This is a genomic window from Paraburkholderia elongata, assembly GCF_013177735.1.
Taxonomy (GTDB): domain Bacteria; phylum Pseudomonadota; class Gammaproteobacteria; order Burkholderiales; family Burkholderiaceae; genus Paraburkholderia; species Paraburkholderia elongata.
In genome coordinates, this window is record NZ_WOEZ01000027.1 from 57,672 (window position 1) to 114,142 (window position 56,471).

Genomic DNA, 56,471 nt, shown 5'->3' on the forward strand with positions numbered 1-56,471 from the left:
ATTTCGGTCTGATCCTGTGGCAGGACTTCCAGAACATGACGAACGTGCAGCAGGGCATGAAATCGCGCGGTTTCAAGGGGGCACGTACGAACCCGCTGCAGGAGACATCGGTGTCTAATTTCCACCGCGCGCTGCGGGAATTCATTGCGCAGGGGGATTGAACATGGTTGCCTGGGATGCAAGCTATGACTTCGTGGTGGTCGGCAGCGGCGGCGGTTCGATGTGCGCTGCGCTTGCGTGCAAGACCGCTGGCAAAGAGGCGGTCATCATCGAGAAGCAGGACAAGGTAGGCGGCTCGACGGGGTATTCGGGTGGCGTCTGGTGGCTGCCGAACAACCATGTGATGAAGCGCCACGGCGTGAACGACTCCTACGAACGCGCGCGGCAATATTTCGATGCCGCGGTTACCTATCAGGGTCCAGGCGCATCGCCGGCGCGTCGCGAGGCGTATTTGCGCACCGCTCCGAAGATGGCCGAGTTTCTGGAGAAGCAGGGCATGCAGTTTGTCTATGCAGATGGCTGGTCGGACTACTACGACACGCTGCCCGGTGGCGAACCGCGTGGCCGGTCTTTGCTGGCGAAACTGTTCGACATCAAGGAACTGGGCGAGTGGGCGCCGAAGCTCTCGCGTTACAAGGGGCCGTCGATTCCCGCCAACTCCAACGAGTTTCCCGAGTTGTTCCTGTTAAAGCGCACGTGGGGTGGCAAACGCAAGGCGATGCAACTCGCCGGTCGCATGCTCTATCAGAAGGTCACGGGTAAAGAGCTGGTTTCAAACGGCGCTGCGATCCAGGGGCGCATGCTGCAAATGGCGCTGCGGGCCGATATTCCGATCTGGACCGATACGCCGGTGCGCGAGCTGATCGTTGAGGATGGTCGCGTCACGGGTGTGATCGCCATGCGCAGCGGGCGCGAAATGCGCGTGCGTGCGCGTGAGGGCGTGCTGTTGAACACAGGCGGTTTTTCGCGCAATGCCGAAATGCGCCGCAAGTATCAGCCGCAGCCGTCGTCGAGCAACTGGACGAACGCCAACCCAGGCGACACCGGCGAAGTTCTCGAAGCCGCCGTAGCAATCGGTGCAGCCGTGGATTGCATGGAAGAGGCGTGGTGGGTCGTGACCTCGCTTGGTCCCAATGAGACGCTGCCCGAGGGCGCGCGTGCGCCGGACGGTTCGCCGCTGCCCTTCATGCACCACCTTGATCTGTCGTTGCCGTTCTCGATCATGGTCGACCAGGACGGCGAGCGCTTTTGCGACGAAGCCGGCGCGTACATGGAGATCGGCCAACGCATGTATCGGCGCCACAAGGAGACCGGCAAGGCCGTGCCTGCCTGGGTGGTGATGGACAGCCGGCAACGTGAGTATTACCCCTGGGGTACGGCGATGCAGGGGCAGATCCCGCAGCAGTGGCTCGAAAGCGGCTACATGATCAAGGCCGGATCGATCGCCGAGCTGGCGGACAAATGCGGTATCGACGCCGCCGGCTTGCAGGAGACCGTCACGCGTTTCAACGGCTTCTGCGAGACGGGGGTGGACAGCGATTACGGACGCGGCTCGCGAGCCTTCGACCGCTGTCACGGCGACCCGACGATCAAGCCGAATCCTAATCTCGGACCGATCGAGCAGGCGCCGTTCTACGCGGTCCGTATGTACCCCGGCGATGTCGGCACGGCGGGCGGACTCGTCACGGACGAGTACGCCCGCGTGCTGAAAGAAGACGGTTCGCTGATTCCGGGGCTCTACGCAACGGGCAACTGCACGGCGTCCGTGGTGGGCCGCTGTTATCCCGGCGCAGGCAGCAGTATCGGCGCGTCATTCGTATTCGGATACATCGCGGCGCTGCATGCCAGCGGCGCCCAATCGATCTGGTGATCGAAGGAGACCTTCGCATGAAAGTCCATCAGCCGCCCAGCAGTGAAGTACTGGTCGATATCTATCGGCGCATGACGCTCATCAAGCAGAACGACGAGCGCTTTCGTTCAGTGATCAAGTCCGGCAAGCTGGTCATGCCGTATTACTCGCCGCGTGGCCAGGAGGTGATTCCGTCGGCGGTGTCCGTTTGTCTTAGCAATGACGACTACATTTGCACGATCTATCGCGGCGTGCACGACATGATCGCCAAGGGCGTGCCACTCAAGGATCTCTGGGCCGAACTGGGGGGGCGTGTCACCGGCACCTGCAAGGGCAAGGGCGGCCCGATGCATGTCACCCACCCTGCGTCCGGCGTGATGGTCACGACAGGTATTGTCGGCAGTTCGATGCCCATCGCGAACGGTCTTGCGCTGGCCGCGCAAATTCGCGGTGAACGACGCGTGGCAGTGGCTTATTTCGGCGACGGCGCAGCCAATATCGGGGCATTTCACGAGTCGCTGAATATGGCGTCGGTCTGGAAGCTGCCGGTCGTTTTCGTCTGTCAGAACAACGGCTACGCCGAACATACGAAATACGCGTATGGCACGTCGGTGCCGAATATCGCGCAGCGTGCGGTGGCCTATCAGATGCCCGGCATCACGGTGGATGGCAACGATCCGATCGCGATGCATCGCGTCGCGCGCGAGGCTATCGAGCGAGCTCGCGACGGCGGCGGACCGACGCTGATCGAAGCCAACACGTTCCGCTTTCACGGCCACGTATTCGGCGACCCGGATGCCTATATGGACCAGCACGAAAAAGCAGCGTGGGTGGCGAAAGATCCGGTGCCGCTGTTCCGGGCGTGGCTGATCGCGGCGAAACACGCAACCGAAGCGCAACTGGCGGAGATGGAAGCGGCGCACGACGCGGCAATCGATGCAGCCGTCGAGTTCGCGCTGGCGAGCGCCTATCCGGACGTCGCCGAACTGCGGCGCGACATCTTTAAAGACGAGGTGCTTGCATGAACCAGACGCAGACTGACATCAATACGATTCAGGCGGTCAACCTCGCGCTTGACGATGCGATGGCCGGCGATGCCAATGTCATCGTCCTCGGCGAGGACGTGGCCGACGGCCAGGAAGGCGGCATTGTCGGTGTGACCAAAGGGCTGTCGTCGAAATACGGCACCTCGCGTGTCAGGTCCACACCCATTTCGGAACAGGCCATTATCGGCGCGGCGATCGGCGCGGCAATCGTTGGCATGCGTCCAGTGGCCGAGATCATGCTGATGAACTTTACGACGGTCGCGATGGACATGATCGTCAACCACGCGGCGAAACTGCGCTTCATGTCGGGCGGCCAGACGCATGTGCCGCTCGTGATCCGCACGATGACCGGCGCGGGGTTCGGCACCGGAGGTCAGCACGCCGACTATCTCGAAGCATGGTTTGCGCACGTCGCAGGCATCAAGGTGGTTGCGCCGTCTACGCCTGCGGATGCCTACGGGCTGATGCTGTCGTGCATCGAAGACGACGATCCATGCCTGTTCATCGAGAACCTGCCGAGCTACTGGAACCCGGGCAAGGCGCCGGAACGCGGCGTGCGGATTCCCCTTGGCAAGGCCAACGTGGTACGCGGCGGCATGGATGTGACGGTGATCAGCTATAGCCGCCGCGTGCACGAAGTGATGGCCGTGGCGGAACAGCTCGGTACGGCCGGAATCTCGTGCGAAGTCATCGACTTGCGCACGGTCTCACCGCTCGATACGGAAACGATCCTCACCTCGGTGGCTAAAACCGGCCGCGCCGTTGTCGTGCACGAAGCGGTCAAACCGTTTGGCGTAGGGGCTGAAATCGCCTCGCGCATTTATGAATCGCTGTTTCGTGAGCTCAAGGCGCCTGTGCAGCGGGTTGGGTCGCAGTTTTGCCCGGTGCCGTTTTCAAAGCCGCTTGAAGACGCTTTTGTACCCGGCGCTGCGCAGATCGAGGCCGCGATTCGCGCGACGCTCGACGACACGGGTTCGCGAGCCCCATCCCGACTTTAACCATCCAGAAGAGATCACTTATGTCCACACAGGTTTTGCTTCCGAAGCTGGGCTTTTCGATGAACGAAGGCACGCTGACCGAATGGCTCCTGGAGGACGGCGCGACAGTCGCCGAAGGCCAGGCACTCTATGCGCTGGAGAGCGACAAGTCGGTGCAGGAAGTCGAGTCTCCGGCGTCAGGAACGCTGCGAATCGTGGCCCAGATAGGCGAGGTGTATCCGGTCGGCACGGTGCTGGCGGAAATCGTCTGAGCCGGCACCGGTCATTCACTCAGCCTGAAGCAGTCTAGCGAGGCATCCCCAATGAGCGTCGAATCCGTTTCTTCCCCAGCTTCCGTCGTGGCGCCCGCCGCGGTAACCGGTCCGGCTCCAGCCGGGATTGGCGCGAATTTGCCGCCATGGCCGCAGGTCGATTTCGCCGAGTTCGGTGAGATCGAGGTCAAACCGGTGTCTCGCATCCAGAAGTTGACCGGTGCATTCCTGTCGCGCAACTGGCTGACGATTCCGCACGTGACGCATCAGGACGACGCCGATATCACGACTCTTGAGGCTTTCCGCAAGGCGTATTACGAAGACGGAGCGACGGTGAAGCTGACGCCGCTGGTGTTCCTGATCAAGGCGGCGGTGCGTGCGCTGCAGACGTTTCCGCAGTTCAATGCATCGCTGGATGGCGACGGCAAGAACCTCGTGCTGAAGAAGTATTTTCACATCGGCGTGGCGGTGGATACGCGCTTCGGCCTGCTGGTCCCGGTGCTGCGCGACTGCGACAAAAAGAGTGTTCTGGAACTGGCGGCGGAACTGACGGCGGTGTCGTCAAAGGCACGCGAGAAAGGTCTTTCGATGGCGGAAATGTCGGGCGGCTGCTTCTCGATCAGCTCGCTGGGAGGCGTTGGCGGTACGGGTTTCACGCCGATCATCAACGCCCCTGAAGTGGCGATTCTCGGGGTGACGAAAACCCGGCTGACGCCGCAGCCTTCGGACGAGGGTGGGGTGGAGTGGCACAAGATGCTGCCGCTTTCGCTGAGCTACGATCACCGGGTCATCAACGGTGCGGACGCGGCGCGCTTCACGGCCTTGATTGCCACGCTGCTCGCCGACCCTCAGGCACTTGCGGCCTGAAGCGCCGACACCCAACCTACAACGACAGGATCGAGATGAAAACGCTTGGGGAGATGATAGAGCGCAATGCCCGTTTCTATGCGGATAGGGACGCGCTGGTGTTTGGCAACCGGCGGGTGACGCACGGCGAGATGGCAGAGCGCGCCCGCCGCTTCTCGGATGCGTTGTATCGGCAGGGGTTGCGCAGGCAGGACCGGGTCGCGGTGCTGGCGATGAATTGCGCCGAGTACTACGAGACCTACCGTGCCTGCGAATGGGCTGGCCTTCTGCTCGCGACCGTCAACTTCCGGCTTGCGCCAGCGGAAATCCTGCACATCCTGAAGGATGCGGCGCCGAAAGCACTCGTCTTCGAAGCGCAATATGCCACGCTGGTGGATGGCCTGCGTCCGCAGATGCCAGATGTCGAGCGGTATATCTGTATTGGCGATGCGCCGTCGTGGGCGATTCCGTTCGAATCCATGATGGAAGCCGGCTCGACCGAGGGGCCGCCGATCCGCTCGCAGCCCGACGACTTCGCGTATCTGATCTACACGAGCGGTACAACCGGGAGCCCGAAAGGGGTGGTCCGTACGCACCGCGCGATGTGCGCGACGGCGGAAAGCTGCGCCTTGGTCACCGAATTTTCCGGACACTCACGGGTGCTGCAGACCACGCCGGCGTTTCACGTGGGCGGCATCGGTTATGTGAACGCGGTCGCGTGGCTGGGCGGTACGACCGTGTTGCATCGCGGCTTTGAGCCGAAGGCGATGCTCGAGACGATCCAGGCCGAGCGCATCACCTTCACGTTCCTCGTTTCCGCGATGCTGCAGGCATTGCTCGACGTGCCCGAATTGTCCACCTACGATCTGTCGAGTATCGAGAACATCACGACGGCAGCCGCGCCCGTACCGGTGCCGCTCCTCGAACGCGGCATCGAAGTGCTTGGCCCCGTGTTCGCGGTCCAGTACGGTATGACGGAGAGCAACGCCTGCTGGCTGCCGGCGCATGAAGTGCGGCCGCATGGCACGCCGGAAGAAGTTCGGCGTCTGGCGTCGGTCGGCCATCCCTGTCCGGGGATCGAACTGCGCATCGTCGACGATAACGGCGTCGACCTTCCGCAGGGCCAGACCGGCGAAGTGTGGCTGCGCTCGGCGACCCAACTGAGCGAATACTGGAACAACAGCGTGGCGACCACCGAAGCGTTGCGCGACGGCTGGTATCGCAGCGGCGACATGGGCTATCAAGACAGCCACGGCTATGTGTTCCTGGTGGACCGCAAGAAGGACATGATCATCTCGGGCGGCGAAAACATCTACAGCCGTGAAGTGGAGAACGCCTTGCTGCAGCATCCTGCCGTGATGGACGCGGCTGCGATCGGCGTGCCACATGAAAAATGGGGCGAATGCGTGAAGGCCATCGTCGTGCTGCGGCCTGGCGAGACGGTACAGGAGGCGGACCTGATCGGGTTTTGCCGGGCGTTGATTGCCGGCTACAAATGTCCGAAGTCGATCGAGTTCGTCGAAGAACTCCCGCGTCTGCCTACCGGAAAGATCAGCAAAGTCGTGTTGCGCCAGCGGTTCAGCCGCTGAACGCGTGGCGGCCATGCCGCTGTCTACGAATGAGAGTGAATCATGGGCAAATGGCTCAAAAGCACGGAATGCGTTCAATTCGACGTCGCCGAGCGTGTGGTGCGGATCACGCTGAATCGTCCGGACAAACGCAATGCGATTAACGGCGTCCTATTGCGCGAACTGAGAGAGGCATTGCTCGAGGCCGACGATCTGAAGTCGGTGAACGTGATCGTCCTGCGCGGCGCCGGCAAGGACTTCTGCGCCGGTTACGACCTCGTCACGACCTATTCGGACCGCGCGGCGGAGCAGGTCGATCCGGGTGAATATCGAGGTACGGTACGCAGTTTCGACGACGACTGCTGGTCGATGGAGCGGCAGGCGGAAACCGTCAACCTGATGGCGGATGTGCACAAGCCGATCATCGCGCAGGTACATGGCAACTGCCTTGCGGGCGGCACTGACCTCGCGCTTGCCTGCGACATGGTGCTTGCTGCGGACAACGCACGGATTGGTTTCCCCGCGACGCGCGCCAACGGCTCGCCGCCCGCGCACATGTGGTTCTACCACGTTGGGCCGCAGTGGGCGAAACGCCTCTTGCTGTCCGGGGATTCGCTAACCGGCCGCGACGCGGCGAAGATCGGTCTGGTCATGGACGCCGTACCCGCCGACGAACTTGACGCTGAAGTCGCTGAACTGGCACGCCGGCTGTCCTTCGTCGATGCCGATCTGCTCTCGGCCAACAAGCGGATCGTGAATCTCGGGCTTGAACTGGCGGGTGCACGTACGCTGCAGCGCCTCGCCGTCGAGAACGACGCGCGTGCGCATCAGAGCCAGGGGCCACGCCGCGCGCAATTCAAGGCCGATATGGACGCCGCTGGTCTGAAGGAAGCGCTCAAACGCCGCGACGAGCCGTTCGGGGACGGCATGATCAAGCTGCGCGCACGCGGCGAATGAAACGTCCCCGCGCCATGCGGGAGCCTCTGGGCCATTCGGCTGACTCACTTAAGACCTGAAAACCATGGATGTCGAACTTTCAGTGAAGGACGCGGTTGCGACGCTCTGTCTGAACCGTCCCGAGAAGCTCAACGCGTTGACGCCAGACATGCTGGCCATGCTGATCGAGCATCTTGATCGCATCGAGCGTGATCCGGAAATCCGCGCGGTCATCCTGACGGGCGCAGGGCGGGCCTTTTGCGCCGGTGCCGATATCAAGGGCGGTGGCGCAGCGCCGCCGCAGATGAGCGTGTCGCATGCGCGCCAGTCGATGGCTGTTTATCAGCGGGTTGCGCTGAAGCTCTACAACCTCAATAAGCCCGTGGTCGCGGCGGTGCGAGGCGTGGCGGTCGGCATTGCATGGAGCTTCGCGCTGTGCGCCGACCAGCTTCTGGCGTCGGACACGGCCCAGTTCATTCCAGCCTTTCTGATGCGTGCGACTTTGCCCGAGGGCGGCATGGTGCATCTTCTCGCACGCCACTGCGGGGAATTCCGTGCGAAGGAGATCATGTATCTCAATCGCAAGCTGACCGGGCAGGAGGCGTTCGAAGCGGGGCTGGCGAGCCGCGTCGTCGGGGACGCGGGGCTCATGGAAGCCGCCGAAGCGCTCGCCGCCGAGCTGGCGGCCATGCCGACCTTCTCGATTGGACTGACCAAACAGCTGTTCCGCCTGAACGCCGGCAGCATGGAAGAGTTTCTCGTGCAGGAACTGAATGCTGTCGCACTCGCGGTGAATTCCGAGGATGCCGCCGAGGGGCGGCTCGCCGCGCGGGAAAAGCGAACGCCCATCTTCAAGGGGCGTTAGGTCGATTAAAAATTCCGCCGCAAGCGAGCGGTGCCCGCGAGGCAGTGCGACCTGCAGTGGGCGCGCGGATGGGGACATAGCAGGAGGAGTCAGGCATGCACTTCGAGTACACCCCGGAGGACGAAGCGTTTCGTCAGGACGTCCGACAGTTTTTCAGGGAGCAGTTACCGGCCGCGATTTCGCATCGCTGGAGGATCGGGGCGCATCCTCCGTTGAAAGACGACATTCGTACGTGGCAGCGCATTCTGCATCAGCGCGGGTGGGGCGCGCCGCATTGGCCGGTCGAATACGGCGGCACCGGCTGGACGGCTTTTCGCAAGCATATCTTCATGGAAGAGCTGTATAACGCGGACGCGATGGACTACGGCTGGCAGGCAACCCACATGGTGGCACCCGTCATCATTGCGTTCGGCTCCGACTGGCAAAAGAAGCGCTTTCTCCCGGCCATTCTCTCCGGGGACGAATTCTGGTGCCAGGGTTTTTCGGAGCCCAATGCAGGCTCGGACCTGGCGGGTCTGAAGACCACGGCGGTACTCGACGACGACGAATACGTGATCAACGGTCAGAAGATCTGGACCAGCGATGCCTCGATTGCCGAATGGGGCTTCTTCCTCGTCAAGACGGACACGACGGTCAAGCCGCAGCGCGGCATCTCGTTTCTGCTCGTCAAGATGGATACGCCTGGGATCACAGTACGCCCGATCGTTTCAATCGAAGGCGGCACAGGCCTGAATGAGGTCTTTCTCGAGAACGTTCGCGTGCCGCGCACACACCTGGTCGGCGAGGCGGGCATGGGCTGGACTTATGCGAAATATCTGCTCGAAAAGGAGCGCACGACGAGCGCGTTCCTCTATTTCAACAAGCGGGAATTGCAGCGTGCCAAAAGTATCGCCGAACAGGAGACGGTAGACGGCGTGCGCCTGATCGACACCCCCGAATTCGCCCGCAAGCTGGCGTCGGTTGAAGTGGACCTGCTGGCGCTCGAATGGTCGGTGTTGCGAATCCTGGCCGAGGAAAAGAACACGCGCAATCTGGACGCCGTAGTGTCGGCGCTCAAGATCAGCGGCTCGGAGATGCAGCAGCGCGTCACGGAGTTGCAGATCGATGCGCTCGGTCCGCGCAGCATGCGCTTCCAGCAGCACGGCGACTGGTGCTTCGACGATCCGGCAACCGACGACGCATGGCCCGTCTATGTGGCAGGCCGCACGACGGGCTACCTCATCGGCCGCGCCTCGACCATTTACGGCGGCGCGCGGGAGGTGCAGAAGAACATAATTGCCCGCCTCGCCTTTGGACTTTGACCATGGACTTCAACCTCTCCGAAGAACAGTTGATGCTGAAGGACGGCGTCGAGCGATTCATCCAGCAGGAATACGGCTTCGAGAAGCGCCGGGAGATTGCCGCGAGCGAAGAGGGTTTTAGCCGTGCGCGCTGGCAGGACTACGCGGAGCTTGGCTGGCTCGGCCTGATGCTGCCCGAAGATGTTGGCGGCCTCGCTTGCTCGTTTGTCGAGACGGCCATCGTGATGGAAGCGTTCGGGCGAGGCATGGTGCTCGAACCCCTCGTGCAAACAGCGCTTCTGTGTTCGGCCATCATTGATCGTAGTGGTTCGGATGCCAAGCGGCAGACGCTCTTGCCGGCTGTGATCGAAGGCCGCTTACTGTTTTCGCTCGCCGACAGTGAAGCGGGCTCGCGGTTCAAGCTGGGCTGCAGCGAACGTACCGTCGCACACAGGACGACCGGGGGCTATCTGCTCAACGGCGCCAAGACTCTGGTGATGGCGGGCGGTTCGGCGGACCAGTTGCTGGTGACCGCGCGTCTCGACGACCACGCGGAAAACCCCGCGATTTTCATCCTGGAGCGCCGCGCGGCGGGCGTGACCTGCCGTACGTATCGTCTGCTCGATGGATCTCGTGCCGCGGACATCGAATTTCGCGACGTCGAGCTGGAGGCGTCCTCGTTACTGGTGGCCCCCGATCGCGCTCGCGAGGTGCTCGAAGCAGCGACGGGACTCGCGACGCTGGCAAGCGTGGCCGAAATTCTCGGCGTGATGGAAGCCGTGATGGAAATCACCGCCGAATACATCAAGGCCCGCGTGCAGTTCGGTCAGCCGATCGGAAAATTTCAGGCGCTGCAGCATCGTATGGCCGAAATGTTTGTCGCCGTGCAGGAGACCCGCTCGATACTCTATTGCGGCATTGCTCACCTGGATCGGCCGGCAAGGGAACGTAGCGCCACTATTTCGGCGGCCAAGGCGGTCGCCGGTCGCGCCAGCCGTTTCGTCTGTGCGCAAGGCATTCAGTTGCACGGCGGCATGGGGATTACCGAGGAATATCAGGTCGGCCATTACTTCCGCAAGATGACCATGATGGAAAAGATGTTCGGCGATATCGACTTTCACCTCGCGCGCTTCGCGGCGACGCATTGAATCGGGCAACGTGTCCAATCACAAGGAATTGCGCTTATGTTACGAGTCAAAGACAGGATCGCCGTCGTCACGGGCGCAGCGTCCGGGATCGGTGCGGCATGCGCCGCGATGCTTGCCGCTGAAGGCGCGCAGGTGGTCGTGGCAGACCGGGATTTCGACGGGGCCGTCGCGCAGGCCCAGCGCATCGAGCAGCAGGGCGGTCGGGCGATTGCCGCGCGGGTCGATATCGGCGACGAGGCCTCGATAGCAGCGTTGTTTGCGCTTACCCTCGAAACGTGGGGCGGCCTCGACGTGCTGCACAACAACGCGGCGGCCACATCGCTGTCGAGCACGGTCGATGCCGCCGTGGAGGCCGTCGATGTCTCCGTCTGGGACGACACGATGCGCATCAACCTGCGCGGCACCATGCTGGCCTCGCGTTATGCCATCCCGCTGATGCGCGCTCGCGGCGGCGGCTCGATCATCAACACGTCGTCGGGCGCCGCTCAGGCCGGCGCGCTCGGTTATAGCGCTTACGGTGTGTGCAAGGCGGGCATTGAAGCGTTGACGCGCTACGTGGCCGCTCAGCATGGCAAGGAGGGCATTCGCTGCAACGCGATTGCACCCGGCCTGATCGTGACACCGGCGACAGTGGGCCATTACGCGGGATCCGTGGGCGAGATGATGCTCAGCCATCATCTCACGCCGCGCCTCGGGCAGCCGGAAGACGTGGCACATGCGGTGGTGTACCTGGCGTCCGATGAGGCGGCTTTTGTCACGGGGCAAATCATCAACGTCGACGGTGGGCTGCTGTCGCATCAACCGTACTACGCCGATGAAATTCGCGCCCGCACCGCGGGCGGCGTGACGGTCGGCGCGAAGAGGACGACATGACAATCGATGCCGATCTGCTGGCTCGAATCGACCGTATCGAGGCGCAACTGGCGATCCAACAATTGCCCATACGCTATGCGCTTGCTGTCGATTCGCGCGATCTGGACAACCTTGTCACGCTCTTCACCGACGACGTGAATTGCGGCCGGTGGGGCGTAGGTCGCGCCGCGCTGAAAACGTTCTACGGGTCGGAGCATATCCTGCGCAGCTTCTACCGCTGCATACACCAGATCTGCGGACATGCGATCGACCTGGTCGATGCCGATCATGCAACGGGCCAGGTGTATTGCCGCGCCGAGCATGAGGACAACGGCAAATGGGTCGTCATGGCGATCTGCTATTTCGACCACTACGTACGGCGCGACGGCAGCTGGTATTTCGAGCGCCGGGATGAACGCCACTGGTACTCGACCGACTGGCTGGAGCGACCGGGGACACCGCGCTTTCAGAACTGGCCCGGCAAGTACGAAAGCGACAAATACCTGCCGCGCCTGCCACAGTCTTTCCCGACCTGGGCGTCTTTCTGGGAAGCGGTTGAACCGGCTGCGCTCGACGCGCTGACGCGTTCGCCCTGACGCGCTCCACGTCACAAAGCGGTGCGGGGCGAACAGTGGGCGGCGGGCAGGGGAAGAACGCCCACCGCACCACAGTCAGGCCTCGCTCGGCAGACGAATCACCAGACCGTCGAGCTCGGGCGTGATATTGATCTGGCATGTGAGGCGGCTATTTTCCCGCACGTCCATCGCGCAGGTCAGCATGTCGATCTCATACGACTCGGCGGGCGGCATGTGGCTCACCCACGCTTCGTCGACATACGCATGGCAGGTTGCGCAGCTGCAACTACCGCCGCAGTCTCCCAGAATGCCAGGCACCTGATGGCTGACGGCGGTCTGCATGACGGTCTCGCCGATGTTGGCCGTTGCGACCGTTTCGTCGCCGTCCGGTTGAATGAATCGAATGATGGGCATGATGTCGTTGGATTGAGTCAGTTTAATCAGGCTGCGGGCAGCAGGCTTTTGAGCGGGATCGAATCGTCGGCGAGTTCGGTGGCGCGCACCGGAATCTTCTCGCCGACAAAACGCTTGGCCAGCATGAATTCCTGCGGGCGGCTGACGGTGTCGGCAGCGAGCATCACGCCGTCCTTCAGATAAAACGCCGAGAACGATCGGCTTTCCGGTGCGCCGCGCAGCACGAACTCGTCATAGCCCTGCGACAGGCCGACCATTTTCAGCTTCAGATCGTATTGGTCGGACCAGAACCACGGCACGCTGTTGTACACGCGCTCCTTGCCGCACAGTGTGGCCGCGGCCGTGCGTGCCTGTTCCATGGCGTTGGGCACGGATTCCAGCCGCAAGCGCCGGCCTAGCAGCCCGTTGGGATGGTTAGTGCAGTCGCCGATGGCGAAGATGTCGGGATCGGAAGTGCGGGTATGCTCGTCCACCACGATGCCGTTGTCCACGGCGAGGCCCGCTGCCACGGCCAGATCCGTGGCGGGCTGCAGGCCGACACCGACGATGACGAGATCCGCCGGGATGCGTGAACCGTCGCCACAAACAACCGCCGCGACCGCATCGCCCGACGCATCCAGTTCGAAGCCGCTGACCGCCGTGCTGGTGCGTACGTCGACGCCGGCTTCACGGTGCACCCGTTCGTAGAACGCAGAAAGTTCCGGCGCCGTCACCCTTGCGAGCACGCGGGGCAGCGCTTCGAGAACGGTGACGTGCAGACCGCGCCGCACCGCAATCGCCGCGACTTCGAGGCCGATATACCCGCCGCCGATGATGACGAGGCGTGCGCCCGCATGGAACTGCGTGCGGATCCGTGCGACATGGTCGAGCGTGCGCAAGTAGTGAAAGTTCGGCTGCTTCTCAATGGCCTCAATGCCCGGCAGCGCGAGTCTGCGGGCGTGCCCGCCAGTGGCGATCACGAGTTTCGAGTAACCGATCTCGCGACCATCCGACAGGGCGACCGTGTGCTCCGCGCGGCCGATGCGCTCGGCCCGGGTATTGGGGATGAATTCAATGCGGGCCTTTTCGTAAGTGGCCTGCGGCTTCAGATAGAGCTGTTCGGCGCTCAGTTCGCCCGACAGAAACGCTTTAGACAAAGGCGGGCGCTGATACGGCAGATGCGGTTCCTCGCCGACCAGCACGATGCAGCCCGTCCAGCCCTGGTCACGGATGCTGGTTGCGCACTCGCCGGCCGCATGGCCGGCACCGACGATCAGTGCGATGTCCTCTGGGGATGCTGCGGTGCTCATGAAGGCTGACTCCCGTCTCCCGTGGCTATCGTGCATCCGGCGACGCGATAGCGATTGTCTATATTTATGAATGTTGTTCTTAATTGTGAATGTCGTATGAGGCGGCTGTCAATGCTCGTGAAGCCGGGTTGCACAATCGTTAAAAATCGAACATAGTTCAAATATTAGCACTTGGCGAGATGCCTGCGTGAACGCCGCCGCGAACCGATAAACGCAACGACAGGAGGCAGCATCATGAGCGCTCGACTGCGACTTCAGGATTTCGACGATCCTGCGTTCAATCCCTTTTTCGAGGACGCACTGGCGTACGGCGCGGACAGCGATCCTTATCCACGCATTGCGGCGCTGCGCGAGAAGGGTTCGGTGCAGAAAGGCGACTACCGTGTGCTGATGGACACGCCTGCTGACCTGACGATGTCAGACGTCGAGCACTACTGCGTGTTCGGCTATGACGAAGTCGCTCAGGTGCTGGGCGATCCGGCGACGTTTTCGAACCGGGCTTATGAACGGAACATCGGCATCAGTTTCGGCCGCAGCATCTCGACCATGGATGTCCCCGAGCATCCGCGATACCGGCGCATCTTCCAGAAGGCCTTCATGCCGAATACCGTGGCGGCGTGGGGCGATGCACTGGTCGATCCCGTGGTGAGCGAGCTGATGGACATTTTTTCCAGCCGCGGCCACGCTGACCTCGTGCAGGAATTCACACTGCACTATCCGTTTAACATCATTTACCGCCAATTGGCGTTACCGCCCGAAGACGTCAAGGTATTCCACAAGCTCGCCATCGCGCAGACGCTTGTCTCGGTCGATATCGAGCACGGCGTCGAGGCTTCGACGAAGCTGGGCACGTATTTCGCGCAACTCGTCGCGCAGCGCCGGGAGAGTCCTGGCGACGACCTCGTGAGCCTGCTGGCGACGGCTGAGGTCGAAGGCGAACGGTTGCCGGAAGAGGTCGTCATTTCTTTTCTGCGGCAACTGGTGAACGCGGGCGGCGACACGACCTATCGCGCGACCAGCGTATTGCTGCTCGGACTGCTGCGAACTCCGGATCAACTCGATGCCGTGCGCCGCGACCGCACACTCGTGCCGCGTGCCATCGAAGAAGCGTTGCGCTGGGACGGACCCGTCGTGATGCAATCGCGCATGGCGGCGCGCGCTGTGACGCTGGGTGGCGTCGAGATTCCAGCAGGTGCATTTATCGACGTCGTCGCGGGAAGCGCCAATCGCGACCCCAGCCGCTTCACGGATCCCGACCGGTTCGACATTTTCCGCACAAGCTCGCGTCGGCACTTCGCTTTCGCGTATGGGCCGCACGTGTGCATTGGCCAGCATCTGGCGCGCGTCGAGATGACGCGTGCGCTCAACGCGATCCTCGACCGGTTGCCCAACCTGCGGCTTGACCCCGCGGCGCCTGCGCCACTTATCAACGGCATCATGATGCGCGTGCCGCATTCGATTCCGGTCGTATTCGACTGAGCGCCAAAAAGGGCTGGGTCAAATGCGCTTGATTCCGCCGGGCCATGCCGCCACAGCGACAACAACACACGGCTTCGAATGCTATGCGCTGTGAGCGATCCGAATCGACTCGCCGTCGGAGACTGAAGGGATGACCGAGTTCGACTATATCGTCGTGGGGGCAGGTGCCGCCGGGTGCGTGCTGGCCAACCGCCTCTCAGAGAACGGACGCCATGACGTGCTGCTGATCGAGGCGGGTCCGGAAGACACCAGCCCTTTGATCCGGATGCCGAAAGGATTCGGCAAACTGCTGGGCGATCCCGCTCACGCGTGGTTCATCCCGGTGCAGCCGGATGACGGTAACGGTCATCGCAATGAAGTCTGGTTGCGCGGCAAGATGCTCGGCGGATCGAGCAGCATCAATGGCATGGTCTATATGCGCGGCCATCCTGACGACTACGACGGTTGGGCGGCCCTCGGCGTGAAAGGGTGGGGCTGGCAGGACGTGGCGCCGTGTTTCAGGCGCATCGAAGACCATGCGCTGGGCGCCGATGAACTGCGCGGCGCGGGCGGCCCGCTGAAAGTGTCGCCGTATGCCGAGCGCAACCGCCTTGGTGAAGCGGTGCTGGATGCATGCCAGTCGCTTGGCCTGCGACGGGTCGAAGACATTAACCGGCTCGACCACGAAGGCGTGGCGTATCTCAGCTACACCATCCGCAACGGCCGCAGGCAGAGTTCCGCTGAAGCGTTTCTCAAGCCCGCGAGGAAGCGCAAGAACCTGGCTGTGGTTACTGGAACGGAAGTCACCTGGGTCGTCTTCGAGGGCACGCGTGCGGTGGGCGTCGGATGCCACCGCAACGGCATTGACACCGCTTACCGGGCACGCCGCGAAGTTGTGCTGTCTGCGGGCGCGCTCGAGTCGCCGCGGCTTTTGCAACTGTCGGGTGTGGGCGATCCCCAGCATCTGCAGTCGCTCGGCATTGGTGTTGTTGCGGCGAGCCCCGGGGTTGGTCTGAACATGCGTGAACATTTGCTGTACATGACTCAGGCGCGCCTCAGGCAATGGCGCGATTCACACAACCGGCAGTTCGCCGGGGCGCGTCTGTGGCGCAATGCCTTGCGGTATTTTTTGTTCCATAGCGGCGTCATGGCGTTGGGCTCTTACCCGGTGGGCGGCTTCGTCAAAACTGCGCCCGACGCCACCCGGCCCGACGCGCAATTGATGATGGCGCCGTTTTCGCTGGACTTCGGCACGGCTGGCTCCGGTTTCGAGCCGTTTCCCGGCATGCAGCTTTTCAGCTATCCGCTCAGACCCGAGAGCCAAGGGCACGTGAAGATCGTTTCCGCCGACCGCAAGGTCGCGCCCGAGGTGGTAGCCAACTATCTCGCCGAGCCCTACGACCGGCAGATGGCGATCAACGCATTCCGGCTGATGCGCAACGTATTCGGTGCGGAGCCGTTGGCGAGCCTGCTGGAGGGCGAAACGCGCCCTGGCTCTGCGGTTCAGTCGGACGACGAAATTCTCGACCTGTACCGGCGCGGAGGCCAGTCGGGCTTTCACGCTTGCGGCACCTGCAAGATGGGTACGGACCGCCTTGCGGTACTCGATTCGCGCTTGCGCGTGCGCGGCGTTGCCGGACTGCGCGTGATGGATCTGTCCGTCACGCCGACGATGATTTCCGGCAACACGAACGGCCCGATGATGGCCATGGCTTGGCGCGCCGCCGACCTGATTCTGGAGGACGCACGATGACCCGGCCTGACCTGTATCGCGAGCGTTACGCAAACCTTCATACGCGAAATTTTGATCATGGAGACCCGGCATGAACTTGACGGCGCAAGCGTCGAAGCGAACGGCAATCGTCCAGCAGGCGCTGGACTACGCGACGAGCGACGAGGGGGGCGAGATCGGCGTCCAGGTGGCGGCCTATCTGAATGGCAAACTGGTCGTGGATGCATGGAGCGGGGTGGCCGATCCGGCGACAGGGCGGCGGGTGGACGGCGATACGCTCTTTAACGTCTACTCGGTGACCAAGGCCGTTGCGGCGACCGCACTACACATGCTGGCCGATCGCGGTCACATTGACTACGACGCGCCGGTCGCGCGTTACTGGCCTGAATACGGCGCGCACGGCAAGGCACGCACGACGGTTCGAGACGTACTGACGCATCGCGCGTGCGTGCCGCAGATGCCCGAAGGCGTCACGCTGGTACGGATGTGCGACTGGCATTGGATGACCACTGCGATCGCCGACCTGAAACCGCTTGCGGAGCCCGGGACGAAGACGCTATATCTTTCGATGACCTTCGGCTGGATCGTCGGCGAACTGGTGCGGCGGGTGGATCCCAAAGGGCGCTCGCTGGGGCGCTTCGTACGCGAAGAAATCGCCGGGCCGCTCGGCATTTCCGATCTTTGGATCGGCATCCCCGACGAGGTCGAGCCACGCATCGCCAAGCTCACCGATGCGATGGTGCCGGTGCCGGCGGAATATTTGCCACCGCTGTTTCTCGCGTCGATGCCCGAGCAGGTCGCGTTGAACCCAACGGTATTCGAGCGGCCCGATGTGCGCCGCGCGGAAGTGGCCGGGGTGGGCGGCATCTTCAACGCACGCAGCGAGGCGCGCTTCTGGGCGATGCTTGCAGGCGGCGGCGAGCTTGACGGCGTGCGGTTGCTGTCGAAAGAGCTCGTCGCAACGTTGAATACGCCGCGGGCGAACAGTGAGGAACCCGACCCGGTGATGTTCGGGTTTCCGCTTCCGATCACCATTGGCGGGTTCTGGTTCGGCGGTGCTCATCCGCCGGTGACAGCGGTTCAATCGCCGCGCGCGCTGTGTCATCCGGGACAGGGCAACTCGATCGGCTGGGCCGATCCGGACACAGGCCTCGCCGTCGCGATCTGTCACAACAAGTTGTTTAATCCGACCTCGCCGGAAGAAGATCCCTTGTTGCCCGTCGCGCGGGCAATCCGCGAAGCATTGAATCTGAGTGAATCGACGTTATGCCGATAGTTGTCGCCCATTTGCAACAGTGGGTCGGCAGAAGCGAGCGTGTTTCCGACACGCTTTGCCTGACACCGATGGCCGCGCTTGCCGCTACGCTTGACCATGACAGTGCGCCAGTCGCGCCCGGCGATGCTTTACCGCCGCTGTGGCATTGGCTCTACTTTTTACCAGCGCACCGGCAGTCGCTCGTGGGCCCTGACGGGCATCCGAAGCGCGGCGGTTTCCTGCCGCCGGTGGAGTTGCCCCGGCGGATGTGGGCGGGCAGTCAACTGGCGTTTTTACGCGAGCTAAAGGCCGGTGATGCGGTCACCCGTTTATCGACGATCGAGGACGTGACGCACAAGCATGGCCGTAGCGGCGAGCTAGTCTTCGTCAAGGTGTTGCATCAGATCAGCGACGTTGCAGGCGTGGCGATTGAGGAGCATCAGGACATCGTCTATCGCGATCATCCCGCTGCCAGCGAAGCGCCTGCGACACCTCGCCCCGGCCCTGAAGGCGCCCGATGGCTGCGTACGATCAATCCGGATCCCGTGCTGCTGTTCCGCTATTCGGCGCTGACCCTCAACGGTCATCGGATCCATTACGACCGGCCCTATGCGATTGAGGAGGAAGGCTATCAGGGACTAGTCGTGCATGGCCCGCTTCTGGCGACACTGCTGCTGGATCTGGTGCGAGTGGAACGGCCAGGGAAGCGCGTCGCGGCCTTTTCGTTTCGCGGCATAAGTCCGGTGCTCGATACGGCCCCGTTCGTCGTGTGCGGACGTCCAGACAGTGACGACGGTAAAACGCTCAAGCTATGGATTGCGGGTAGCGACGGCACGTTGCGCATGGAGGCGAGCGCGGTTCTTGCGTAGCGGATGGCCTGGGTGTCCTTGTCCTGCGTGAATGACTAGTGCGTTTGCAACCAGCGTTTATTTTTCAGGAAGCGTGATGCGTTCTTTTCTGTTTGTTCCCGGCATACGGCCCGAGCGTTTTGCCAAGGCGCTCGCCTGCGGCGCCGATGCGGTGATCGTGGATCTCGAAGACGCGGTCGGCGCCGCGGACAAGGGGCCGGCTCGTCAGCATGTCGCCGATGCGGCGGCGGCCTTCGCTGCGTCGACCACGCGTGTGCTACTGCGTATCAACGGCTTCGGCACGCCGTGGTTTGAGGGGGACCTCTCGTTGCTGGCGCTCGGCGGTATTGACGGCGTCGTATTGCCGAAAGCAGAGAGCGCGACGGTCCTCGAAGCGCTCGCCCGTGTGACCACCAAGCCGATTCTGCCGATCGTCGAATCGGCGCTCGGTGTGTGGCAGGTGCTCGAGGTGGCAAAAGGGCCAGGCGTCGAGCGGCTCATATTCGGATCGGTGGATTTCGAACTCGATCTGGATTGCTCCGGTACCTGGGAAGCGCTGCTCTATGCGCGCTCGCAGATCGTTCTGGCGTCTCGGGTGGCCGGGTTGCTGGCGCCGGTGGATGGCGTCACGGTTGCGCTCGACGACGCAGCTCAACTCGCGACCGATGCATCGCGCGGGCGAAGCCTGGGTTTCGGTGGCAAGCTTTGCATCCATCCGAAACAGGTCGCGCAGGTCAATGCGGCTTTCAGCCCGAGCGAAGAGGAACTCGCAAAGGCCCGGGAGGTGATCGAAGCATTTGAGCGCGCCGGGGGCGGCGCGGTGTCTGTGGACGGACGAATGGTGGACCTGCCGATTCTGCTCAAGGCGCGGCGTCAGTTGGCGGTGGTCGGGTGCGAGTCGTCGGGCGAAGAGGGGAGAGTTGTGACGGGCAGTGACTGCGCCGACGAACCGCGCATTTCATAAGGGCTACCGCTACCTCGCGCGACGAGCGAGACCCGCGAGGTATCAGAATGACCAGCCGCAGGTCAGCGGCTGGACGTCGAGGTCGGCCGCCGTTGGCAGCGGCTTGCGAAGCGTAGAACGCGTACGTGTGCGTTAAACCGGATCCCAGGGCGTCAGCGTCAGCGACGGCACGTTCGGGAAGAAGCTGGATTCGAATGCGGGCATCACCTGGTCGGCGATCGATTCCGGCGTCCAGCCACCATCGCGGTGCAACGAGCGCACCATGCGGATCTGGTTGAAGAAGTAGATTTCGTTAGCGCGCACACCGAAGATCTGTCCCGACACCTTCGCTGCGCGATCCGATGCCAGATAGACCGCAAGCGGCGCCACCTTGCGCGCTTCCATCTTCTTCATGATCTCGACGCGGGCCTTTTGCTCGGGCGTATCCGACGGAATCGATGCAGTCATGGCGGTCCATGCCCATGGCGCGATACAGTTTGAGCGCACGTTGAATTTCGCCATGTCGAGCGCGATCGACTTCGACAGACCCACGACACCCATCTTTGCCGCTGAGTAGTTAGCCTGGCCGATATTGCCGATCAGGCCGGAAGTGGACGTCATATGGACGTAGCTGCCGCCGTTCTGTGCCTTGAAGTGCGGTGCGGCGGCGCGCGCCACGAAGAACGAACCGTTCAGATGCACGTCGACGACGGCCTTCCATTCTTCCGGGCTCATGTTGAAGAACATCCGGTCGCGCACGATGCCTGCATTGTTGACCACGCAATCGACTCGCCCGAAGGTGTCGAGCGCGGCCTGCACGATCTTTTGTGCCGAATCCCATTCGGCAACGCTATCGGTACTCACCACCGCCTCGCCGCCCGCTTCCTTGATTTCCGCTACGACCCGCTGCGCTGCGAACTCGCCGCTCTGCGCATGGCGCCCAAGATCGTTGACCACCACCTTCGCGCCAGCCGCTGCGAACTGGAGCGCGAAATCGCGGCCGATACCGGCCCCCGCTCCCGTTACGACCACAACCTTGTCCTTCACGATATCGCTCACTGTCGTCTCCATTCGTTTCAGGCGTTGATGTAGAAAGTCCGTCAGCCTATAATAACAAAACTGAACGCTGTTGCATATTGTGAACGGGTGGGCGGGCGGCGCGAAGCTAACTCCTCTCTATCTGTCCCTAACGGGGACAGTCGCATTCTGAATCTGCTTCCTGAATACATACCGAACGACGACGATGAAACAATGGCAATGCATCTTCTGTGGTTTTTTCTACGACGAAGCCGTTGGACTTCCGGCTGAGGGTTTTCTACCCGGCACGCGTTGGGCAGACATTCCCGACAACTGGGCCTGCCCGGAATGCGGGGCGGCGAAGGCGGACTTTGTGATGATTGAAGTGTGACGCTCGCCGCCGTTCACTACGTTTGCGTGGACAACGTCGCCACGATCACGATCGACAACCCGCCGGTCAACGCATTGAGCGTTGCAGTGCGATCCGGTTTGTTACGCGCCCTCGAGCAGGCGAGAGATGACGGCGACGCGAGAGCGGTCATCCTTAACGGGAGGGGCAAAGGCTTTTGCGCGGGCGGCGATATCGGCGAATTTGGCACACCTGCAGCTGCCGCGCCGCCCGGACTGTCGATGCACGTTCACCCGTTCATCGAGTCGATGAACAAGCCGGTCATTGCAGCCATCCATGGCCTGGCGGTGGGCGGCGGTCTGGAAACGGCACTGGTTTGCCACTATCGAGTCGCCGAAGTGGATGCGCGGATAGGACTTCCCGAAGTCGCACTGGCGACCATCCCGCCATCGGGCACGCAACGCATGCCGCGCGTTGTGGGGCTTGCGCGGGCCATCGACATGATTCTGGCGGCGCGGCTGGAACCGGCATCGTCGTTTGCGGGGACCGCGCTATTCGATCGTATCGTCGAGACTGGGCAGTCTTTAGATTCCGCGATGCAGATGGCGCATGCGCTTGTCGAGCGCAACGACCTGTCACTGCCTTTGATCCGGCACTTCGCTATTACCTCTCGTCATGCAACCCAGATTCTTGAGGACGCGCGCGCGGGACTGGCGAACAAGCCCACTACGCACGCGGCCATGCAAGCACTGGAGGCGATCGCCGCCTCGGTCGAATGCGGCGACTTCGACGCTGGTATGCGCAGGGCGCGACTCATTTACGATACCTTGATGGCGTCCGACGAAGTGCATATTCAGCGCGAGCGATTTTTCAAGCGACGATGAAGCCGATCGCCGTCCTGGCGGCGCACGTCGCTCAAGCCCGCTCGAATAGCGCGGCCAGTCCCTGGCCGCCGCCGATGCACATCGCCTCTAGACCATAACGGCCCTTGCGCCGCTGCAATTCGAAGAGCAGGGTGGTCATCATGCGAACACCGGTAGCGCCGATCGGATGACCCAGCGAGATGCCGGAGCCGTTGACGTTCAGCCGCTCCGGATCGTTCCATCCCCATCCCTTGAGTACCGCCAGCACCTGGCAGGCGAATGCTTCATTCAGTTCGACAAGATCCATCTGATCGATCGACAACCCGGTGCGTGCCATCAGTTTCTGCACGGCAGGCACCGGGCCGATTCCCATGCGCGACGGCTCGCAACCCGCTGCGGCCCAGCCGGTCAGATACGCCATCGGTTCCAGACCAAGTGCTTCGAGCTCGTCTTCCGCGACGACAAGGCAGGCCGCTGCCGCATCGTTTTGCTGGCTGGAATTGCCTGCCGTCACTGTGCCACCCGGGATCAATGCGCGCAGCTTGCCGAGGCTCTCCATGCTGCCGTCTTCGCGAAAGCCTTCGTCCTGGGCAAAGACAAGGGGCGCGCCTTTCTTCTGCGGCACGCTGACGGCCACAGTTTCATCGGCCATGCGGCCTGATGACCAGGCGGCAGCCGCGCGACGATGGCTGCGCACCGCATATTCATCTGCCTCTTCGCGACTGATGTGGAAGTCGCTGGCAAGGTTTTCAGCCGTTTCTATCATGCCCGAGATGCGGCCAAAGCGCTCCTCCGGCTGCGAGCGCTCGCGCCCACGCGCGAGCCGGTCGTAAAACTGCACCGAACCCGCCCGCGCGCCCCATCGCATGTCCGTGCTGTAGTACTCGATGTTGCTCATGCTCTCGACGCCGCCCGCCAGCACGACATCGGCGACGCCGGTCTGGACCATCATGGCAGCGGTCGCAAGCGCCTGAAGTCCACTGCCGCAGCGCCGGTCAAGCTGCATGCCTGGCACTTCGACCGGCAGTCCGGCCTGCAACACGATCCAGCGTCCAACGCAGGGCGTTTCGCTGTTCGCATACGACTGCGCGAAAACCACGTCGTCAATCCGCACGGGATTGAGCCCCGTGCGCTTCAGGACCTCTCTGGCAACCAGTGCGCCGAGTTCTTCGACCGGCACGCTGCGCAGACTGCCGCCAAAGGTGCCGACCGGCGTGCGTACGGGAGAGACGATCGCTGCGCGTTTCATATGCGTTCCTTCAATTGGCGTGGAAGAGGCGGGCGGCGGTACGGTGTCGTGCCGCCGGCAATGGGTTGTCCAGATTGCGTCAACCGGTTCCGCCGGCGGAGCGTTCAAATGCCGCTCGGTAGTCGGGGTGGGCGATTGCCAGCAGACGCTCGCGTCGCTGTTTCAGGGTGAGTCCGCGCAGGTCCGCGACGCCGTATTCGGTGACGATGACACCGGCATCGCTGCGCGGCGTGCTGACCGGGCCGCTGAGCGTCGCGACAATGCGGCTCGCCCCCTTGCCCGCGGTCGAAGGCATCGCAACCACCGGCAGACCACCTTTGGCGCGCCGTGCGCCACGCAGGAAGTCGAGTGCCCCGCCCACTGCGCCGACGTAGCTGCCGTTGGCCACTTCCGCGTTGATCTGTCCGCTCAGGTCGACTTCGAGCGCGGAATTGAGGGCGACAAAACGGTCGATCCGGGCCAGCACGTCTGGATCGTGCGTGTAGCTTGTCGAGCGAAACTGCACGGCCTGATTGCGATGTGCGAAGTCGTGAATGCGGCGGCTGCCCATCATGACGCCGGCAATCGTCAGCCCCGTGTCGACGTTTTTTCGTGCGTTGTTGATGACGCCCGCGTCCATCAGATCGGCGACCTTGTCTCCGATCGCACCCGAGTGGACTCCCAGGTTGCGCCTGTCCGACAGGCGCGCAAGGATGGCTTCAGGAATCGCGCCGAGGCCGAACTGGAGCGTCGAGCCGTCTTCGATCAGACCGGCGACATGGCTGGCGATCGCCAGTTCGAGGTTGCCGGTTTTGCTGGGCGCGTTTTCGAGTGGGGCGCGCGAGGTCGGCAGAATGAAATCGAGGTCGGCGTCGCGCAAATAGCGCTCGCCATACGTCCACGGCGCCTGCTCGTTGACTTCGGCAACGATGACGCGGGCTGTGTCCAGCGCCGAAACCAGGTACTCATGTGCGATCGACAGGCTGTAGCGACCCTCCCGATCCGGTGGCGCGAGCTGCAGCAGCAGCACGTCGATCTTGAGCGCGCCCGCGCGCATCATCTGTGGAAACTGCGAATAGTGGCACGGCAGCACATCGAGTGCGCCGGCGCGCGCCAGTGCGCGATTGGCGCCAGTGCCGCAGTAGGAAACGAAGTCGATGCAGTCGGCGTGTTCGGGCTGGCACGTATCAGTGGCGCTCGCGCCCAGAAACACGCGGAACCGGCCGATCTGGTGCCGCTGCGCGATGAGCGCCTGAGTCAGCGGCACCGGCTCCGCATTCGCCTGCCCCCACATGACGTTCTCACCAGCACGGACGATGGACGCAAAGTCTATGGAGCCGGGTTGCAGGAGTGTGGGCATGAGCCTGAGGGGAGGCGAAGGGGAGGGTTCGGCGTCTTTTGATCAGGACGCTGGCGAGGGCATGACGCTGTGTCTTCGCGGCGCATTCTGCGTGCGGATGACGCCGGCAGCATCGAGCGCGGCGATGTGTTCAGCGGCGTAGCCGAGCGTATCGAGAATCTCCGCTGTGTGCTCGCCAATGGCCGGGATCGACAGGATGGGTTGCGCCGGTTCGCGCTGGAAACGGATCGCGCTGCCGACATGCTGGCGGCCGGCCGCGTCGGCGCTGACCATCTGACGGGCCTGCGTGTGTGGGTGAGCGAGCGCTTCACGTAGTGACAGCACCGGCGCGACACTGACGCGGCGGCCTTCGAACCACGCGAGCCATTCGCTCAGCGTGCGTGTCAGGAAGGTCGCGGTGAGGAAGGCGCGCAGCTCGGCCTGCGCTGCGCCGGCTGGTCCCACGGCGACGTCAATCAGATCCGGTCGGCCTAACGGCGTTAGCAGATTCGTCGCAAAGTCGAGCTCGCGGCCACCGAGACAAAGCCATTGCGAATCGGCCGTCTGGTACGCAGCGAGCAGAGCGATTGCGTTGCCGCCGTGCGCAGTAGCGACGATGTCGCCTGCTACAGGGTTCAGCGCGTGGCTAGTCAGATGCGGTTGTACCGTTAGCGCTGCGTCGTACAGCGAAATATCGAGGAAGTCTCCCTCGCCCGTTTCGCGTGCGTGCAACAGCGCCATCAATACCGCGGACAACGCCGTCAACGAGCCCGCCAGCGCGGCAAGGGAGGCGCCCGATGTCACCGGAGCGCCGCGCTCGTCGCGTGGCAAGGTTCCCGCCATGGCCTGGATGACGGGATCGTGCGCGGGCACCTGTGACAGTGGGCCGGTCTGGCCGAAGGCGGTCAGCGAACAGTAAACGAGCCTGGCATGGGTGCGGCTCACCGTGTCGTAATCGATGCCCAGGCGCGCCGCCACACCGGGCCGCGACGACTCGATCACGATGTCGGCCGCGTCGATCAGTTTCCGTGCGATCGCGAGACCATCGGGGTGTTTCAGATCCAGTGCAATGCTGCGCTTGCCGCGATTGAGCGCTACAAAGAACTCGCTATCCGACTCGAGCGGGCCGCGTGCCGCATCGCCCGACAGCGGTTCGACCTTGATGACGTCGGCACCGTGATCGGCGAGATTCGACGCAAGCATCGGTCCGGGCATGAACTGCGACAGATCGACCACGCGAACGCCCGAAAGCTTCATGCGGCAGGCACCTTGAACGTGAGGCCCCGTGCCGCGATTTCGGCCGCCTGCTGCAGGATTCGCGCGATCAGTTCGGCGCAGGTCGGCAGATCGTGTATCAGGCCTGTCACCATCCCGGCCGGAAAAGCCCCGCCTTCGACATCGCCACTCGCGAATGCGTCCATCCAGCGGCTGGCACCGGTCAGCGCGTACAGGTCAGCGGCAGTGGCGCCGCCCGCACGTTCCAGCTCGATTGCCGCGAGGCTGACGGTATTTTTGATCACGCGGCTCGAATCGCCGAGCGTGCGTCCGACCAGCAACGTATCGCGTTCGGTGGCTTCCAGCAGGCGTTGTTTGATTGCGGGGTGCACGCGCGACTCCTGCGTGAGCATGAAGCGCGTGCCCATATTGATGCCGTCCGCGCCGAGCGCGAGCGCGGCCATCAGGCCGCGGCCATCCGCGAAGCCGCCTGAGGCGAGCAACGGAATTTTCAGCTTGTCTGCAGCGGCGGGGATCAGGATCAGCCCCGGAATATCGTCTTCGCCCGGATGCCCCGCACATTCGAACCCGTCGATGCTCACGGCGTCCGCGCCGAGCGCTTCCGCTTTCAGAGCATGCCGCACAGCGACGCATTTGTGGATCACCTTGACGCCGTTTGCCTTGAGCGTTTCGATGTACTTCGCGGGATTGCTGCCGGCGGTTTCGACCACGGGCACACCCCGCTCGATGATGGTGCGCACGTAGCCCTCGTAGTCGAGCCCGGCGTTACTGCCGAGCAGCGTCAGGTTGACGCCGAACGGTTTGTCGCTGAGCGCGCGCACCTGGTCGATCTCGCGCGCCAGTGCATCGGCGCTTGCATGGGTGTGCGCGGAGATGAATCCTAGTCCGCCCGCATTACCGACCGCCGCCGCGAGTTCCGCGCGAGCGACCCAGCGCATACCGCCCTGGATGATCGGGTAATCGATGCCGAGCAATTCGGTGATGCGATTCTTTTGAGGGTTCATGATCGGATGTGAAGCCGTGTGGGCGAATGACAGGTTGAAAAGAATCCATCGAGTGCGTGCACTTCAACTGATACACGCGACTGCGAATTCACGTGTGCCTACGGCGCTCAGCAATGGCGAAACACCGGCTTGCGCTTTTCGGCGAATGCGGCCATGCCTTCCTTGCGGTCTTCGGTGGCGAACGTCGCATAGGCCATGCGCCGTTCGAACAGGATGCCTTCGGCAAGACTGGACTCGTAGGCGCGATTGACGCACTCCTTCGCAATCGCAACGATGGGTTGTGAGAATCCGGCGATGGCGTCCGCCGTTTTCAGCGCTTCGTCCAGCAATTCGCCGAGCGGTACGACGCGGCTCACCAGTCCGCAGCGTTCGGCTTCAATAGCGTCCATCTTGCGGCCGGTGAGAATCATCTCCATGGCCTTTGATTTGCCGAGCGCGCGCGTGAGACGTTGCGTTCCGCCGGCGCCGGGGATGGTGGCAAGCGTGATTTCGGGCAGCGCAAAGCGGGCGTTGTCGGCAGCGAGTATGAAGTCGCACATCATGGCCAGTTCGCACCCGCCCCCCAGCGCGAGGCCAGATACGGCGGCGATCACCGGCTTGCGGCAGCGCGCCGTGCGCTCCCAGTTGGACGTGATGAACTGTCGCTTGAACACGTCCATGTAAGTCCAATCGCCCATCATCTTGATGTCGGCGCCGGCGGCAAACGCTTTCTCGTTTCCTGTCAGCACGATTGCGCCGATCGCTTCGTCAGTTTCGAAACTGTCGAGCGCGGTAGTCAGTTCGTCCATCAACAGGTTGTTGAGTGCGTTGTACGCCTGCGGTCGGTTAAGCTTGATAAGGCCGGTCCTGCCGCGCGTTTCGACGATGATCGTTTCGTATGCCATGAGTTTCCTCGCATGAATGCGGACGAACACGTATGCCATCTTTCCGCCGCTGGAACAGTGCAAGCACTCGCCATTCGCGGCCGCTTCCGGCGCTGCATCGCAGCACGAATCGGGATGAATCGGTGCGTTGCAGGGTTGCTCGTATTTTGAACGGTGTTTATAATTGTGAATGCGCGACGGGGCTTTGTCAATTGGGCTTCGGGCCGGCGCTTCATGAAAAGAGGCAAGGAGGCAGAGCATGACCACACGCCATGAGGACGGGCAGATTCGCGTCGAACAGCGCGGCCACATTCTCTTGATCGGCATCGACCGTCCGGAAAAGCGCAACGGCTTTACCCCCCAAATGTTCGAGGAACTGGCGAGGGCGTATACGCGTCTCGAAGCGAGCCCGGATATCTTCTGCGGGCTGCTTTACGCGGAGGGCGATCACTTTACCGCGGGCCTCGACATGCCCAAGATCGTGCCGTTGCGCCGCGCAGGCAAGCCGTTGCTGCCAGTGGGCGAAGTCGACCCGTTCAATCTGCGAGAGCCGTTGCGCAAGAAGCCGGTTGTGATCGCGCTGAAGGGCATCAGCTTTACGGTGGCAGTCGAACTGATGCTGGCGTCCGAGGTGGCGGTGGCCGCCGACAATTGCCGCTTCTCGCAGATGGAGGTCAAGCGCGGCATCATGGCAGGCTGCGGCGCGACCATCCGGATGGTGGAGCGCGCGGGGTGGGGTAACGCGATGAAGATTCTGCTCACCGGTGACGAATTCACGGCGCAGGAAGCGTATCGCATGAATTTCGTGCAGGAAGTCGTGCCGGCGGGCGAAGAGTTCGGGCGCGCGCTGGAGATCGCGGAGCGCATTGCCGCCCAGGCTCCGCTGGCCGTGCAGGCTACTATGGCCAATGCGCGCGTGTCGCTGGGGTCGGGCTGGCAGGAAGCCTATTCGAAAATCCAGTCTGCCCAGCAGGTGCTGTACAACACGGAAGATGCCAAAGAGGGCGTGCAGTCGTTTATCGAAAAGCGCACCGCGAAATTCATTGGGCAATAACCCGGCAGCAAATCAATTCAACGGAAACGGTTCGATATGACGAAAGGTGCGTTGTCCGGGATCCGCGTGCTCGATCTGAGCCGCATTCTCGCAGGGCCGTGGGGCGCGCAGATGCTGGCCGATCTGGGGGCGGAAGTGATCAAGGTCGAACGGCCGGGCAAGGGCGACGACTCGCGCCAGTTTGGCCCGCCGTTCCTGAAGGACCGCGATGGCAACGACACGCGCGAATCGACATTCTTTATCAGCGCGAATCGGGGCAAGAAGTCGATTACCTGTGATATCGCGACGCCCGACGGGCAGGCGTTGATCCGCTCGCTCGCCGCGAAATGCGACGTGCTGCTGGAAAACTACAAGGTCGGGGACCTGAAGCGATATGGCCTGGATTACGCGAGCCTCAATCTCGTCAATCCGCGTCTCGTCTATTGCTCGATCACGGGTTTCGGGCAGACCGGGCCGTATAGTCCGCGACCCGGCTACGATTCGATTTTCCAGGCCATGGGTGGCCTCATGAGTATCACGGGAAATGGCGACGACATGCCAGGCGGCGGCCCGATGAAGACTGGCCCAAGCCTCGCGGATATTCTGTGCGGGCAGTATGCGGTATCGGCGATTGTGGCGGCGCTCTACCATCGCGACGCCGGGGGCGAGCAGGGCGGCGAAGGGCAGTACATCGACCTCTCGCTGCTGGATTCGATGATTGCCGCCACCTCGCACTATGCCAGCCAGTACCTGGTGTCCGGCGAGGTGCCGGTGCGGCGCGGCACCGAGGGCAACGGCGGCATGCCGTCGCGGATGTTCCGGTGCGCGGATCGCGACATCATGATCGTCGCCGGTAACAATGAACAGTATGCGCGCCTGTGCCAAGTGCTAAAGCATCCGGAACTTGCAACGGACCCGCGCTTTAGCGAGATCGCACTGCGGGTCAGGAACCGCCGGGCGCTCGGGGACGTGTTCGAGCCGCTGATCGTGCAGTGGCAGAGCGACGAGTTGCTGCTTGCACTCGACGCCGCGGGCGTTCCGGCCGGTCCAATCAACAACCTTGAGCAGGTGTTCGCCGATCCGCATGTTCAGGCGCGCGGCATGTGCGTGGAGGTTGCGCATCCGCTGTCGAATGATGCAGTGCGCATGGTCGCTAACCCGGTGAAGATGTCGGGGACACCGATCGAGTCGTACACCCGGCCACCGATGCTCGGCGAGCATACCGAAGGCGTGCTGCGCGATCTGCTGGACATGTCGGGCGCGGAAATCGACGCGTTGCGTGCGCGCAAGGTTATTTAAACCTGGCGGCTGAACAACGCAGCGCAAAAAATGGCCCTGACTTCGTGTGAAGTAGCCAGGGCCAAACTTCATCGCACTCTCGCGAAGTTCGATGGAGGAGAAAGCTGTTTCGCTGCCCACGGGCGTGGGCTGCCTACAGTTTGAAAGCGATTTCCGGATCGTTGAAAAACCGGTGTCATTGGCTTGCGCATCGTTAGAGCATAGTCTGTCCACCATCGACATTGATGGTCTGTCCGGTTACATAACCCGCGCTCTCACTGCATAAGAATGCAACTACGCGTCCAATATCCTTCTGCGGATCGCCGAAACGGCCAAGCGGAATCTCGGACAGATAGCGCGTGCGTTCAGTGGGATTCGCATCCAGATATGCGTCGGCCGCAGGCGTGAGGGCCGCGGGACACACCACGTTGACGGTGACGCCGTAAGGGCCCCATTCGCGCGCGGCGACTCGCGACAGGCCGCGAATGCCCTCCTTGGCGGCGGCGTACGGACCGAATCCCTGCGTGCCCTCGATGCCCGTGCGCGACGCGAAATTGATGATCCTGCCACTGCGCTGCTGCTTCATGTGCGGCCAGGCGGCCTGCATGAAATAGAACGTGCCGTAGAGGCCCGATTCGAGCGTTTCGCACCAGTTTTCATCGGTGACCGCTTCCAGCGACACGCCCGGCGTGCTGCTTTGTGCATTGTTCACAAGGGCATCGATGCGCCCGAAATGCTCGATGGCGAGGGCGACTGTCTTGTCGGCATCAGCGCGCCTGCGCGTATTGCCCGGCACCACAAGCACCTGAACGCCATACTCCTCCAGTGCCGTTTCGGCCTTGCGCAGCTTGGCTTCGGTGCGCCCGGTCAGGACAAGGTTCGCGCCCTCGCTGGCCAACGCATTCGCAATACCGAGCCCTAATCCTTGCCCGCCGCCGGTCACGATGGCAACCCGATCCTTTAGTGCGTTCATGAATAAACTCCTTCGTAAAACAACGATGGGTGACGCGCTCACGATGCAGACCAAACCGGCTGACGACACTGAGCGGTATCGTAGTGGGCATATTTTGGAACGTTGTTCAATTATATTGCAGATGACCTACCGGATGGACTTGGCGTTATCCCGGATCCGCCAAGAATAAGTGTGCTAAACCGGCGACCAACGTGAGACTATGTGAATGGTTCATTTATAATGAGTCGAATCGAAATGGAAGGGGAGTGATATGTCGAAAGAAATCCTGGCTTCGGCAGACAAGGATGTCACCGGACCGCGTTCGCTGACTCGTCTGCTCGGGCTGTTCGATGTGTTGGCGAAAGCGCCGGACGGGATGTCGCTTGCAGAATTGAACATCGCGCTGGAGTCGCCCAAGAGCAGCTTGCTGAACCTGTTGCGGCCCCTTGTGGCGGAAGGCTTCCTGATGCACGACGTTGGCCGGTACCGGTTGGGACCGGCCATTTTCCGGCTATCGGCAAATGTAATGGCAGTATGGAATTTTTCGAAGATGCTACGTCCGTTTCTGCTCGAACTGTCGGAGCGTACCCACGAGACGGTCTATATCGGTGTGCTCGATGTGGAGCATAAGGTCATTACGTACGTCGACGTCATCGAAAGTGCGCAGTCCGTTCGATATTCGATGATTGTCGGGATGCGTCGGCCGCTGTATTGCACCGCTGCCGGGCGCGTTCTGCTCGCTTACGCGCCGGAAGCGTTTCTTGCCGAATACCTGCGGACTGTCAAACTCGAGCGCCATACGGAGCAAACCACAGTCAACAAGAAAGCCCTGCGCGAGGAGCTGCAAAACATCGTCGAGACCGGTTTGTCGGTCAGCCGCGGTGAACTGCTGCCCGACTCGGCCGGTCTGTCGGCGCCCATTTTTGGACCCAATGGCGAAGTGATCGCGGCCATGGCAGTCGGTGCGCCGCTGGAGCGGTTCGATCGCGAACGGGAGCACCTCGAGGAACACATCCTTGCCGTCGCCCAGCGGGCGTCGGCGTTGAGCAAAGTAAGCGAAGAGGAGTAAGCCTGGCGAAGCGCGCCACGGCGCGCAACATGTCAGCCGAAAAAAAACGGCGGCGCCGGTCGGCGCCGCTTATCGTCACCGCGTGCAGTCACCGCGTGCGTGCCGGGCCGCTCAATCCTGCGCCTTCCAGAACGCTGGGCCGGTGGCCCGGGCCGCGCTGCTTCGGCAACGCGTACGCAATAACGAGCCCCGCCAGCGCACTGCCGGCGACATATCCGAACACCGCAACATAGCTTTGCCCCGCAGGAAAGGACGCGCCGCCCTCGCTCACGGAGGCGCCTTGCAACAGCGTGAACACTGCTTGTGCCCCAACCGCGAAGAAGCACGAAAAAAACACGTAGAGCAGGCCAGTCGCCTCGCCGGTCTGTTCCGCGGGGGTCGCTTCGATAATCAGGTTGTAGACAGCCGTCTGCGCGAAGGCCAGGCCGAACGAGCAGAGCATCGCGCCTGGAACGAATAGCAACATACTGCGATGAAGCAGAATCAGCGATGCCCACGTGAGCACCAACATGCTCATGCCGATCAGCGCCGCCTGTCGCGCCGCGTAGCGTGCAGCAACCCGCCCGCTCCAGGGGCTGGCAAGCGTTGCGCCGATGTTAATCGTGAACATCAGCAAGCCTGCCTGGGTTGCCGTCAGTCCGAAGCCTGCGCGCGTCCACACCGGCTGTTGCAACAGGAGCGAGAACACTTGCCCGAGCTGCATTGCGCCGATCGCGATGCACATCATGCAGGCGTTCGCGAGGATCACCTGACGTTTCGCCAGCAAGCGTATGTTGATAAGCGGATCCGCCGCGTTGCGCTGGTGCCTCGACCAGAGCCATAGCGTCACCACACCGGCTGCCAGCAGGCCCCCGGTGCGGGCATCCCGCAGGCCCCACGCGTGGATTTGTTGGACCGCGAAGAGGATCGCGCACAACGCCGGCGCGAAGGCGAGGCCTCGCACGAAATCGATTCGTGCGTCTGACCTGCGATGCGATTTTGGCACGCAGAGGCGCACCGCCGCGATTGTCATTACGCACAGCACCACCTTCAGCCAGAAACCGCCTTGCCATGAGTAGCGATCTATCACGACACCTGCGCCGATGTAGACCAATCCAGCCGAGACCATTCCTGCCGCGGTGATGAGTCCGACTGCCGAAGGGATCTGCCGCGCGGGCAGATTTTCGCGGACAAGTCCCATCGAAAGTGGCGTGATGCCCGATGCGACCGACTGCATCACGCAGCCCGCGATCAGTACGGCGAGGTTGGCCGCGCAGGCCGCCACTGCGCCTCCCACAGCAGCGATCACCAGCACGATCAGCAGCACTCTCCGGTAGCCGAGCAGATCCCCCAGCCGTCCACAGATGGCCGCAAAGACTGCCGCGCCAAGCCAGTAGGCGGTGACCGTCCAGCCTACCGCGGCTGAGCCGGGAAAGACCCTGTAAAGCGTCACGAGCATCGTGTAGATCACGGTGATGCCGGACGACGCCGCCACGGCCGACATCAGCACCGCAAGCAGGAACCAGCGGCGTGGCCTCCCAACGAGCGGTTCACGCGAAGAGGATTGCGGCGGTGTATCAGCCTGCATGGGATGTCTCCTTTCCATCGGGTTTTGCCTATCGTCTCATAGTTGAACGGTATGCGTATAGTTGTTATTTGTGTCGAGTTGGCGGTACGCCAGCGCGGTTGTTTTCGCCGATATCAATCCGGTATCGCGACTTCTGGTTTCGATATGGCGGTTTGAAGGTCAACTGCGCGCGCCGATACTTCGATATCAAGAGGCGCCGCCCTTGTCGCTCGCTTCATAGTCGCTTCAAAAACAGGAGACTTTTTCATGTCGACTTACCAAGGAAAAATCTACGACGCCGACACGCACTTCTACGAAGTGGAGGACGCGTTCAGCCGCTACCTGCCCGAGAAGTTCAAGAAAGACTGGGGGTTCACCAGCCGGGTCACCGAAGAGGGTAACCGCTGCATGTACGTCGGCGATCGCAAGGTGGAGATCAGCGAAGGCTACACATCGGCAGAGGGACTGGTGCCGCCGCCGGGCAAACTGCACGAATGGCTGCGGGCGATGAAGGACGGCAAAAACAACGTCGAAATGCGGGTTCCTCCCACCCCGGACATGTTCAACCGCGACGCGCGTCTGCAAAAGATGGATGAGTTCGGCGTTGAGGCATGCACGATGTACATTGGCGAAATGGTCGCTTGCATCTCCTATCTGAACGAACCCATTGCGGCAAACGCCGTGCTGCACGCCTACAACCGCTGGATGCTCGACGATTGGACCTTCAACTATAAAGATCGCATTTACAGCACGCCGGTCGTCACGCTCGACGATCTCGACTCCGCGGTCGCCGAAGCGAAGTGGCTGGTGGCGAATGGCGTGCGCGTGATCCTGATGCCGATGGGTCCGTTCAATGGCCGCGCACCGGCCGACCCGTATTTCGATCCGTACTGGTCGATTCTCAACGAAGCGGGCGTGCGCGTTACCTTCCACGTTTCCGAAGCGATCTACATGAAGGACCACATGGCCGTGTGGGGCGAACCAGTTCAGCAGTCGCGCCAGCGCCAGACCGCTTTTGTGTGGATGCATGGTTACGGCGAACGTCCCGTGACCGAAACGCTATCGTCGTTTATCTTCTACAATTTCTTCGAGCGTTTTCCGAACGTCAAACTGTGCAGCGCGGAAAATGGCGCGGAGTGGGTGCCGTCCATGCTGGTCAAGATGGACAAGTGCCGGGGCATGTCGAAAAACGGCTACTGGCCGTGCGGTCAGCTGAAGAGCCGGCCGAGCCAGATTTTCAAGGAAAATGTCTTCGTGGTAGCGTATCCGGAAGACGACCTCGCACAGATCGTCGCGCAGACCGGGTCGGCGGACTTTCTGCTCATGGGCTCTGACTATCCGCACGCAGAAGGTGTACCTGAGCCGCGAGATTTCGCAACGGAAGCGTGTGAGCCGTTGTCTGCCGAGGACACCCAGAAAATCATGTACGACAACGGTCGCCGCTTCATGCCTGCCGGGGCGTAACGGGTCAAGCGTGCCAAGATCCGCGGCGCACATGCTGCGTGGCTCGTGCGCTGCATTGACTGATCGAATGACTATGCGAGCGTGAGCGGGAGAGGCTGCAATGTCCCGCGCGCTTGCGCCAACGTGGACAAGCTAGCCATGAATTTACTGGACTATCAGGCGTTGTTGCTGGAGCGCGACGGCGGCATTCTCACCGTTACCCTCAACCGGCCCGATACGTTGAATGCGTTCGACGAACAGATGGACATCGAGATATCGCGGCTCTTCGCCGATGTCGCGGAGGATCCCGATACCCGGGTCGTCGTGCTCACTGGAGCAGGTCGAGCATTCAGCGCCGGCGGCAATATCGAGCACATGCAACAGGTGATCGACGATCAATCGCAGTTTCTCGCCGGCATGCAGCGCGCGAAGAAAATCATCTTCTCGATGCTCGACTGTCCGAAACCCATCATCGCGAAGATCAATGGTCATGCCGTCGGACTCGGGGCGACGATCGCGCTCTTCTGCGATTTGAGTTACGCGGCAAACCACGCGAAGATCGGCGATCCCCATGTGAAGATGGGTTTCGTCGCGGGTGACGGCGGGGCGGTGATCTGGCCGCAACTGATCGGTTATGCGAAGGCCAAGGAATACCTGCTGACCGGCGATCTGCTCGGCGCGCAAGAAGCAGCCCGCCTCGGGCTGATCAACTATGCCGTTCCCGCCGACGAGCTCGATGCGGTCGTTGCTGCAATGGCGAAGCGCCTCGCGACGGGCGCGTCACAGGCTATCCAGTGGACCAAGACCTCGATCAACATCGGTTTGAAGCAACTGGCGCATTCGATACTGGATGCGTCCATCGCCTATGAGGCGCTATCCAATCAGACCGAGGATCATCAGGAAGCGGTGAATGCGTTTCGCGAGAAGCGCGATCCGATTTTCAAGGGCCGCTAAGCCGCGTCCGTCTGGCTGCGACGTGGGTCATCCTGTCACGCTCAGCCTTTGAAACAGGAGTGTTTTACATGCAACGGGTAGTCGCGATTACGGGTGGCTTCGGCACGCTCGGACGGGCGGTCGGCAACGCATTCACCGCCGACGGCTGGAAGGCTGCATTGCTGGACCGGGCACCGGCGCCTGACGCTCCAACCCCGGAACAGCAGGACGCGCAATTCCGGCTAGGCGGAGTCGATCTGACCGATCTGGGCAGCGCGCGAACGGCCATGTCCTCGGTTGCCGGGCGTCTTGGGCCGTTGAATGCGCTGATCAACGTGGCCGGCGGCTTTCGCTGGGAAACCCTGGCGGATAGCGATCTCGAGACGTGGGATCTGATGTATCAGATGAACGTCCGCACGGCGGCGACAGCTTCCCGGGCGGCGCTGGACCAGTTCGGCGACGGGCCGGAAGGGGGGCGCATCGTCAATATCGGTGCAGGCGCGGCGCTGCGTGCCGGCGCGGGGATGGGCGCCTATGCGGCCTCGAAGGCGGGCGTGCTGCGTCTCACGGAAGCGCTTGCCGATGAACTTAAGGATCGCGGCATTACGGTCAATGCGATTCTGCCGGGCATCATCGACACGCCGCAGAATCGCAAGGACATGCCCGATGCGGATTTTTCGCGCTGGGTGCAGCCTGCTGACATTGCGGCGGTTATTCTCTTCCTCGCTTCTCGTGCCGCCATGGCCGTGACAGGTGCATCGATTCCGGTCACAGGCCGGCTATAGATTGGAGCGCAGACGGGACGCTGCCCGTTCGCCCAGTGATGCGTCGTCCGCAGCGGTGTTGCGGTCCGGTGTTCTGAACCGGCATGGCCCTCCCGGTCCCCTTGGTGCGCCGGATCGAACGAGGGCCGCACACCTCAGGTCAGGCGCGTCAGGGAATCCGTGCTAAAGCCGAGGAATGGTTCACCCAGACGTGCGCGTCGAGCCCAGTGCGCATCGTGCAACAGCGACCGTCCCACCCCGATCAGATCGAACTCGTTGCGCAGGAAACGCTCGAGCAAGGGCGTGAGGTCGGGCTGTGCCACGGTCTCCGACCCGGCCATCGAGTCATAGAAGCCCTTGTTGATGCCGATGCCGCCGACGGTCATCGACAGCTTGCCCGTCACCTTCTTTGCCCAGCCTGCGAGATTCATGTCCGAGCCTTCGAACTCTGCGCGATTGAAATACCGCGTGCTCGCCTCGAAGATATCGACGCCGGCCTCGGCCAGCGGCGCGAGAGTCTGTTCGAGTTCAGCGGATGTGTTCGCAAGACGTGCCTTGAAGTCCTGCTGCTTCCACTGCGAAAAACGGAAGCTGATGGGCATGGCGTCACCAATCTCCGCGCGGATCTCGCGAACCACCTCCGCGGCGAATCGGCTCCTGGCAGTGCGATCCTTACCCCAGATGTCGATGCGTTGATTGGTCTCGCTCCACAGAAACGAATCGATCAGGTAGCCGTGGCCGCCATGAATGGCAATTCCGTCGAATCCGGCTGCCTTTGCGTAGGACGCGCTGCGGCGATAGGCTGCGATGACATCGGCGATTTCTTCATCAGTCATCGCGCGGGTGGGGGCGCTCACGCGCGCCAAATAGCCGGCGTCCAGCGAGTTCAGACGGCCCGTCGGGCCCCACAGTCCGGACGGACGCATCGGCGGCGCAGCGGGGACGGGACCGGTATTGGCTTCCTTCATTGGGCCCATGTGCCACAACTGCGGGAAAATCACGCCGCCGCTCGCGTGGACCGCATCGGTAACACACCGCCACGCTTCGACCGACTCGGCTCCCGCCAGCATTGGAATTGAGTTCTCTCCCAGACCCGCTTCGCCGAGTGCGGATGGATGATCGATGCCCACACCTTCAGTGATGATGAGTCCGGTCTCGCCTTCGGCGCGCCGCTGGTAGTACGACGCGACATCCGGCCCTGGCCTTCCTTCTGGAGAGAAGCCACGCGTCATCGGCGACATAACGATGCGGTTTGCCAGCGTAATGCCGCGAACCGGCAGAGGCGTAAAAAGCGGCGCTGTGATCACCTTTGTCTCCGTGCGCATAGTTGACTTGTGTGCGAATAATGATACGCTATATTTTTGCCGCGAGAAAGCGTCTCCCCCATGCCCGGGGCGAACGGCGCGCAAGGAGGACTTCGTTGATGCAAACCCCTATCTCTGCCGTCGCCCAGGGCGTGCCGGATGACGGCGATGTGATTCCCGAGGGCTTCGAATTGATGCCGGCGTTCGGGCCGTTCCACGAAATGGTTGGCCCGACCTGGTACAGAAAAAGCGAGCGCGGACAGGTGGTTGGGATGAGGGTGCGCGAGCAGCATCGCAACCTGGGGCAGATGATGCATGGCGGGGTGGTCTGCATGCTGGCGGACACCGCCATTACGTGGGCAAGCAAGCACTCGCGCAAGCCTGCGCTAAAGGTCTTGACTACCAGTTTGACGGTCAATTTTCTGGGCAATGCCCAGCCGGGCGACTGGGTCGAGGCCCATGTGGATGTGCTTCGAGCCGGTAAACGTGTGGTGTTTTCCGATTGTCTGATCTGGGCGAACGGCCAACGTATCGCGCAGGCATCGGCTCAGTTTCAGGTAATGGGCCAGATGGACGCATAGAAGGGGGCGCTAAGTTTGCGGTGTGTCCTGGTGGTCAGGCGCCTTGTACCCCCAGGCCGAGAGCAGCAACTGCTGAATGTGTGTGGCACGCTGCTGGCGTTGCGCAGGCGTGGTCGGAATGCCCATTAGCACTTCCGAGCTGCCGGCAACGAGCGTCAGCAGGTCGCGGGCGGCCTGCGGCGCGTCGGACACGCTGATCGTTCCGCCTTGGGCGGCAGAGGCGATGAAGTTCGCTACCGGCTCCAGCATCGCGTTCACGTATTGAAGGAATCCCTTTGCCACATCCGGAAAGCGATGCGATTCCCCGACACTGACACGGGTGATTTCGATCGTGTCCGTGGACGCCATATGGTCAGTCAGAGTGCGCAAAAGGACCAGCAGCGTCTTCGAGAAGTCGCGACGCGGCTTCAATAGTTGTTCGATCCTGCCACGCAGATCCTCCATGCCGTGCCAGATAGCGGCTCGAAACAGGTCTTCCTTGGTGCCGTACTGCCGGTAGACGGTCGTCTTGCTGATTCCCGCACGTGCAGCGATCTCTTCGACTCTGGCTCCGCCGAATCCTTCCGCCCGAAAAGCCTGGGTGGCTGCGTTCAGGAGCCTTTCGCGCAATTCGGCGGCGGCGTCCTGCGTGGGCCGCCCCGCCGCGCGCGGTGCGGCTGCGACTGTCGCAGCGGCGTCAGCGGAAGCGGAGCGCGAAGCTCGAAGTGCCGAGGACTTGACCATGGGCAGAGAGAGAGCAAGGGTAAAGTGGCAGTGTACTCACGTCCCTGTCCATCCGCCAGTAGCACGGACGTGCGCCTATTCGGGCGTGATGCGGCGCTCATCGGCTTCAGACGTCGATCATGCCGCGCACATAAGACTCCATCGTACCCGCGCACGACAGCTTGTCCTCGCCTTCCTCGAGATCCGCATAGCGGCCGACCTGCCGGACGAGCGGCCCCTCCAGACCATCCGTCGGCTCCTCGGGCGAGAAATCGATTGTCACCTTGTCACCGGTGATGAAGCCGCCCCAGTACCCTTCGGCGAGCAGGTCGAAGAACGCGAAGCGGCCTTCGACGATGCCTTTCCCGCTGGCGGGGTTCAGCAGTTTTTCGCCTGCCTTGTCCAGCACGAACGGCACGATCCACGGACAGATCGCGTAGCCTTGCGCCGCGTCCGACCACGGGCCGGTACCGATCATTTCCGACATGCCGTAGCTATTCTGGACGTTCGCGGGCTCGATGCCATAGAAGCCGATGATCTGCTCGCGGAAATCGGCGGGTGCCTGGCTGCCTTTCAATCCGCCGCCTGTGGTGATGACCGTCTCGGGATGACAGATGCGATCCGCGACGCCACGCCGGCGTGCGTGCTCGACCAGCGTCCAGTGCAGCGACCAGTTGCCTTGCACGAGTACAGGTACGTCACGGTGGGCGAGTAGTTTGTCCAGAAAGCGGTCGATCATCGCGCCCGTGTGCCGCTGACGCGACACTGCCTGCTCCTGGAAGGCGGCTATTTCACTCGGCTTTGCGCTGCCGTCCGCAAGCGCGCGACGCATACGGCCCATGGCGATCGTCGCGGAAGCCAGCGCCGGCTCGTCGAACATCAGCGTGCTTTCGCCACCGAGCTGCGTGGCGGCGCTCAGGACTGGCCCGATATGACGATGGGCTCCGCCTGGCGGCATCATCAGAAACACCGGTCGCTTGCCGAAATCCCGTTTGATCAGCTTGTTGCCATACACCCCGAGTTTCACGCACGACGCCGTCACGTGGTCAAGGTCGGCGCGCGTCTGGTTGATGAAGCTGCATTTGCCGGAGGTGCCGCTTGAACTGAACACGTGGTGCCCGGCGCCGCGCAGGCGATCCATCCATGCGTCGACGTTGTCGACGCCGTCGACATCGACCTCGGTCACCGGTCTGCTCGTCAGCGTTTGCAGCCACGTATTCAGATGCTTCCAGCGGCCGTTTTCCACGAACTGCTCGGGATAGCTCTTGTAAATCTGGTGCGCGAAAAGCAGCGGCACCACGTCGGTTTCGTTGCGGATTTCGTCGATGCCTGTGTCGGCAGCACGACGGCCCAGCAGCTTGATCTGTTCACGGCGTTGAGCGAAACGCTCCTGCATCGCCGTCAGTTGGAGCGCGCACAAATTGTCGGGATGACGGCGAAACGGATCGCCGTCCTGTTCGAGCAGGTCGTAAAAGAGGTTGAGCGTCGACATGGTGTCTCCAGCGGGACGTGGCGGTATGCGCCTTGGCGCTATTGATCGAAATCCGTGGCACTCGAGACTTCGACCCACGTGTCGAGATTCTCCTGCAAGGACGCAAGTTTGTTGCGCAGGACGCTGACGGCATCGGGCCCGAGAGGCAACCTCAGGGGCGGCGCGTCGGCACGGACCGCCTGGATGATCGCTGCTGCGGCCTTGGCCGGATCCCCGGACTGCGTGCCATGATAGTGGGTCATCTGCTGGCGCACCCTGCCGACGGTTTCCGCGTAGGCGGGTTCAACGGCTTCGCTCCATCGCAGCGAGCGGCCAGCGAAATTCGTGCGAAACCCACCGGGTTCAACCAGCGTGACGTGGACGCCGAACGGCTTGAGTTCTTGCGCAAGGGATTCCGAGAGGCCTTCGACCGCGTGCTTGGACGCGCAATAAAAACCGCACCCCGCGATGCCGATCAACCCTGCGACCGACGACAGGTTGACGATATGCCCGCAGCCTCGTTGGCGAAAGTGCGGCAGCACAGCCCGAATGGTGTTGACGGTGCCGAAGAAATTCGTATCGAAAACCTGTCTGGCCTCGGCGTCGGACACTTCTTCGAGCGCGCCGAACAGACCGTAGCCCGCGTTGTTCACGAGCACGTCAATCTTGCCCGCACGGGAGAGCGCCTGCCCGATCGCATGGGGTACGGCCGCGGCGTCGGTGACGTCGAGCAATACCCCGTGTGCAAAGCCGCCAGGCGACAGCTGCTCGAAGGCTGAAATCTGCGCGGCGTCGCGCACGGTGCCGACCACGCGGTCGCCCCGTGCGAGCACCGCTTCGGCGAGGGAACGGCCGAAGCCGGACGACACGCCCGTAATTAGCCAGACCGCGGCGGAAGTCGATATAGCAGTCATCAAAGATCTCTCTCGAGTGACAGCAAAGGGAATCTCAGGCATGCTGGCCCGCTTCTTCGGATATCCACTTCATGAAGCGGTGGATGGGAAACATGCCGTCGTGCGGATAGCCGCCGACGCCGTCCGAAATCGACTCGCCGAGCGTCACCATGCGCTGCACGCCGGCACATGCCAGCGCATCGCGCACTTCCGCGACGCGGTGCGGCGGGTAGATGCCGACAGTCTGCGTCGCCACGGTTGCAAAGCGGGTCGCATCACTTAGGCTCTGCACGGGTACGACGTTGACGGTCTTGCAGATGGGATGGAAGTCGACCCGCTCGTCCGAGCGGACCACGAGCCCCTTGCCGTCGTAGCCCCCGAACACGCGATAGAGGGGCTCCATTTCGCGTAATACGTCGACTGCCTCGCGGATGTCGTTCGGCACCACAGGGCCTTGGCCGTCGCCGTAGCGGAAGTCTTTGCCAAGCGCGGCAGCCAGGTATTCACAATAGCGGTCTGCGTCGTCCTCGTTGCCTTCGACAAACTGATAGCGGCTCGCATTGCAAGCGTCCTGATTGAACGATTGCACGTCGGCCGCGCCGGCACGTGCGACCTGTTGCAGCAGTTCGTCGGAGGCGAACGCTTCCCGGCCGATTAGCGAGATGGATATCTTGGGATCGAAAGCGACCAGTTCGAGGCCGGGGCCGGCATAACGCATGGCATGGCGCACGGCGCTTTCGCCACCCCACACGACGAGCTTGTCGAAGTATTGCGGGCGATACAGGATCGACTCGACGTTTTCGTCTCCGCCGCGCCAGTAGGCTGCCGAAAACGACTGTGTCAGCGGATGCGCCGGGTCGATTGCGGCCATCGTGCGCAGGATGGCGGTCGCGGTAAACAGGTCGTTGGACGGCAGCTTCAGCAGATGCACCCCTTTGGTCAGTGCGGCGCGCATCACCGTCATCGCGGCCACCATGGGCGAATTGCCCGCAAGGATGTGAACGAGGCGGGGCGGAAACGCGCGCAGACGGCTGGGCCGGCCGCGCAATGTGCGCGGCATCCAGCCATCGATCACGCTGGCATCGCCGAAGCTGACGCGCAACTCATCTTCGATCACGCCGCGCGCGAACAGGTTCGGAATATCGCGGTAGCAGTTTTCCAGAATCCGGTGGCCGAGCGGGCTCACTTCGATCATTGATTTGAGCGCGTGCTGCATCAGCGGATTGACGTCCAGATGCAGCCGCGGACCGAGTTCGACAAGGAAATCTGTGACCTGTGCAATCGGCAGATCGAACGCCGGGCCCGGCTGCGTGCGCGGCCAGACGAGATCGTCGAGTTCTACCGCGGGCGTGCAGAAGCCTTTGCCAAGATCGCGCGACACGTGCGCCACTGCATCGCCTGAAACGGTTCGCCCGCGATAGACGTGCGGCACGGGCAGCGGCGCGGTGGCGTCGCCTTGACGTGATGACCCGGTTTCCCGTATGGGGGTTTCGACGTGATCCATTTTGCACTCCTGTTCGATTCGATTAGGTGCGGTTCCAGCACCGCGACGACTGCGCGAAATACGGCGTTGGGTCGGTCGTCGTCAGCTCAGGTTGTCGATCATGCGATCCATGAACTGCTTGAGCGTGTTCACTTCGTCACCCGTGAAGCCACGCAGTTGCCGGTCACGCGTTTCGACAATCAGCGGAAGGGTCTCGCAAGTCACGGCGCGACCCGCGTCGGTCAGCATCAGATAGACGCTGCGTCTGTCTGACTCATTGCGCACGCGGCGGATATACCCGCGCTTCTCAAGGAAATCGAGCTGACGAGTCATTGCGCTGCTATCGGACAACAGGATGCGGCACAGCGCGGTGGGTGTTCTGGCCCGGCCGTCAAAGAGCGCTTTCAGTAGCCCCCATTGCAAGGCGGAAAGACCGTTCGCGGCGAGTTTTTTGTCGATGACGCCGCACAGCAGCAGGCGAACCTGGTTCATCCGGTACGCGACACTTTCTTCTGATCGGTAAGTGTCCGGTGCGTCCACGCAGGCGGTTTCGACCTCCAGGGGGCGATCCTCAAGTTGAAGTTCCGACGGATGATCCACTGGATTCCTGCCAAAAAAGTATCTTCGATTGAATGCAACTATATGCACGTCATTCAAAAAACACAACGCCTTTCATCGTCTGGTTTTCCCCATGTTGTGACGACTGATTTTGTGCGAACTGCGCTTTCCATTTAATGCAACTGTTCGTTGCATTACGCCGTGCTGGAGACTAAACTGGTATGAAGGCCCGTCAGACAGGGGCGTCGACCGTGTGAACAAACACGGCGCACAACAAGGAGACGAAATGAGTACCGTGCTGGAAGCTGGCGTGCTGCCGGCCATGCAGGAATTGCACGTATCGAACGATATTCTTGACGATCGCGCTGCGCTCCAGGCAGCCTGGGAGCGCGATGGCTATTGGTTCTTCCGCAATGTGCTGGATACGGACGCGGTCGGGCGATTACGCGGCGTATTTCTCGATGAGCTTTCGCAACTTGGCATGATTGCCCCGGGCGATCCAGCTGCCCGCTACAGCGGCAAGAATCTCGGTGACTTTCCGTTCCGTATGGAACCCCTCGCTGCACGCAAGACGTGGAAGCCGTTCGTTGCCGAGCCGGCCGTCGATCGTTTCTTCACCCGGCTGCTTGCGGACGAGCCGTTCTGGATTCCGACAGTCGAGTACCGCGCGACGCCGCCGGTTCAAGACCGCTCCCGCTCCCGCTTCGATTACGTCCATCAGGACGGTTTCTATAACGCGGGAATACCGTTCGCCATCTGCTGGATTCCGCTCGTGGAAATAGACGCGGACGTGGGCGGGCTGGTCCTTGCCGAAGGGCTGCACAAGGGGCCTTATCTGCACGATCTCTCGCAGCCGCCGCTGTTTCCGGTTCCCGATAACGCAGTGCCCGCGCATGCGTGGCGTCGCACGACGTATCGCCCTGGGGATGTGCTCATCATGCATTTGAACACCCCGCATACCGGGGTGGCGAATTACTCGGACCGCTTCCGGCTGTCGATGGACATCCGTGTGATGGGCGCATCCGGCGACACGCCGATCATCGGCGAGATCACCGCGATCTCGCAGCACGAGGTGGCGGTGCAGGGCGAGGATGGCCGCAGCGGAGCGTTCACGCTCGATGAAAGCACCTATTGCCGTGGGATCGATGGCAGGAAGGTCCCACTCGACGAAATCCCGCTGCACTTTCACGTGGGTGACGAGGTGATTCTGGCGTCGCGTGACGGCCGCGTAACGGTCTTGCGGCCTCCCCACTAATTGTTCGCCGGGCAACTTTATATCGGGCAAATCCATGCCGTATCCAAAGACATTCCACCAGCGTCTTGCGGGCAAGGTCGCGATCGTGACCGGAGCGGGTTCGCAAGACGATGGCGTTGGCACAGGTAAGGCCATCGCCTGCGTTTTTGCACGTGAAGGCGCGTCGGTTTGCCTCGTCGACCAGAACGAGGAGCGGGCAGCCGGGACGCTCGCGATGATCATCGAGGTGGGCGGCAAGGCGTTTGTCTGCGCTGCCGATGTCACCGATAACGATGCATGTGCGCGTGTCGTAGCCGCCACGGTCGAGCGTTACGGCGCGCTACATGTGCTGGTCAATAACGTCGGCGTGGCAGGCCCGGGCGGCCGCTTCGAGACGCTTGACGAAGCCTCGTGGGATCGCATCGTCGACGTGAATCTGAAGAGCGCGTTTCTGATGTGCCGCAGCGCGGCACCGCAACTGGTTGCGGGCGGGGGTGGCGCGGTGGTCAACGTCAGCTCGACCGCCGGTATCCGGAGTCACGGGACGGCGGCTTACGGGCCGTCAAAGGCGGGCATGATCGCACTCACGCGTGAACTGGCTGTGGTGTACGGTCGCGACGGAATGCGCGCCAACGCCATTGCGCCGGGGCATATCTTCACGCCGATGGTCGAGAGCATGCTGGACGAGGAGGCTAAAGAGCGGCGCATAAAGGTCGCACCGCTCGCCATCGAAGGCGACGCATGGGACGTTGCATTGGCTGCGTTGTTTCTCGCGAGCGACGAAGCGCGTTTCATTACCGGTGTATGCCTGCCGGTCGATGGCGGCGTGACGGAGATTGCGGCACTCCGCGCCTACGAACTGATGCAGCCGTGAGGCTTGCCTTCGAGAGTCGGTACGGTCGTTCCTTGTGTAACGCTCACATGAACAACTTGCGTTCCCGCTTCGTAACGTTCACTGCGCATCACGCGAGTCTCCTTGCAACGGCGCCTCGTTCTACGGCGCCCGGGTCATTCGTATTGTTATACATTGTTCGTAAATATATACTCTCACCCTGATATTCAGCACGCTCGGCAAGCGCGATTCTGATGCATCGATCCGCGCCTTGCTGGGCGGATCGGCAAATTTTGATTGCGGCCAGATCCGTGCACCAATCAGTCAGGGAGACACTTCGCATGACCGGAGTACCGCTAGAGCAGTATGGCCCGCGCGAGTCGATGGAATACGACGTGGTGATCGTCGGCGGCGGCCCTGCTGGCCTGTCCGCGGCGATCCGCCTGAAGCAGCTGGCGCAGGAAAAAGGCGTTGAAATTGGCGTCTGCGTACTGGAAAAAGGCTCGGAGATCGGGGCGCACATCCTCTCCGGCGCGGTGATGGACCCCCGCGCGCTGAATGAACTGATCCCCGACTGGAAGGAAAAAGGCGCGCCGCTGACCGTGGACGTGACCGAAGACCGCTTCCTGTTTCTGACGGAGACCGGCTCGAAGAGCGTGCCGACGTGGGCACTGCCGGATAACTTCAAGAATCACGGCAACTATGTGATCAGCCTTGCGAACGTGACGCGCTGGCTGGGTCAGCAGGCCGAGGCGGCGGGTGTCGAGATTTTCCCGGGTTTTCCTGCGGCCGAAGTGTTGTACAACGACGACGGCTCGATCAAAGGCGTCGCCACCGGCAATCTGGGCATCGGCAAGGATGGCCAGCCGACCGAAAATTTCCAGCTCGGCATGGAGTTGCACGCGAAGTACACGCTGTTCTGCGAAGGCGCCCGTGGGCACCTGGGACGCCAACTCAACGACAGATTCAAGCTGCGCGACGGCGTCGATCCGCAGGTGTATGGCATCGGCATCAAGGAGCTGTGGGAAATCGATCCGTCGAAGCACAAGCCGGGTCTGGTGATGCACACGGCAGGCTGGCCGCTCGAGAACGACACGTACGGCGGCTCGTTCCTGTATCACATGGACAACAACCAGGTGGTGGTGGGCTTCGTGGTCGGCCTGGGTTATACGAACCCGTACCTGTCGCCGTTCGAGGAATTCCAGCGTTACAAGACGCATCCGGCGATCCGCGCGATTCTGGAAGGCGGCAAGCGCGTGTCGTATGGCGCGCGGGCAATCACGGCTGGCGGCCTGCTATCGCTGCCGAAGCTGGTGTTCCCGGGTGGCGCGCTGGTCGGCGACGATGCGGGGTTCCTGAACGCATCGCGGATCAAGGGTAGCCATGCGGCGATCAAGACCGGGATGCTGGCCGCTGAAGCGGCTTTTGATGCGGTGCATGCTGGGCGTCAGGCGGATGAGCTGGCGGCTTATCCGGAAGCGTTCGAGAGCTCCTGGTTGCACACCGAGCTATACCGTGCCCGTAATTTCAAGCAGTGGATGGGCAAGGGCCTGTACTTGGGCACGCTGATGGTGGGCCTCGAGCAGAAGGTGTTGGGCGGTAACGTGCCGTGGACGCTGCACCACCAGCACTCGGACCACGAAATGCTCAAGCCCGCATCGCAATGCAAGCCGATCGTCTATCCGAAGCCGGATGGCAAGCTGACCTTCGACAGGCTGTCGTCGGTGTTCATCTCGAACACCAACCACGAGCAAAACCAGCCGGCTCACCTGACGCTCAAGGATCCGACCGTGCCGGTGAACGTCAACCTGCACACCTATGCCGGGCCGGAGAGCCGCTATTGCCCGGCGGCCGTATATGAGTTCGTGAAGAACGATGACGGCAGCGAGCGTGTGGTGATCAACGCGCAGAACTGCGTGCACTGCAAGACCTGCGACATCAAGGACCCGAGGCAGAATATCGTGTGGGTCACGCCTGAGGGTGGTGGGCCGAACTACCCGAACATGTAACCAACTCGCGCAGCTATCCGGATTGTCCATTGACTTGCGCGCGCAGATCGCCTTTGCGCACCTTCCCCGATGCGGTGCGGGGCAAGTCTGCGACGACCCACAGGCTTTCAGGGGTCTTTTGCCGTGCCACACCCGCTTTGGCGAAATGCATTTGCACGGCGGGCAGATCGAGTTGGGCGCCGGCATGCAGGACAACGACTGCGCACACGGTTTCGCCGTAGCGAGCGTCGCGTCGCGCGACCACCGCGACGTCCCTGACTGCCGGATGGGTGGCCAGTACGCGCTCGACCTCTTGCGACGAAATGTTTTCGCCGCCACGGATGACGATGTCCTTCTTGCGATCGGTGATCGTCAGGCAGTTCGCGGCGTTGAGCTTGCCGATGTCGCCTGTGCGAAACCACCCATCGGATGTGAAGGCCTGTGCGTTGAGCAGGGGATCGGTGTAGCCGATGAACAGCTCGGGGCTGCACACCAGGATCTCCCCCTCGCTGCCGACCGGCAACACCCGATCCATCTCATCGACAATGCGTACTTGGCTGCCTGGTTGAACCCGGCCGTCCGTACAGGCGCGCTCGGCAAACGGGCTGTCGCGCCAGCCGATGCTGACCGTGGAATGTTCCGTCAGACCGTACGCGCGGGTGCCCGCGAAGCCTGATCGATCGGCCAGTTCGACGTGTTCCGGCGTAACCCCTGTTCCGCCCAGTCCATAGCTGGCAAGCGATGAAAGATCGCGTTTGTCGCGCGTCGCCGCCTCGAGCAGCCCTTGCAGATGAAAAGGCGTGCCGCCCGATAGCCGGACGCGGTAGCGCTCCACCAGTTCGGCCGCCAGCGACGCGTCCCAGCGGTCCATGAACACCATGTCGGTACCCGTCACGAAAGGGCGCAGGAGGAAGTTGAAGCCAGCAATGTGGCCTGCGGGGAAGGGTGTCAGGTAAGGTCCGGGTCCGTCGATGAACGGGATCTGCCATTCCGCACCCACAGTCTGGTGCGTGTGCTGCACACCTTTCGGCGTAGCTGTGGTGCCGGATGTGTATAGCAGCAGGCAGACGTCTTGCGGCTCTGGAGCGGGCGCATTGCTCGCGTGCGCGTCGCCAAGCGTCGCGACGGTCTTCAACGTGATGCCGTTTGCCGGCGTCCGCTCGCCGACAACGATTACGCGTTCCAGATCGGGCAGGCTACCAAGCGCTTCGACTCGCGCAAGAAAATCAATGCCGCGCCAACGGTCCGGCACGCACAGGAAACGCGCTCGGGACTGGCGCAAGATGAAGCCCACTTCGGTAGGGCCATAGATGTGCACAATGGGGACCAGGATGGCACCGATCTGTAGCGCTGCCAGGTAAAGTACTGCGGTTTCGCGCGAAGTCGGCAGTTGCATGGCAACCGGATCGCCACGACGCAGGCCGATGGCGCGCAGTCCACGAGCCAGCCTGTCCGCTGAGTCGATGAGTTCCGCCGTCGTGGCGAGCGTCGCGCCTTCCTCGGTATGAAAATGCATGCGCGTATGCGGGCGCGCGAGCGCTGCCCTGGATAGCAGGACGTGGAGAGGGACGTCCGGTAACCAGTCTGTGCCTTTCGTGCAGGAGTTCGACATGGTTACGCCAGTAACGCTCGCAATACGCCGACAAGTGCCAGAGGTTGATCGAGCATCATATGGTGCCGTGCCTGAGGCATGGTGATAGGACCACGTGCGTGAGGGATCGCGGCGACGATGCGCTGAGCCCGATCTTTGCTGACCACCGCACTAAGTTCCGCGTGGATGTACGTGACAGGCACCGTGATGCGGTTCAGCATGCTTTCGTCGCCTTCAGCAGATCGCAGTTTGCGTAACGCCGGGTCAAATCGCCAGGTCCACCCCGACTCGGTTTGGCGCAAGGAGGATCGAGCCAGGTGGTCCAGCAACCAGGGCTCGCAGTCTTGCTCCGGAATCAGGCGGAAGCGGCTGATTCCAGTGGCCGCGTGGGGATACGATCGCGGCGCGGGGCGTCGCTCGCCAAGTGGCAGCGTGTCGCCGGGTAGCTTGAAGTAGGAGTCCAGCACAATCGCATGGCTGATCAGTTCGGGGAACGCCGCGCAAGCCTGCATGAGCCGCGACCCGCCAAAGCTGTGACCGACCACGATCCCCGGCGCGATTCCGGCGTTCTCGAGTACCTCGGCGAGGTCGCGAACGAAACAGTCGGGGTGGTACTCGACGCGATGCCCGCTGTCCCCCATGCCGCTGAAATCGAGCGCGAAAACGCGAAAGCGTTCGGTGAAGAATGGCGCGATAAAGTCCCACCAGTGACTGTGGCCGAGAAATCCATGGGCGAAGAGCAAGCCTGGTTTGTGCGTGTCGCCGGCATTCCACGATACGTAGTGAAGACGGGTTCCTTCAGCGTGGGTGACGTGCGAGCGGCGGGGCTGCTGTAACGCCCATTCCAACCACGAAGGTGCCGCTTCGATCATCAATTGAACTCCCTCGTAGAACGGGGCAGGGTCCCCCAGCCGGCGTTGAAGGCGCTGCTTTCGATGGCAGCACTTTCGTTCGCATTATCATGCACCGTTCGATTATTCTTGCGAGAATCGTCGCTGATTCCAAACTCTGCGGGGCGTCGCTCAAGGCAGTTCGCCGCGGCAGCATCTGTATGGTCGGCAAGCCGGTCCAATTGACATCCGGCCTGGCGCCTACTAGATCGCTATTATAAGAACAATGTTTGTATTTAAGAACGAATATTTGCCTTGCCCGTACACTCCTGCGCCCGCTTAAGGAGACACGCGGTGAGCGCGTCAACCACGATAGCCGTGCGTTCGCTCGTCAACGGCGTCATCGCCTCGGCCGGCACGGCACATCGGCGGAGTACGCGAGTACTCGTCCACACAACCGCATTTTTAGTCCCGTTTGGTAACAGGATTTCCGGCATCATCATGTCGTTCGCTCCGCCGTAGATGACGACAAGGCGGTGTAGAGCCTGCTTTAGGAGTGACATCATCGGCTGCAGCGTGCTTCGCATGCTTCTGGTCGAGGAATGGCCGGAGTTGATGATCATGGCACCGACAGGGTCTGCCAGGCAAAAATGACGGTATCGATGACGGTATTGTGCAGGCGCCTTGAGAGCGTGCAAAACCTGGGGAGGCTCCCCGGGGAGGGCCGCTCGAGCTTCCGGGCGCGGCGCCGGCTTCGTGTGGGGTACGCTGATCGGTATCGCAACGGTGGGAGTAAACCATGCGGTTGATCATCGAAGCAAGGTTGGCCGACGGGGACAGTGACACGGTCAATGAGGGCGACGGAGTTGTTGCCGTGGTTGAGCGCTCTGACTGCAGTCTTGCCCAACTGGGCCTGACTCTCGCAGAAGGGCGGTCCCTGCTGGCCACGGTGCAGGCCGAGCTGGTTTCGAAACAGGTGGAGTGGTGGCTCCCGGGCCAGACCCATTGTCGGTGCTGCGGCGCGGCCTTGAGCCACAGGACAATCGCTCGACGGTGCTGCGCACCGTGTACGGCAAAGTGACGGTGAAGAGTCCGCGGCTGTGGTCGTGCGCTTGCCAGCGGACTGCGCGGACGCCGCGGCGTGTGGTGCATCCCTTGTCCAAAGCCCTGACCGGGCGCGTCACGCCGGAGCTGGAATACCTCCAGGCGAAGTGGGCAGCCCATCTGCCATACCGGCAGGCCACGGCCATGCTCAAGGAAGTGCTGCCGCTGGACAAGGGCATTTCGTTCAGCGGCACCCGGGATCGGGTTCACACTCTGGGAAAACAGCTCGACGCTGACATCGAGCGTGACATCGCGAAGCTGCCCCGGGCCGTTGCAGACGTGCAGGCTCGCGAATCCAGCCATGTCGCGGCCGTGACCGTCGACTCGGCGTGGCTGCGGCATTGCGACTCCGGGAGAGGCCCTAGCCGCCACGTGAACATCATCGCCGGGCGGGCGACGTTCACCGACGGTCCCCCAAAGGTGTGTGCCTATGTGCACAGGGAAGTCACCTCGGGCGCAGCGCGACTCGATCAGTTCCTCAGCCGGAACGGTGTGGCGACCGATGAACGCGTGACCGTGATCAGCGACGACGCTGGTGAATTTGAGAAGGCCGTCCAGGGCAGTCAGATGGCTCGCGGCCGGATCCTCGACTGGTTCCACATCGCGATGAAGCTCAAGGCGGCGCAGCGTTCCGTGTTCGGCAGCAAGATGATCGCCGCGCTGGAACGGGAGTCGGTGGAGACCGAAATCACCCACGCGAAGTGGTTGGTCTGGCATGGCAAGGGCAGCAAGGCGGTGGAGCGGATCAAGCACTGGACGGTCGGCTGCTGACGCGGGAAGGGTACGAATTCAGCACGCTTTGGTGGAACCTGAACACTGTCTCCGGGTACCTGAGGAACAACGCGCACACGTTGGTCAACTACGGCGCCCGGCATCGCAACGGCCTGCCGATCAGCAGCAGCATCGCCGAGTCCGCGGTGAACCAGGTCGTCAGCCACCGCATGGCCAGGAAGCGACAGATGCGCTGGACTGACGAAGGGGCGCACTGCATGGCGCAGGTCAGAGTAGCGGTTTTGAACGGGGAATTCTCGTCCCATCGCATTCTGGCACTCAAAACTGCCGACTCGCGTTACGGCAAATGCATCGGGCCAACGTCGGCAGGCGGGCGCCGGCCAACAGACAGAACAGACAGCGCGGTCATGCCGTAAGCCAGGGATGCCTGACGAAATGCACCTCCCCAACTTTTGCACGCTCTCGTCTACGGGTATGGGTGCGACGTGAAACGTCTGCACGCTGGCGAGGCATTGCGGAGGAAAGCCCGTATGAGCAACGAGGCATGGGCAGCCTTGTGCGCTGAGGGCGAGCGACATAGGGCGTATCCCGCCGCGTGGTGCGGCTCTGTAGACGCAATCCCGATTTACGGCCTTGCAGTGCATGTGATGAACGAGTCCTTCAAATGGGAGCGCGTAGAGGGATGACGGCCACCTGACGGTATCCGGCAAGCAACGGCGCGGGATGACTGGCACATAGCCATCTATCGTGGAGCCGCGCAATCGTTAGCGGTCCACAGCTTTGGCCTGGCAGACCGCCACCGGCTACAGGCGGCGCGCACTGGTTGAGCGCACCATGGACCGCTACAAGCCGCTCATCGGGACACCCTTGCGGGCACGCGATCTGCCCGCCCAACGCACTGAAGCGGCCATCGGCGTGGCGGGCTCAACCGCATGCTTGTCGCTGCACGCCCGAAATCCGTCCGTTGCAAGGTGCGGGCAGCATAGCTGATGGCAAAAGGGGAAAACTCGTTCTCGCTTTTCTCCGTGCAACAACGCCATTCGCGGCACATCAGGGGCTCCCGTTTCGCAGGACGACGCGCCCTGCGTCAGGAACCGGAGCCGCGACAGGTGGCGCTTCGTCTCGTATTTACAACGCAGGATGCCCAATTTCCAGGCGGTTTTTCCTTGAATAGGTTAAAAGCGAATTGTGCCAACAGAGTGGGACGCCCATGGCCAAAGCTGCGCACATTGTCTTCGCGAAGGATGAGGCGGGCAATATCGCCGCGGCCAGTGACCTGTTCACAACGAGTCGTTCCACGTACCTCTGTGTGGCATGTGGAAAGGAACTGCGTCGGAAGACCCCCGAGAATGGCTTTCCTTACTTCGTGCACGCGCAGCGGACCTCTTGCCGGCTTGCCGCTCACTACGCCTTGCGCGCCGCCGCGCAGCGTGTACTGACAGAGAGCCGCTTCATCAAGGCCCCGCTCGCAGGGCAGCCAGTCGATGCCAACAGGTTATCCGCGTCCCTCGCCCAGTGGTCCGACTCCGCCTGCGACCTGGAGGTGGGCCATGTACCGGTCGACTTTCTCGCCGAGACGGGCGAAGGGCAGTTGCTCATTGAGCTCTCAGTCCCGGGCCTGCCTAGGACCACTACACCGGAGCGCCTGCGCGCCCTGCAGCTGCCCACGCTCGAGGTAGAGCTGCCGCCGCCGGCGGACATCCATGGTTTTAGCGACTTGCGCCAGTCGCTGCTGCATTCCCTCGCCAACAAGCGCTGGGTTTTCCATCCGGCGCATTCCCTTGCGGCCGGTAGGCACAATGGCAGCCACTATCAGGCGGCGGAACCTGAAGCCCCGCGAGCGCAAGCATTGGAAGCGAGCGCGCCTTCACCCTGGAACCCCGCCTTGTCATTCGCAGACAGCACGTGCTTCCGGCAACTCGCGGTCACCGAAAAGCTCGAGGTGCTCGAAAAGGAAATGGACCTGCCGTGCGACCGGTGGCCTGCGTACGTCGACATTGAGGTCCGCGGCGAGCAGACGTTCGGCGTGGACCGGCGCGTCTGGCAGGCTGACGTTTTCAGCCGCTTTGTGCAGAAGGTCCATCCCGGTGTCGGTGAGAACATGTTTTCCGTCGCCGCCGTCTCCGGATGGCTGAAGAACCGCTATCTTCTTGACCGCCCATTTCCGGGCGCAGACAGCATCGCTGTCCACCAGTTCCTCTCGGCACTGGTCCAACGAGGATTCCTTGTGGAGCGGAACGGCGACGAACCGCACTACCGGGTCGTTCGAACCCGCCCGGCCATCAATGAGTCCGGCCTCGTCTGGCGGCCTCACGCTACGCTGCCGGCAAGCCAGCTGCGCGTCCTTTCGACGCAGGCGGGGTTGCGCGTGCCTGTGGACCTCGTTCAGTGGCTGCTCGAGTCTTTTGACGACTGCCACCCGTGTGGGACCGTTGACGACTTTGTTTCCCTGCTCTCAAGAAGAATCCACGCGCCACCGCGGAACATCATCGCGTTCTTGCTGGACGCAAAACTGGCCGTTGAGGGCGGAGAGGACCCGCAGGGTAGCCAGGAAAGACTCTTTTGAGTTGCGCTGAAGCCGACCGACGTGGCTGTCGCTGGCTGAAGCAGGCCTGGACTGTCTTCATCAGGCGGGCGATGCCGGCGACTATGCGGCTCGCCGCGTACTTCGTAGCGGTTGCGGTTCTGAGCCTGGCGACGCTGCTGTGGCGCAACGACTGCGAGTATTGACGGCCGGGCCCGAGCATTCCAACGCACGAGGCGCGCCCACGACCGGTTCGTCGTTCCCACCTGTTGGCCGCCCTGGTTGTCAGGTATGCTGCGCGCTCCATCGATTTCGCGTGGCTCGTCCTGCTCGTCGTGCGGTTTTGAGTCTTGCCGCTCACACCTGGTGACGGGATTCCCGCTTGGTGCGGCGCCGGGAGGCGGCCTTCCGCCTCGAACCCGTGGAGCTACGCGTTCGCCCAGAACGCGGCCTGGGCAACCTGATGGAGTGCGGCAATCCTCGCTTTGTCCGCAATCGGGGGGCAACAAGGTACGCGCTTATGCGCTGCAGCGCACAAACGCGTACCTTGTTCATCCCCCATTTTCCGATGGAACGCGCGGCGCTGCCCTGGTGGGTGCCGGGCGTGGCCTTGAGCGATCATTCGTCGTTCTGGCGGCGGTGCATGGGACCGCGGTGCTCGGCGTCGATCTCGCCGTATCCGGCGCAGTGACGGGCGAGGGACCTGGCGCCCGATCGCTTCGTTATACGGACAGTGCGGAAGTACTTGGGGCAAACCACGGATGGTTCGACAGTGGCAACCGGTACCGCCTGGAGCATGGCGGCCGGCCGCCAATGTGAGCGTCGGGCCCGGCAATCTGGGCAGCCATATCTGACCGTCGCGAGCAAGCGTGTCGCCTTCTCGATTTGCTACGAAGACTTCCAGTGGTGGCCGAACTGGCGCCTACTTATCGAACGATCGAATGTGCTTGTCGGCATGTCGAACGGCTGGGTCAACAGCGACTTGGCGATCGACGCCACTCAACGGCAGAGCGTGGAGTCGATCGCGCGGCTTACCGGCGTGCCGCTGTTACGGGCCGCGAACCGTCAGGCCGGGGGGCACGGACGACGTGGTGGCGCCGCCTTTCCTTGTGCGGTAAGGCTTCCTCCAAGGCGTGAGCCGTATCCATCACCTGGAGGACAAACGGGACGGCGCCGTGACAATTCCGGTCATTGGCCTCGACAAGCTTCGGAACGAGAACTTTTAGCTTTGATATGAGGTCCTCCAGTGTATCCGCCTCCGTGAACAAACCTGGTATGTTGTCGCTCCGTGCGACCCAGACGGCAGACTTGGTGTCCCAGAATGCCGTAACTTCTACTTCTGCCATGGCGCCCCCTTCGGTTGCTCGACACGAATGCGCCTAGTGTTTGACGACGAGGGATAAGTCTACGCTCCGTTTTGCGATGTCGAAAGTCGGGTGTTCGCGCATAAGTGCTCCTGGTAAAACTGTTTGGATTTCGGTAACCTGGATTTTTCCCTGGTACCGAGGTGTCGATGAAATGCCGTGTGAAGCTTGTGAAGTCTGAGGAGATCACATTGCAGGAGATGGCGATCA

Annotated in this window: 52 protein-coding genes and 1 pseudogene (1 of these 53 only partly in view); 33 read left to right on the forward strand and 20 right to left on the reverse strand. The window is 62.3% G+C overall.

Features of this window, described 5'->3' with window-relative positions:
• The 13 genes from GNZ13_RS04795 to GNZ13_RS04855 all read left to right on the forward strand — a co-directional run.
• Nucleotides 1–161 carry the 3' end of an aromatic ring-hydroxylating oxygenase subunit alpha gene (locus tag GNZ13_RS04795; RefSeq protein WP_172160973.1) on the forward strand. 1,198 nt of this gene lie to the left of the window's left edge, so only the last 161 of its 1,359 coding nucleotides appear in the window; the start codon falls outside the window, past its left edge; its stop codon occupies nt 159–161.
• A gap of 2 nt (nt 162–163) precedes the next feature.
• On the forward strand, nt 164–1,870 hold the full coding sequence (locus GNZ13_RS04800; protein ID WP_172160975.1) for an FAD-dependent oxidoreductase: 1,707 nt from the start codon (nt 164–166) through the stop codon (nt 1,868–1,870).
• A gap of 17 nt (nt 1,871–1,887) precedes the next feature.
• Entirely contained in the window at nt 1,888–2,874 is a 987-nt protein-coding gene (locus GNZ13_RS04805) for a thiamine pyrophosphate-dependent dehydrogenase E1 component subunit alpha (RefSeq protein WP_172160977.1), read from the forward strand.
• Nucleotides 2,871–3,893 carry an alpha-ketoacid dehydrogenase subunit beta gene (locus GNZ13_RS04810; RefSeq protein WP_172160979.1) on the forward strand — a complete coding sequence of 341 codons (1,023 nt, stop codon included), beginning with the start codon at nt 2,871–2,873 and terminating at the stop codon, nt 3,891–3,893. The genes GNZ13_RS04805 and GNZ13_RS04810 overlap by 4 nt, the downstream gene beginning before the upstream one ends.
• Nucleotides 3,894–3,913: 20 nt before the next feature.
• A complete protein-coding gene (locus tag GNZ13_RS04815) occupies nt 3,914–4,144 on the forward strand; it encodes a biotin/lipoyl-containing protein (RefSeq protein WP_172160981.1) in 231 nt (76 codons plus the stop codon).
• Nucleotides 4,145–4,195: 51 nt separating this feature from the next.
• Complete coding sequence (locus tag GNZ13_RS04820) at nt 4,196–5,011, forward strand: 2-oxo acid dehydrogenase subunit E2 (protein WP_172160983.1); 816 nt, start codon at nt 4,196–4,198, stop codon at nt 5,009–5,011.
• Between the two features lie 35 nt (nt 5,012–5,046).
• Nucleotides 5,047–6,579 (forward strand): class I adenylate-forming enzyme family protein, encoded by a 1,533-nt coding sequence (locus GNZ13_RS04825; RefSeq protein WP_172160985.1) that lies wholly within the window; start codon nt 5,047–5,049, stop codon nt 6,577–6,579.
• Between the two features lie 42 nt (nt 6,580–6,621).
• Nucleotides 6,622–7,515 (forward strand): crotonase/enoyl-CoA hydratase family protein, encoded by an 894-nt coding sequence (locus GNZ13_RS04830; RefSeq protein WP_172160987.1) that lies wholly within the window; start codon nt 6,622–6,624, stop codon nt 7,513–7,515.
• A gap of 64 nt (nt 7,516–7,579) precedes the next feature.
• Nucleotides 7,580–8,359, forward strand: coding sequence for an enoyl-CoA hydratase/isomerase family protein (locus GNZ13_RS04835; protein ID WP_172160989.1), 780 nt, complete (start codon nt 7,580–7,582; stop codon nt 8,357–8,359).
• Between the two features lie 95 nt (nt 8,360–8,454).
• Nucleotides 8,455–9,660 carry an acyl-CoA dehydrogenase family protein gene (locus tag GNZ13_RS04840; protein WP_172160991.1) on the forward strand — a complete coding sequence of 402 codons (1,206 nt, stop codon included), beginning with the start codon at nt 8,455–8,457 and terminating at the stop codon, nt 9,658–9,660.
• Nucleotides 9,661–9,662: 2 nt separating this feature from the next.
• Nucleotides 9,663–10,787, forward strand: a complete 1,125-nt coding sequence (locus tag GNZ13_RS04845; protein WP_172160993.1) for an acyl-CoA dehydrogenase family protein — start codon at nt 9,663–9,665, stop codon at nt 10,785–10,787.
• A 36-nt stretch (nt 10,788–10,823) separates the two neighbouring features.
• Complete coding sequence (locus tag GNZ13_RS04850; protein ID WP_172160995.1) at nt 10,824–11,660, forward strand: SDR family oxidoreductase; 837 nt, start codon at nt 10,824–10,826, stop codon at nt 11,658–11,660.
• Nucleotides 11,657–12,235: a nuclear transport factor 2 family protein gene (locus tag GNZ13_RS04855; RefSeq protein WP_172160997.1), complete on the forward strand. Its 579-nt coding sequence runs from the start codon at nt 11,657–11,659 to the stop codon at nt 12,233–12,235. Before GNZ13_RS04850 ends, GNZ13_RS04855 begins: the two co-directional genes overlap by 4 nt.
• Nucleotides 12,236–12,310: 75 nt before the next feature.
• Here the strand turns inward: GNZ13_RS04855 and GNZ13_RS04860 are convergent, their stop codons facing one another.
• Entirely contained in the window at nt 12,311–12,628 is a 318-nt protein-coding gene (locus GNZ13_RS04860; RefSeq protein WP_172160999.1) for a 2Fe-2S iron-sulfur cluster-binding protein, read from the reverse strand.
• A gap of 26 nt (nt 12,629–12,654) precedes the next feature.
• Nucleotides 12,655–13,917 (reverse strand): NAD(P)/FAD-dependent oxidoreductase, encoded by a 1,263-nt coding sequence (locus GNZ13_RS04865; protein WP_172161001.1) that lies wholly within the window; start codon nt 13,915–13,917, stop codon nt 12,655–12,657.
• A gap of 234 nt (nt 13,918–14,151) precedes the next feature.
• Between GNZ13_RS04865 and GNZ13_RS04870 the strand changes: the two genes are divergently transcribed.
• From GNZ13_RS04870 to GNZ13_RS04890, 5 genes are all read left to right on the forward strand, one after another.
• Complete coding sequence (locus GNZ13_RS04870) at nt 14,152–15,396, forward strand: cytochrome P450 (RefSeq protein WP_172161003.1); 1,245 nt, start codon at nt 14,152–14,154, stop codon at nt 15,394–15,396.
• Nucleotides 15,397–15,526: 130 nt separating this feature from the next.
• Nucleotides 15,527–17,128: a GMC family oxidoreductase gene (locus GNZ13_RS04875; protein WP_172161005.1), complete on the forward strand. Its 1,602-nt coding sequence runs from the start codon at nt 15,527–15,529 to the stop codon at nt 17,126–17,128.
• Nucleotides 17,129–17,198: 70 nt separating this feature from the next.
• Nucleotides 17,199–18,383, forward strand: coding sequence for a serine hydrolase domain-containing protein (locus GNZ13_RS04880; protein WP_172161007.1), 1,185 nt, complete (start codon nt 17,199–17,201; stop codon nt 18,381–18,383).
• Nucleotides 18,374–19,231: an FAS1-like dehydratase domain-containing protein gene (locus GNZ13_RS04885; RefSeq protein WP_172161009.1), complete on the forward strand. Its 858-nt coding sequence runs from the start codon at nt 18,374–18,376 to the stop codon at nt 19,229–19,231. The genes GNZ13_RS04880 and GNZ13_RS04885 overlap by 10 nt, the downstream gene beginning before the upstream one ends.
• A 76-nt stretch (nt 19,232–19,307) precedes the next feature.
• Nucleotides 19,308–20,174: an HpcH/HpaI aldolase/citrate lyase family protein gene (locus tag GNZ13_RS04890; RefSeq protein WP_172161011.1), complete on the forward strand. Its 867-nt coding sequence runs from the start codon at nt 19,308–19,310 to the stop codon at nt 20,172–20,174.
• 132 nt (nt 20,175–20,306) lie between these two features.
• On the opposite strand, the gene GNZ13_RS04895 is transcribed toward GNZ13_RS04890, so the two are convergent.
• Entirely contained in the window at nt 20,307–21,212 is a 906-nt protein-coding gene (locus GNZ13_RS04895; protein ID WP_172161013.1) for an SDR family NAD(P)-dependent oxidoreductase, read from the reverse strand.
• A gap of 184 nt (nt 21,213–21,396) precedes the next feature.
• Here GNZ13_RS04895 and GNZ13_RS04900 point away from each other — a divergent pair, with 184 nt between their 5' ends.
• Together GNZ13_RS04900 and GNZ13_RS04905 are read left to right on the forward strand one after the other, a co-directional pair.
• Complete coding sequence (locus GNZ13_RS04900) at nt 21,397–21,561, forward strand: rubredoxin (protein WP_172161015.1); 165 nt, start codon at nt 21,397–21,399, stop codon at nt 21,559–21,561.
• Nucleotides 21,558–22,403, forward strand: coding sequence for an enoyl-CoA hydratase/isomerase family protein (locus GNZ13_RS04905; protein ID WP_172161017.1), 846 nt, complete (start codon nt 21,558–21,560; stop codon nt 22,401–22,403). Before GNZ13_RS04900 ends, GNZ13_RS04905 begins: the two co-directional genes overlap by 4 nt.
• A gap of 31 nt (nt 22,404–22,434) precedes the next feature.
• On the opposite strand, the gene GNZ13_RS04910 is transcribed toward GNZ13_RS04905, so the two are convergent.
• From GNZ13_RS04910 to GNZ13_RS04930, 5 genes are all read right to left on the reverse strand, one after another.
• A complete protein-coding gene (locus GNZ13_RS04910; RefSeq protein WP_172161019.1) occupies nt 22,435–23,631 on the reverse strand; it encodes an acetyl-CoA C-acetyltransferase in 1,197 nt (398 codons plus the stop codon).
• Between the two features lie 79 nt (nt 23,632–23,710).
• Nucleotides 23,711–24,970: an acetyl-CoA hydrolase/transferase family protein gene (locus GNZ13_RS04915; protein WP_172161021.1), complete on the reverse strand. Its 1,260-nt coding sequence runs from the start codon at nt 24,968–24,970 to the stop codon at nt 23,711–23,713.
• Between the two features lie 42 nt (nt 24,971–25,012).
• Nucleotides 25,013–26,206 (reverse strand): CaiB/BaiF CoA transferase family protein, encoded by a 1,194-nt coding sequence (locus GNZ13_RS04920; protein ID WP_172161023.1) that lies wholly within the window; start codon nt 26,204–26,206, stop codon nt 25,013–25,015.
• Nucleotides 26,203–27,189, reverse strand: coding sequence for an NAD(P)H-dependent flavin oxidoreductase (locus GNZ13_RS04925; RefSeq protein WP_172161025.1), 987 nt, complete (start codon nt 27,187–27,189; stop codon nt 26,203–26,205). Before GNZ13_RS04925 ends, GNZ13_RS04920 begins: the two co-directional genes overlap by 4 nt.
• A gap of 107 nt (nt 27,190–27,296) precedes the next feature.
• Nucleotides 27,297–28,073 carry an enoyl-CoA hydratase gene (locus GNZ13_RS04930; protein ID WP_172161027.1) on the reverse strand — a complete coding sequence of 259 codons (777 nt, stop codon included), beginning with the start codon at nt 28,071–28,073 and terminating at the stop codon, nt 27,297–27,299.
• 238 nt (nt 28,074–28,311) lie between these two features.
• Between GNZ13_RS04930 and GNZ13_RS04935 the strand changes: the two genes are divergently transcribed.
• Nucleotides 28,312–29,106, forward strand: a complete 795-nt coding sequence (locus tag GNZ13_RS04935) for a crotonase/enoyl-CoA hydratase family protein (RefSeq protein ID WP_172161029.1) — start codon at nt 28,312–28,314, stop codon at nt 29,104–29,106.
• A 36-nt stretch (nt 29,107–29,142) separates the two neighbouring features.
• Nucleotides 29,143–30,384 carry a CaiB/BaiF CoA transferase family protein gene (locus tag GNZ13_RS04940; RefSeq protein ID WP_172161031.1) on the forward strand — a complete coding sequence of 414 codons (1,242 nt, stop codon included), beginning with the start codon at nt 29,143–29,145 and terminating at the stop codon, nt 30,382–30,384.
• Between the two features lie 193 nt (nt 30,385–30,577).
• On the opposite strand, the gene GNZ13_RS04945 is transcribed toward GNZ13_RS04940, so the two are convergent.
• Nucleotides 30,578–31,336, reverse strand: a complete 759-nt coding sequence (locus GNZ13_RS04945) for an SDR family NAD(P)-dependent oxidoreductase (protein WP_172161033.1) — start codon at nt 31,334–31,336, stop codon at nt 30,578–30,580.
• A gap of 250 nt (nt 31,337–31,586) precedes the next feature.
• Between GNZ13_RS04945 and GNZ13_RS04950 the strand changes: the two genes are divergently transcribed.
• On the forward strand, nt 31,587–32,384 hold the full coding sequence (locus GNZ13_RS04950) for an IclR family transcriptional regulator (RefSeq protein ID WP_172161035.1): 798 nt from the start codon (nt 31,587–31,589) through the stop codon (nt 32,382–32,384).
• Nucleotides 32,385–32,472: 88 nt separating this feature from the next.
• On the opposite strand, the gene GNZ13_RS04955 is transcribed toward GNZ13_RS04950, so the two are convergent.
• Nucleotides 32,473–33,951 carry an MFS transporter gene (locus GNZ13_RS04955; protein WP_172161037.1) on the reverse strand — a complete coding sequence of 493 codons (1,479 nt, stop codon included), beginning with the start codon at nt 33,949–33,951 and terminating at the stop codon, nt 32,473–32,475.
• 246 nt (nt 33,952–34,197) lie between these two features.
• Here GNZ13_RS04955 and GNZ13_RS04960 point away from each other — a divergent pair, with 246 nt between their 5' ends.
• The 3 genes from GNZ13_RS04960 (at nt 34,198) to GNZ13_RS04970 (ending at nt 37,091) form a co-directional block, all read left to right on the forward strand.
• Entirely contained in the window at nt 34,198–35,394 is a 1,197-nt protein-coding gene (locus GNZ13_RS04960) for an amidohydrolase family protein (protein WP_172161039.1), read from the forward strand.
• Between the two features lie 138 nt (nt 35,395–35,532).
• Nucleotides 35,533–36,327, forward strand: coding sequence for an enoyl-CoA hydratase/isomerase family protein (locus GNZ13_RS04965; RefSeq protein ID WP_172161041.1), 795 nt, complete (start codon nt 35,533–35,535; stop codon nt 36,325–36,327).
• 68 nt (nt 36,328–36,395) lie between these two features.
• On the forward strand, nt 36,396–37,091 hold the full coding sequence (locus GNZ13_RS04970) for an SDR family NAD(P)-dependent oxidoreductase (protein WP_172161042.1): 696 nt from the start codon (nt 36,396–36,398) through the stop codon (nt 37,089–37,091).
• A gap of 134 nt (nt 37,092–37,225) precedes the next feature.
• On the opposite strand, the gene GNZ13_RS04975 is transcribed toward GNZ13_RS04970, so the two are convergent.
• A complete protein-coding gene (locus GNZ13_RS04975) occupies nt 37,226–38,377 on the reverse strand; it encodes an NADH:flavin oxidoreductase (protein WP_328807181.1) in 1,152 nt (383 codons plus the stop codon).
• 116 nt (nt 38,378–38,493) lie between these two features.
• Between GNZ13_RS04975 and GNZ13_RS04980 the strand changes: the two genes are divergently transcribed.
• A complete protein-coding gene (locus GNZ13_RS04980; RefSeq protein WP_172161044.1) occupies nt 38,494–38,955 on the forward strand; it encodes a PaaI family thioesterase in 462 nt (153 codons plus the stop codon).
• Between the two features lie 9 nt (nt 38,956–38,964).
• Here the strand turns inward: GNZ13_RS04980 and GNZ13_RS04985 are convergent, their stop codons facing one another.
• The 5 genes from GNZ13_RS04985 to GNZ13_RS05005 all read right to left on the reverse strand — a co-directional run bounded on the left by GNZ13_RS04985 (nt 38,965) and on the right by GNZ13_RS05005 (nt 44,104).
• Complete coding sequence (locus tag GNZ13_RS04985; RefSeq protein ID WP_172161045.1) at nt 38,965–39,678, reverse strand: TetR/AcrR family transcriptional regulator; 714 nt, start codon at nt 39,676–39,678, stop codon at nt 38,965–38,967.
• 106 nt (nt 39,679–39,784) lie between these two features.
• Complete coding sequence (locus GNZ13_RS04990) at nt 39,785–41,149, reverse strand: hypothetical protein (RefSeq protein ID WP_172161046.1); 1,365 nt, start codon at nt 41,147–41,149, stop codon at nt 39,785–39,787.
• Nucleotides 41,150–41,187: 38 nt separating this feature from the next.
• Nucleotides 41,188–42,042 carry an oxidoreductase gene (locus tag GNZ13_RS04995; RefSeq protein WP_172161047.1) on the reverse strand — a complete coding sequence of 285 codons (855 nt, stop codon included), beginning with the start codon at nt 42,040–42,042 and terminating at the stop codon, nt 41,188–41,190.
• Between the two features lie 34 nt (nt 42,043–42,076).
• On the reverse strand, nt 42,077–43,525 hold the full coding sequence (locus GNZ13_RS05000; RefSeq protein ID WP_172161048.1) for an acyl-CoA reductase: 1,449 nt from the start codon (nt 43,523–43,525) through the stop codon (nt 42,077–42,079).
• Between the two features lie 81 nt (nt 43,526–43,606).
• Entirely contained in the window at nt 43,607–44,104 is a 498-nt protein-coding gene (locus GNZ13_RS05005; protein WP_328807182.1) for a MarR family winged helix-turn-helix transcriptional regulator, read from the reverse strand.
• A 244-nt stretch (nt 44,105–44,348) separates the two neighbouring features.
• Here GNZ13_RS05005 and GNZ13_RS05010 point away from each other — a divergent pair, with 244 nt between their 5' ends.
• From GNZ13_RS05010 to GNZ13_RS05020, 3 genes are all read left to right on the forward strand, one after another.
• The gene (locus tag GNZ13_RS05010) at nt 44,349–45,317 is read left to right on the forward strand and encodes a phytanoyl-CoA dioxygenase family protein (protein ID WP_172161049.1); all 969 of its coding nucleotides are present in this window, start codon (nt 44,349–44,351) and stop codon (nt 45,315–45,317) included.
• Between the two features lie 34 nt (nt 45,318–45,351).
• On the forward strand, nt 45,352–46,170 hold the full coding sequence (locus GNZ13_RS05015; RefSeq protein ID WP_172161050.1) for an SDR family NAD(P)-dependent oxidoreductase: 819 nt from the start codon (nt 45,352–45,354) through the stop codon (nt 46,168–46,170).
• A gap of 299 nt (nt 46,171–46,469) precedes the next feature.
• Nucleotides 46,470–48,137, forward strand: coding sequence for an electron transfer flavoprotein-ubiquinone oxidoreductase (locus GNZ13_RS05020; protein ID WP_172161052.1), 1,668 nt, complete (start codon nt 46,470–46,472; stop codon nt 48,135–48,137).
• A 13-nt stretch (nt 48,138–48,150) separates the two neighbouring features.
• Here the strand turns inward: GNZ13_RS05020 and GNZ13_RS05025 are convergent, their stop codons facing one another.
• From GNZ13_RS05025 to GNZ13_RS05035, 3 genes are all read right to left on the reverse strand, one after another.
• The gene (locus GNZ13_RS05025) at nt 48,151–49,728 is read right to left on the reverse strand and encodes an AMP-binding protein (protein ID WP_172161054.1); all 1,578 of its coding nucleotides are present in this window, start codon (nt 49,726–49,728) and stop codon (nt 48,151–48,153) included.
• Between the two features lie 2 nt (nt 49,729–49,730).
• Complete coding sequence (locus GNZ13_RS05030; protein WP_172161056.1) at nt 49,731–50,579, reverse strand: alpha/beta fold hydrolase; 849 nt, start codon at nt 50,577–50,579, stop codon at nt 49,731–49,733.
• Between the two features lie 254 nt (nt 50,580–50,833).
• Nucleotides 50,834–51,160: a hypothetical protein gene (locus GNZ13_RS05035; RefSeq protein WP_172161058.1), complete on the reverse strand. Its 327-nt coding sequence runs from the start codon at nt 51,158–51,160 to the stop codon at nt 50,834–50,836.
• A gap of 532 nt (nt 51,161–51,692) precedes the next feature.
• Between GNZ13_RS05035 and GNZ13_RS05040 the strand changes: the two genes are divergently transcribed.
• The 3 genes and pseudogenes from GNZ13_RS05040 to GNZ13_RS05050 all read left to right on the forward strand — a co-directional run bounded on the left by GNZ13_RS05040 (nt 51,693) and on the right by GNZ13_RS05050 (nt 54,939).
• Nucleotides 51,693–52,412, forward strand: coding sequence for a hypothetical protein (locus GNZ13_RS05040; protein WP_172161060.1), 720 nt, complete (start codon nt 51,693–51,695; stop codon nt 52,410–52,412).
• Between the two features lie 83 nt (nt 52,413–52,495).
• Nucleotides 52,496–52,666 (forward strand): annotated as a pseudogene (locus GNZ13_RS54140) (ISKra4-like element ISBte2 family transposase); the annotation flags it as partial.
• Nucleotides 52,667–53,583: 917 nt separating this feature from the next.
• Nucleotides 53,584–54,939 carry a competence protein CoiA family protein gene (locus tag GNZ13_RS05050; protein WP_172161064.1) on the forward strand — a complete coding sequence of 452 codons (1,356 nt, stop codon included), beginning with the start codon at nt 53,584–53,586 and terminating at the stop codon, nt 54,937–54,939.
• Between the two features lie 989 nt (nt 54,940–55,928).
• On the opposite strand, the gene GNZ13_RS54145 is transcribed toward GNZ13_RS05050, so the two are convergent.
• Complete coding sequence (locus GNZ13_RS54145) at nt 55,929–56,243, reverse strand: DUF1902 domain-containing protein (RefSeq protein ID WP_172161066.1); 315 nt, start codon at nt 56,241–56,243, stop codon at nt 55,929–55,931.
• Nucleotides 56,244–56,471: the final 228 nt, after the last annotated feature.

Bases quoted from the DNA above. Each gene is read 5' to 3' on its own strand.
- GNZ13_RS04800 (WP_172160975.1), top strand. From the start codon at position 164: ATGGTTGCCTGGGATGCAAGCTATGACTTCGTGGTGGTCGGCAGCGGC.
- GNZ13_RS04805 (WP_172160977.1), top strand. From the start codon at position 1,888: ATGAAAGTCCATCAGCCGCCCAGCAGTGAAGTACTGGTCGATATCTAT.
- GNZ13_RS04810 (WP_172160979.1), top strand. From the start codon at position 2,871: ATGAACCAGACGCAGACTGACATCAATACGATTCAGGCGGTCAACCTC.
- GNZ13_RS04815 (WP_172160981.1), top strand. From the start codon at position 3,914: ATGTCCACACAGGTTTTGCTTCCGAAGCTGGGCTTTTCGATGAACGAA.
- GNZ13_RS04820 (WP_172160983.1), top strand. From the start codon at position 4,196: ATGAGCGTCGAATCCGTTTCTTCCCCAGCTTCCGTCGTGGCGCCCGCC.
- GNZ13_RS04825 (WP_172160985.1), top strand. From the start codon at position 5,047: ATGAAAACGCTTGGGGAGATGATAGAGCGCAATGCCCGTTTCTATGCG.
- GNZ13_RS04830 (WP_172160987.1), top strand. From the start codon at position 6,622: ATGGGCAAATGGCTCAAAAGCACGGAATGCGTTCAATTCGACGTCGCC.
- GNZ13_RS04835 (WP_172160989.1), top strand. From the start codon at position 7,580: ATGGATGTCGAACTTTCAGTGAAGGACGCGGTTGCGACGCTCTGTCTG.
- GNZ13_RS04840 (WP_172160991.1), top strand. From the start codon at position 8,455: ATGCACTTCGAGTACACCCCGGAGGACGAAGCGTTTCGTCAGGACGTC.
- GNZ13_RS04845 (WP_172160993.1), top strand. From the start codon at position 9,663: ATGGACTTCAACCTCTCCGAAGAACAGTTGATGCTGAAGGACGGCGTC.
- GNZ13_RS04850 (WP_172160995.1), top strand. From the start codon at position 10,824: ATGTTACGAGTCAAAGACAGGATCGCCGTCGTCACGGGCGCAGCGTCC.
- GNZ13_RS04855 (WP_172160997.1), top strand. From the start codon at position 11,657: ATGACAATCGATGCCGATCTGCTGGCTCGAATCGACCGTATCGAGGCG.
- GNZ13_RS04860 (WP_172160999.1), bottom strand. From the start codon at position 12,628: ATGCCCATCATTCGATTCATTCAACCGGACGGCGACGAAACGGTCGCA.
- GNZ13_RS04865 (WP_172161001.1), bottom strand. From the start codon at position 13,917: ATGAGCACCGCAGCATCCCCAGAGGACATCGCACTGATCGTCGGTGCC.
- GNZ13_RS04870 (WP_172161003.1), top strand. From the start codon at position 14,152: ATGAGCGCTCGACTGCGACTTCAGGATTTCGACGATCCTGCGTTCAAT.
- GNZ13_RS04875 (WP_172161005.1), top strand. From the start codon at position 15,527: ATGACCGAGTTCGACTATATCGTCGTGGGGGCAGGTGCCGCCGGGTGC.
- GNZ13_RS04880 (WP_172161007.1), top strand. From the start codon at position 17,199: ATGAACTTGACGGCGCAAGCGTCGAAGCGAACGGCAATCGTCCAGCAG.
- GNZ13_RS04885 (WP_172161009.1), top strand. From the start codon at position 18,374: ATGCCGATAGTTGTCGCCCATTTGCAACAGTGGGTCGGCAGAAGCGAG.
- GNZ13_RS04890 (WP_172161011.1), top strand. From the start codon at position 19,308: ATGCGTTCTTTTCTGTTTGTTCCCGGCATACGGCCCGAGCGTTTTGCC.
- GNZ13_RS04900 (WP_172161015.1), top strand. From the start codon at position 21,397: ATGAAACAATGGCAATGCATCTTCTGTGGTTTTTTCTACGACGAAGCC.
- GNZ13_RS04910 (WP_172161019.1), bottom strand. From the start codon at position 23,631: ATGAAACGCGCAGCGATCGTCTCTCCCGTACGCACGCCGGTCGGCACC.
- GNZ13_RS04915 (WP_172161021.1), bottom strand. From the start codon at position 24,970: ATGCCCACACTCCTGCAACCCGGCTCCATAGACTTTGCGTCCATCGTC.
- GNZ13_RS04920 (WP_172161023.1), bottom strand. From the start codon at position 26,206: ATGAAGCTTTCGGGCGTTCGCGTGGTCGATCTGTCGCAGTTCATGCCC.
- GNZ13_RS04925 (WP_172161025.1), bottom strand. From the start codon at position 27,189: ATGAACCCTCAAAAGAATCGCATCACCGAATTGCTCGGCATCGATTAC.
- GNZ13_RS04930 (WP_172161027.1), bottom strand. From the start codon at position 28,073: ATGGCATACGAAACGATCATCGTCGAAACGCGCGGCAGGACCGGCCTT.
- GNZ13_RS04935 (WP_172161029.1), top strand. From the start codon at position 28,312: ATGACCACACGCCATGAGGACGGGCAGATTCGCGTCGAACAGCGCGGC.
- GNZ13_RS04940 (WP_172161031.1), top strand. From the start codon at position 29,143: ATGACGAAAGGTGCGTTGTCCGGGATCCGCGTGCTCGATCTGAGCCGC.
- GNZ13_RS04945 (WP_172161033.1), bottom strand. From the start codon at position 31,336: ATGAACGCACTAAAGGATCGGGTTGCCATCGTGACCGGCGGCGGGCAA.
- GNZ13_RS04950 (WP_172161035.1), top strand. From the start codon at position 31,587: ATGTCGAAAGAAATCCTGGCTTCGGCAGACAAGGATGTCACCGGACCG.
- GNZ13_RS04955 (WP_172161037.1), bottom strand. From the start codon at position 33,951: ATGCAGGCTGATACACCGCCGCAATCCTCTTCGCGTGAACCGCTCGTT.
- GNZ13_RS04960 (WP_172161039.1), top strand. From the start codon at position 34,198: ATGTCGACTTACCAAGGAAAAATCTACGACGCCGACACGCACTTCTAC.
- GNZ13_RS04965 (WP_172161041.1), top strand. From the start codon at position 35,533: ATGAATTTACTGGACTATCAGGCGTTGTTGCTGGAGCGCGACGGCGGC.
- GNZ13_RS04970 (WP_172161042.1), top strand. From the start codon at position 36,396: ATGCAACGGGTAGTCGCGATTACGGGTGGCTTCGGCACGCTCGGACGG.
- GNZ13_RS04980 (WP_172161044.1), top strand. From the start codon at position 38,494: ATGCAAACCCCTATCTCTGCCGTCGCCCAGGGCGTGCCGGATGACGGC.
- GNZ13_RS04985 (WP_172161045.1), bottom strand. From the start codon at position 39,678: ATGGTCAAGTCCTCGGCACTTCGAGCTTCGCGCTCCGCTTCCGCTGAC.
- GNZ13_RS04990 (WP_172161046.1), bottom strand. From the start codon at position 41,149: ATGTCGACGCTCAACCTCTTTTACGACCTGCTCGAACAGGACGGCGAT.
- GNZ13_RS04995 (WP_172161047.1), bottom strand. From the start codon at position 42,042: ATGACTGCTATATCGACTTCCGCCGCGGTCTGGCTAATTACGGGCGTG.
- GNZ13_RS05000 (WP_172161048.1), bottom strand. From the start codon at position 43,525: ATGGATCACGTCGAAACCCCCATACGGGAAACCGGGTCATCACGTCAA.
- GNZ13_RS05010 (WP_172161049.1), top strand. From the start codon at position 44,349: ATGAGTACCGTGCTGGAAGCTGGCGTGCTGCCGGCCATGCAGGAATTG.
- GNZ13_RS05015 (WP_172161050.1), top strand. From the start codon at position 45,352: ATGCCGTATCCAAAGACATTCCACCAGCGTCTTGCGGGCAAGGTCGCG.
- GNZ13_RS05020 (WP_172161052.1), top strand. From the start codon at position 46,470: ATGACCGGAGTACCGCTAGAGCAGTATGGCCCGCGCGAGTCGATGGAA.
- GNZ13_RS05025 (WP_172161054.1), bottom strand. From the start codon at position 49,728: ATGTCGAACTCCTGCACGAAAGGCACAGACTGGTTACCGGACGTCCCT.
- GNZ13_RS05030 (WP_172161056.1), bottom strand. From the start codon at position 50,579: ATGATCGAAGCGGCACCTTCGTGGTTGGAATGGGCGTTACAGCAGCCC.
- GNZ13_RS05035 (WP_172161058.1), bottom strand. From the start codon at position 51,160: ATGATCATCAACTCCGGCCATTCCTCGACCAGAAGCATGCGAAGCACG.
- GNZ13_RS05050 (WP_172161064.1), top strand. From the start codon at position 53,584: ATGGCCAAAGCTGCGCACATTGTCTTCGCGAAGGATGAGGCGGGCAAT.
- GNZ13_RS54145 (WP_172161066.1), bottom strand. From the start codon at position 56,243: ATGGCAGAAGTAGAAGTTACGGCATTCTGGGACACCAAGTCTGCCGTC.